The sequence below is a fragment of the Streptomyces sp. NPDC053048 genome, from assembly GCF_044547045.1.
GTDB lineage: Bacteria > Actinomycetota > Actinomycetes > Streptomycetales > Streptomycetaceae > Streptomyces.
Window position 1 is genome coordinate 55107 of sequence record NZ_JBITZS010000006.1, and the last position, 55524, is coordinate 110630.

Below are 55524 nucleotides of genomic sequence, written 5' to 3' on the forward strand. Positions count from 1 at the left end.
TCCCCACACGGTCACGGAGGGCCGAACAGCCATGCCCGAAAGCACCCCCGCCGCACCGAGCACCCCGGCCGTCGACCCGGGCACGGTTCTGACCCCCGCGCCGCCGGCCGCGCCCCCGGCCCCGCCGGCGCCCCCCGCTCCGGTTGTCGACCCGGCCGTCGAGCAGCGCGCCGTCGTCGCCGAGCAGGCCGCGCAGCAGGCCAAGGCCGAGCGCGACGAGCTGCTCGTCGGCCTGCGCCGCGTCCTCGACCCGGAGGGCGCCGCCGACGGGGCCGACCCGGCCAAGCTCGCCGAGCAGGCCGCCGCCGAACGCGACCAGGCCCGCGCGGAGGCGCGGCAGCTCCGTATCGAGCTGGCCGCGCACCAGGCCGCGCACGTCGCCGGCGCCGACCCGGCCCGCCTGCTCGACTCCCGCACGGTCGAGAAGCAGCTCGCCGCCCTCGACCCCGACGGACCGAAGTTCGCCGAGCAGCTCGCCGCAGTCATCGCCTCCGCCGTCGAGGCCAGCCCGCACCTGCGCGCCGAGACGGCCCCGCCCGCCGGCCCGCCCAAGGGCGGCGCCGACTTCACCCCCGGCAGCGCCCAGACCCCGACGCCTGAGCAGTTCGCCGCCATGAGCTACGCGCAGCGCGTCGAGCTGCACACCACCGACCCCGACCTGTACCGGCAGCTGTCTGCCGCATCTGAGTAAGGAGGCCGCCGTATGGCGACCGGAACCACCACAGCGGCACAGATGATCGTGCCCGACGTCTGGGCCGACATGGTGCAGGCGAAGTTCAAGGGCGCCATGATCCTTGGCACCCTCGCGACCGACGACAACACCCTCGAAGGCAAGCCGGGTGACTCGGTCAACTTCCCTAAGTGGAAGGCCCTTTCCGATGCCGAAGACCTCACCGAGGGCACGGCCATGTCGACCGAGCAGCTCGGCACCGACCCGGGCAACTCCGCCACGATCAAGGAGGCCGGTAAGGCCGTCGAGATCACCGACAAGGCACGCCTTGTGGCGTTCGGCGACCCGTACGCGGAGACGCAGCGGCAGCTCGGCGTACTGATCGCCCGGAAGATCGACACGGACCTGCGGGCCGCCGCCGAGGCGCCCGGCGTGATCACCGTGGACGCTGCGACCAAGGCTCTGTCCTGGGACGTCATGGTGTCCGGCATCGAGAAGTTCGGCGATGCGTGGGACCCGCAGAACATGGCCGGCCTGATCATCCACAGCGTGCAGCGCGCGGCCCTGCTGCGTGACCCGAACTTCATCAGCGCCGACAAGCTCGGCGGAGCCGCTGTCATCCCGCGCGGCGTCATCGGCCAGGTGGGCGGCGTCAACATCTACGTAAGCGACCGCCTGACCAAGGCCGGCACCGGCGTCGACACCACCTATAACGCGCTGCTGCTGCGCCGCGGCGCGCTGGGCCTGCTGTACAAGCGCCGGCCGATCGTCGAGACGGACCGCGACATTCTCAAGCGCACCACGGTCGTCACCACGAACGTTCACTACGCGTGCCACAGGCTCGACGACGAGGGCGTCGTCGTCCTGAAGACCAAGGGCGCCGCCGCGTGATGCTGCGCCGCTACCACCCCCGCAGGAACGATTCGCCAGACGACCAGGAGCAGACAGACGACGCCCCGCCGGCCGAGAAGCCGACGGGGCGTTCTGCTGCCCGGCGGAAGGCCGCGGAGCAGGCCGACGGGGGGTGAGCCGTGGGCCGCGTCTACGCCACCCCCGAGCAGCTCGCCACATGGACCCACCGCCCCGCCCCAGAGGGCGCCGAGCAGATGCTCGCGAGAGCGTCCGAGGACGTCGAGGCCGCGCTGCTCACCGCCGTATACGCCGTCGATGCTGACGGGGGCCCCACCGAGCAGCACGTCGTCGAGGCCCTGCGCGACGCGGTCTGTGCACAGGTCGAGTGGCAGGTCGCCCTCGGCGACGACGGCACCGGGGCGGCCGGGGTGTGGGACAGCGTCAGCATCGGCCCCGTGTCGATGTCCGGGCGCAAGTCCGGGCCGCCCGCGGCGTCCGGCGTCGACCTCGCCCCGCGCGCTCACCGCGTCTTGCGGCGCGCCGGTCTGCTGCCGGGGGTGATCTGGTGAGGGTCCCCGACGCCCTGCTGCGCCACCGGGTCACCGTCGCCCCCTATATAGGGGACAGCGCTTACGGCCCGACGTACGGGCCCGAGCAGACCGTGCGCGCCCTGGTCGCCGCTACCGCGCGGCAGGTACGCCGCGGCACCGACGGCCGCGAGACCACCAGCACGGCGCAGGTGATTGCGGCCCCCGGTCTGCTCTGTCCACCCGGTTCCCGGGTGACCCTGCCCGACGGCCGGGTGACGACCGCTCTGTCGACCGCCGACCACAGCGCCCCGGGCCTGCCGGTGCCGGCCTGCGTGGAGGTGATGTGTGAATGACCCAACGCGCCCGCCTCACCTGGCACGGTGACGCCGTCCTGCGCGGCACCCGCGAGGGCGCCGTGCGCGGCCTGCGTCTGGCCGCCGAGCACATCCTCGAACGCGCCCGCGCCCGCGTGCCGATCGAAGAGGGCACCCTCGAACGCTCCGGCGTGGCCTCCGTTGACGAGGCGAGCCTGACGGCCGGCGTCAGCTTCGACCAGCCGTACGCGGTCCGGCAGCACGAGGAACTCGGCTACCGGCACGATGGCGGCCGGACCGCGAAGTACCTCGAGGGCCCGATGGCTGAGGAAGCCGCCACCGTGGCCGAGATCATCGCCGCGCAGGTTCGGCGGTCGCTGCGTGGCTGATCTGCTCGACGGCCTCGCCCGTCACCTCGCCGCCGTCGGCCTGCTCACCTACGACCCCACCGGCCGCAGCGGCGACACCTTCATCGAAGCCATGCCCCCGCAGCCCGACCTCGCCGTGTGCCTCGCCCTGTACGACGCCGGAACCCCCGAGGCACGCGACGACGTTGAGCAGCGCCGCCTACAGGTCCGCACCCGCGGCACCACCGATCCCCGCGTCTCCCGCACCCGGGCCGAGGCCCTGTACCGCGCGCTGCACGGGCAGGCCGGCCTCGAACTGCCCGACGGAACGTGGCTGGTCCTCGCCGCGGCCCGCGGCACCCCCGCCCCTTTGGGGCCCGACAGCAACGGCCGGCACGAGCACGTCGTGAATTTCGACCTCGACCTCGCCGGCCCCACCCGCACGTAAGCACGGAGGTACCCCTATGGCCGGAGGCAGGCCCATTGATGCCCGCGGCTGGATATTCGAGGTAGAGGACGAGGACGCCGGCGCCGAGAAGTGGCTGCCGATCTCCGGTATCACCTCATGGACCCACAGCCCGGGAGAGAACGAGGAAACCGTCGATACGACCGCGTTCGACTCCGGCGGGCAGTACGAACAGGACATCATGCAGCGCGGCGCCACGCTGGAGATCGAGGGTCAGTACCGCATCGACAAGACCACCAAGGCCCAGGACCCCGGGCAGGCGTACATCGACCACGTGTGGGCGCAGCGCCTCGGTATCGACTCCCGTAACCGCGTTCGGTGGCGTCACCAGACACAGACCAAGTGGGTTGTGTGGGACGCGACGTGTACCCCGGGTGAGCAGTCCGGCGGCACCAACGACAAGACGTCGTGGAGTGTCACCGTGACCAGGTGCGGGCCGGCGGCCGTGGCGGATGTGGTGGCGACGCCGTGACCGACCTCGACCTCGACGTCGTCGACCAGGACGACGAGCACCAGGGCGAGGCGCGCGCGTCCGCGGACTTCGATGCGTTCTTCGCCGAGGAGTCCGCCACCCGGCCGCGCGAGCGCCTCACCCTCTACGGCACGACGTACGTCCTCCCCGAGTCGTTGCCGCTGATGTTCACGCTTCAGATGGAACGTGTGCAGAACAGCAGCGACCCGGCCGACGTCCGGAAGATGCTCGCCACCCTGTACGGGGCGGACGTCCTCGACGTCTGGGCCGAGCGGGGCATGACCGACCGGCAACTTGGCGTCGTGCTGATCTACTCGGCCGCCAACATCCGCAACCCCGGCTCCGTGTCCATGGCCCGGGCCGCTGAGCTGTACGCCCAGCAGGAAGCGGGAAAAGCCGCCGCGCCGGCGAACCGGGCGGGCCGGCGGAAGACGACCAAGCAGAAACGTTCTGGCGAGCGGTCCTGACCCACTGGGCCGCCGTCGAGGCTGACCTCGCCCGCGAGTACGGTCTCGCCGCCGCCGACCTCGCCCGCTTGTCTACGCGGCGGTTCCTGGTCCTGGTCTCCGGCCTGTCCGGCGACGCCGCATTTGCCCGCGCGTGGTCGCGCACCCCCCGGGCCGTGACCGACCCCGACGAGATCGCAAGCCTGACCGGCATCCCCGCCGGCTGATCAGCACACCCCGGCCACCGCGCCGGATGACCCCCGACGGGAGGTGATCCGGTGACGCTCACCGTGGGCGAGCTGCTCGGCACCATCGCGATTGACGATGCCCCGGCGCACGCCGGGATGGGACGTGTCGAGAGCGGCATGCGGTCGACCGGCGCGACGATCACCGCCGAAGCCGACCGCGCCGGCGACCAGGCCGGCGCCGCGCTCGGAGATGGCGTTGCCGAAGGCAGCGAGCAGGGCGGTAAGAAGGGCGCGGGCCTGCTGGAAAAGCTCGGGTGGGCCGCCGTTGGTGCGAGCATCGGCGCCGCCCTGATGGCCGGCGTCGGGGCCGCCCTTGATCAGCAGAAGGTCGCCGGGAAGCTTCAAGCCCAGCTCGGCACATCGGGCCCCGTCGCCGCCAAGCAGGGCAAAGTCGCCGGTGACCTGTATGCAAAAGCGATTGTCGATTCTGTCCAGGAGGGTGCCGATGTAATTAAGGGAATTGCGCAGAACGGCCTTCTCCCGCCGGAGGCAACGCAGGCCCAGATTCAGCAGATGGGCAAGCGTGTTGCCGATACCGCGTCCGTCATGGGTGAGGACGTCGGGAAGGTCACGCGCGCCGTCGGAACGATGCTGAAAAATGGCCTAGCAAAGAATGCAGAAGAGGCCATGGATACGCTCGTGCGCGGCACGCAGAACGGCACGAATGTAGCCGAAGACCTTTTGGATACTTTCTCGGAGTATCCCACAGAGTTTCGGCAGCTTGGCCTCAACGCCCAGGAATCCATGGGCCTGCTGTCTCAGGGCCTTAAGGGTGGCGCGCGAGACGCCGATGTCGTCGCCGACGCCCTCAAGGAATTTACCTTGATGGCGCAAGGGATGAACGACACTACCAAGAAGGCGTACGAGGATCTCGGCCTTTCTGGCGAGAAAATGCAGGCCGTGTTCCAGAAGGGCGGCCCGGCGGCACGGAAAGCCTTCGAGGAGATCATTACCAAGCTGCGCGCCGTCCAGGACCCTGCCAAGAAAAGCGAAATCGCTCTCGGCCTTTTTGGCACAAAATTCGAGGACATGCAGGGCGCGATTTTCGCCCTCGATCCGGCACATGCCGTTGATGCCCTCGGCAAGGTGAAGGGCGCGACGGACGCCGCGGGCGACGCCATGAGGGATAACGCGGCGACCAAACTTGAGGTTTTCAAGCGAGGTCTTGAACAGAAGGCCGTGAACGTCATCGGCGGCAAGGTCATTCCGGCCGTCGAGAAACTCGCCGATTGGGTGGGGGCCGGTGGCCTCGGAAAGGCTTACGGCACCGCAAAAACGTTCATCCAAGAGCACTCCGCAGAGTTGGGCGCAGCGGCCGGCGTGATCACGCTGATCATGTTGCCCACCCTGGTCAGCCTCGCCACTCAGGCCGGGGTGACCAGCGTCGCCGTGGTGACGTCGTGGGCAACACAGACCGCCGCCGGCGCCACCGCGGCCGTCAGCTTCGTTGCAAACAACCTCGCGATCATCGGAGGTTGGATCGCACAAGGCGCAGCGGCCGGCGCAACGGCGCTCCGTGTGGTTGGCGCGTGGGTGATGATGGGCGCTCAATCCCTCATGCAGGCCGCACGAATGGCCGCAGCGTGGCTTATCGCTATGGGCCCGGTTGCGCTGGTGATTGCGGCAGTGGTGGGAATTGTTGCGCTCATCGTTGCCAACTGGGACACCATCGTCAGTAAAACGGGGGCGGCTTGGGATTGGGTCTGGAACAAGATTAAGTCCGTGGGCCAGTGGCTGCTCGACCTGTTCTTGAATTTCACCCTCGTTGGCATCATCATCTCGCATTGGGATTCGATCAAGTCCGGCACGGTCCGGGTGTGGAACGCCATTGTTGATTGGGTTCGCGGCCTACCGCAGAGGCTCATCGATTTTTTCCTCAACTGGACTTTGCCCGGGCTGATCATCAAGCATTGGCAGAGCATCAAGGACGGTTCCATACGCAAGGCGATGGAACTCGTCAATTGGGTGCGCGGACTTCCCGGCCTCATTTCATCTGGCGTCGGAAACCTGGGAAGCCTGCTGTACGACAAGGGCGTCGACGTCGTGCGCGGCTTGTATAACGGCGTGCGTTCCATGGGCGGTTGGCTCCGCTCCCAACTGATGTCTTTCGCGAAAAACATGATCCCGGGACCAATTGCTAAGGCCCTGGGAATTCATTCTCCGTCACGCGTCATGGCCCGTGACGTCGGCCGCTGGATTCCCGCCGGCGTCGTCGCCGGTATCCGCTCCGGGCAGGGCGAACTCGACCGCACCATGTCGAATCTGGTCAAGCCCGCGCCTGCGCCCGCATGGGCCGGGACCGTCGGCGGCGCCCCGACATTCGGCATGGCCCCGGGCGGGCCGGCGGTGCATATCGAGCATTGGCATGGCGGCGAGCAGACCCCCGAGGAGAACGCCGCCGCCCTCGCGTGGCGCATGAAGGCGAGGGGGTGACGCCGTGCCGATCGGCGACCAGGTGCACGCGCCCGGGCACGTGCAGCTCGGCGAGCTGCTGCTCGGCCGCGGCACCCCCTACCGGTGGCGCTCTCTGTCCGGGTGGGAAGACCTGCCCGGCCTCGACAACGGGAGCGTTGCCCGGGCCGACGCACACGGCGCGATCCTCGGCCGGCTGCTCGCGCAGCCTCGCGTTGTCACCCTCGACGGCATTCTGATACGCACGCGCGCCGGCGAGATCGGCCGCGCCGTGCAGCAGCTCGGCACCGCAACGGGCATCGCCGACGCCGAGGTGCCGTTCGTGGTGCAGCTCGACGAGCGCGGGCCGCTGCTCGCGTGGGTGCGAGTCACCGCCCGGACCATTCCCGTCGAGCGCGGGTACACCCTCGGTCTGATCACCGGGGCGGCCTTGCAGCTCACCGCCACCGACCCCCGCCGGTACGAGCTGCTCGAACGCATCGCCCGGACCGGCCTGCCGTCCGACGAACCCGGCCTCGACTGGAACAACGACGCCGGCCTCGACTTCCACGGGGGCGCCGGCCTCGACTTCGGCCCGCCGGGCAGCACCGGCACCCTGACCGCCCACAACGACGGGAACGCCCCAGCAAGCCCCCTCATCGAATTCCGCGGCCCCGTGTCCCTGCCAAGCATCACCAACGTGAGCACAGGGGACACCCTCGAATACGACCTCGACCTCGCCGTCGGCGACACGTTGGTCGTGAACACCGGCGAGGGAACCGTGACGCTCAACGGGAACGCAAGCCGCTTGTCCACCGCGACCGCGCGCAGCGTCCCCGAACAGTCGTGGGCCCTGTGGCCAGGCGCCGCCTCCCTGGTGTTCCGGGCCGCTCCCGAATCATCCGACCCCGCCGCAAGCGTCGCCGTCCGGTGGCGCTCGGCCTACTGGTAAGGAGGACGCCCCCATGACCGTGCGCGCCGCGTGGCTGCTCACCGGGCCGCCGGCCGGGCAGACCCGCACCGATACCCGCCTCGCCCCCGTCGGTACGTACGCGCCCGAGGGCGAGCTGACGACCCGCGAGGGAGTCCTCGCCGGCGGCTCCCCACTGGTAGCTACCGGCGTCGGCCCCATGAAGGTGCAGCTCGGCATAGGCCGCGCTCTCGTCCAGGGCACCAATGCGCAGGGCGCCTATCCCGTCGCCGTGACGGCCCCCGAAACGCTCACGGTCACCGACGGGAACCCGCAATACTCACGTCTCGACTCCCTTGTGCTCAGGGTCTACGACGGTTTGTTCGATGCGACCGGGAAGAACGAGGTAGCCGTCGAGCTGATCAGCGGCGACCCCGCGCCGACCCCTGTCGAGCCGACCCTGCCCGCGTCCTGCCTGCGCCTGTGGACCATCACCGTCCCGGCCGGCGCCTCCGCCGGCACCGGTGGTATCCCCTGGCAGATCGCCCTCGCCGATAGGCGCCGGTACACCAGCGCGTACGGCGGGATCATCCCCCGCGGCTGGGGCAGCACGTTCACCGGCGCGTACGACGGGCAGTACCGCGACAATAACGGGGCGCTGGAACGGTGGTCGGCCACCGCGAATTCCTGGCAGCCCTACCCGTTCGATTCCGGCTGGCAGACCCTCACGCTTGCGACCGGCTACATGCAACCGGCGGGGCACGGTATGCCTGCCGCGTGGCGCCGTATCGGCCCCATGATCATGCTGCGCGGGCGCATCGGCCCGACGAAGGCCGGAACGACGATCCCCAACGGGCAAACGATCTTCACCCTGCCCGCCGCAGCCCGCCCGGCCGGCGGCCGGGAATTCGCTTGGTCGTCACCGCGTGACCAGGTCGGCACCGGGCCCTCGGTCTGCCGCGTCGAGATCCAGCCGACCGGCAACGTCAGGACTTACGAGTTCTGGTCTCCGCCTCAGTGGATCTCTCTTGATGGCGTGACGTACACAGCCGACTGACGCCTGCCCCGGCAGGCCGCACCGCGAGGCGGGGGGTGATCCTTGCCCCCCGCATACAGGCTGCTCCTATGCGACCTGCGCAGCGACCAGATACTCGACACTTTGCCGGTGCAGCAGCTCAGCCTCGACGATTTCATCGGCAAGCCGGGGTCCTTGTCCGGCACCATCCCCATCCCGAACCAGCAGATTGCCGAGCGGGCCCGGGCCGCCGCCGTCCCGGGCCGTACCGGGGTATGGCTGGAGAGGGGCCGCGAATTGTGGTGGGGCGGCATTCTGTGGACCGCCTCTGTCCAATCGGACGCCCGCGGCTTTCTCTCCCTCGCGGTGCAGGCCGGAACGTGGGACACCTACCTGTCACACCGGATGGTGTACGACACCCTCACCGCGACCGCGACCGATCAGTACGCGATCGTCCGCGGCCTGCTCGACTACGTACAAGGCACTCCCGGCGGCGACATCGGCATTCAGTACAGCAACGAGCTGTCCGGCATCCTGCGTGACCGGACCTTCTCGCGTTTCGACCTCCCGGTCGTCCGAGACCTTCTCGACCAACTCAGCAAAGTTGAGAACGGTTTCGAGTGGCGTATCGCCTCATACCGCAATGCAGACGGCCGCCGAGTCAAGCGGCTTCAACTGGGGACACCCACAATCCGCACCGGGCGCGCCGACATCGTCCTCGACCACCCCGGGCCGATCACCTCGTACACGTGGCCCATCGACGCGACCAAGCGTGCAAATGCGTGGCAGAGCAGGGGCGCAACGACGAACAGCAACCAGGCCGCCGCGAGCGTTCCCCTGACGTCCGCGTTGCAGCTCGCCGAGCAGGATGTCGCCGACGGGTGGCCGCGCCTCGACGGCAGCAGCGATTACTCGACCGTCACCGAGCAGGCCACCCTCGACGGGCACGCCGCCGCCGACCTCGCCGCGGCCCGTACCGGCACCGCCATTCCCGAGATCACCCTCGACATGTCCCGCACGCCCGTCTCGCCGGCCCTTCTCGGCGCCACGGTGCGCGTGCGCATCAGGGACCTGTGGCACCCCAAGCCCCTCGATGCCCGGTACCGCGTGGTCGGCCTCGCCATCAGCCCGCCCGAGCGCGGCCGGCCGGAGTCCGCCCGCCTGAGCCTGGAGGTTCCGTAATGGCCGCAATCCCCCTCGACCTGCTCGACCGCATCCGAGCACTCGAACAGCAGGTACGCGCACTTGCCGGCCGCGCGCAGATGCGGCCGGCCCTTGACAAGATCCTGCACGGCGACATCGTCATCGGCGAGGGTGGACAGCTCATTGCCCAGACCCCCAACGGCACCACCGCATTTTCTGTGGGTCAGACTGTACAAGGCGACTGGGGAATCACCCTGCGCCGTGAAAATGGCACGCGGGCAATCAGTATCGGCGACGACATCCTCGAAAACGACCAGATGCTACGCATGTGGTCGCGCGACAAGGATGCCCCCGACCGCGTCCTGATGATGGACGATGCTTTTTCCGACCGTTTCCTCGGCCGCCCCGTCCTGCCCCTCCAGCTCCATCCGACGTCGCGCCACTATGACAATGCGCCGACCGACTACCAACTCGCTTGGTGGGGTGCCGGCCCTGCGACGCATGCCGTCGTCGAGATCGGTTTGTACAACTGGACGGCCGCTGGGGGGCAATTCAAGGTCACCATGCAGCCCGCCGGCATGCCCGAGGTGACCGTCGGCGAATTCGACGGCAAGGCCGGCGCGTGGACAACCAAGAACATTGTTCAGCCATTGCACGGCGTTGAGTACATGCAATGGGTGACATGGAGCGTGCTCCACCGCAGTGCCGAAGCCGGACGGTTCGTCGAGACGCGCATTTACTCCGCAATACAGCGGCACACCTACACCCCCGAAGAGGCGCCGAGCGCGCCCAAGCGCACACCCCCCGCAGCTCCCCCCACGGATACCCCCACAACGCCCACCGCCCCCGCACCCGCGCCGGCCCCCGAGCCCGGTCTGCACCGCGTCAACGACTAAGGAGCCCCGGCACGTGCTGCCCGAGAACATACCCACCGTTACCGTCACTGCGCGGTACCTGTCCCCTGACGGGACTCCTCTCACCGGGTCCGTAACCCTGCGCGCCCCGGCCGTCCTTACCTTCCCCGACTCCGACGTGATCTTGGGCGGACCCGTTACGGCGCAGCTCGACGCGACCGGCGCAATATCCGTCACCGTGCCCGCCACGGACGCCCCCGGCATGGACCCGTCCGGGTGGGCGTACGTCGTAACCGAGCAGCTCGCCGGCGTCCCCTCGAACCGCTCGTACTCCATCCTGCTGCCGCGCGAGCAGCCGCAGGTCGACCTTGCCGACATCGCACCGACCGACCCGACCAAGCCCACGTACGTCGCCGTGCGCGGCGATTCCGCGTACGAGGTGGCCATTGCGGGCGGGTTCGTCGGCACCGTGCAGCAGTGGCTCGCGTCCCTGGTCGGAGCGCAAGGCACGACCGGAGCGACCGGGCCACAGGGAGCAACTGGAGCGACGGGCCCCACCGGCGCACCGGGCCCCAAGGGCGACACCGGCGCGCCCGGCAGGGATGGAGCGCCCGGCATCGTGCAGTCGGTCAACGGCAAGTCACAGGCCGCCGTCGTCCTGGTCGCCGCCGACGTCGAAGCGATCCCCTTGGCCGCGGCCGGCGCCGCCGGGGGTGTGGCGCAACTCGACGCGTCCGGGAAGGTCCCCGCCGCGCAGCTTCCGGCGTCCTCCGGGGGTGCCGTCGAATCCGTCAACGGGTACACGGGCATCGTCCACCTCGCCGCGGCCGACGTTGGCGCCGCCCCGGCCTCCCACACCCACACCGCCGCGCAGGTGGGCGCCCTCTCAACCACCACGCGGGGCACCGCAAACGGGGTCGCCAGCCTCGACGCGTCGGGGAAGGTCCCGACCGCGCAGCTTCCCGCCATCGCGCCCCGGAACATGTGGACGCCAACCGCTCTCGGCTTTCAGGCGTGGTCCTGCGATCCCGCCCACGTGTCCAACCCCGCCACCTTGAAGGGCGCCGTCGTCCAGCGCCTGTACATGAGCGGGATCAACATCACGGAGCCGACTCAGGTGAACAATGTGGTCGTGTTTGCCCGCGGGTGGGCAGGCTCCGCCGCGGTTCCCGCCGCCCGGTTCTACGCCGGCATTTACAACGAGCAGGGGAGCCGCATCGCCACATCGGGGCAGGTCTCGAACCTCCCCGAAGCCGGACAGCTCCCCGGTACCGCGCCCGGCGCCAAGAACAACCACATCGGCGCCGTCCCGGTACCGCTCACGGCCGCAATCACGTTGCAGCCCGGCCGCTACTGGGCCGCGTTCCTGCTGTCTGCCGGAAGCGCGCAGGACTTCTATTACATGCACGTGCAGAACGAGGCCAACTCAGCACCGGCGAACTTCTTCCTTGGGTCCGCGTTCCAGCGCGCATGGTGCCTGAACTCGCAGACGTCGCTCCCCGCGACCGTGGATCAGTCCGCCGGAGAGGTAGGACTCGACCCCGCGATCATGGCCCTCGCCATGATCTGACCCGCCCGACCAAGCTCACGCCCCGGCACTCCGCCGAGGGCGTTTTTTCATGCCCGAGGAGAACCGTGCAGTTCGTATCCCGCGCCCAGTGGGGCGCCCAGCCCTCCCGCTACGCCCTTGCGTACATCGACAGCACCCGCGGCGTAAAGATCCACTACGAGGGGTCGCCCGTCCCGGCGTCCCTCGCCCGACCGGACGCGCACGGCCAGTGCGCCGACCGCGTCCGCGACATCCAGGCCGCCCACCTCGCCGACGACGACGAGAAATACAGCGACATCGCGTACAACGCCGTCGTCTGCCCGCACGGCTATGTGTACGAGGGCCGCGGCGCTCACCGGAAGACCGGCGCGAACGGGAACCCGGCGCTTAACAGCGCCCATTACGCGGTGTGCGCCATGGTCGGCGACGAGGGACTGACCAACCCGACCGACGCCCAGCTCGCCGGACTCCGCGACGCGATCGAGTGGCTTCGTGATGACGGCGACGCGGGACCGGAGATCAAGGGCCACCAGGACGGTTACGCGACCGAATGCCCCGGCCCCGCCCTGTACGCGTGGGTCCAGCGCGGCGCGCCGCGCCCCGGTACGAGCGGCACCTCGCCGTCGACCCGCGGGTACGAGCCGTTCCCCGGTGCCGGCTGGTTCGAGGACGAGCCGTATTCCGAGATCGTGACCGCAATGGGCCGCCGGCTGGTCGCCGAGGGATGTTCGTCCTACGCCGACGGCCCGGGCCCGCAGTGGACCGAAGCCGACCGCCGCAGCTACCAGAAGTGGCAGAAGAAGCTCGGTTTCACCGGCGATGACGCCGACGGCTGGCCGGGGCGTACGTCGTGGCAGGCGCTCCGTGTCCCCCGGGTCTAATCCCGTCCACCGGCCGGCCCCGCACCGCGGCCGGCACCGTCCCCTGAGAGAGGAACTCATGACCCCCGCCAACAAGCGCACCATCCGAACCGTCCTACAGGGCGCCGTCGGCCTCGCCGTCGCCCTGCCCGCCATCGTCGACGCGTCCGACGTCCCCGCCTCCCTGCCGTGGGTCGCGGGCGCCCTCGCCGTCGCCGGCGGCCTTGCCCGTGTGATGGCCCTGCCCGCCGTCGAGACCCTGCTCGACCGCGTCGGCCTCGGCCTGGTCGACGAGGAGACGCCGCGCCCGTGACCACCGGCATTACCGGCGTCGACCTCGCCGTCGTCTGGTGCGGCGTCGTCGTCGCCATCGGCGGCGCCCTCGGCCTGCTCTACCGAGCAAGCCGAGGGGCGCGCCACCTCGCCGAGCGTCTCGGCCACCTCGCCGACGACTGGCAGGGCACTCCGGCCCGTCCCGGCGTCCCGGCCCGCCCAGGCGTCATGACCCGACTCGACGCCATCGAGGAACGCCTCGCCCGCGTCGAGCACGAGCTGCACCCCAACAGCGGCGCATCCCTGCGCGACGCCGTCGACCGCGTCGACGCCCGCACCCGCCGCACCCTCGACGAGTAGCTCGCCACCACGAGCAACGGCCCGCCCCCAGCACGGGGGCGGGCCGCTTTTGTCGTATCCAGAAGTTTCGTTACTGCAAGTCGCCACGGCGCAGCGCGCCCACGAGGCCGGCAACTGCACGGTAGGAGAACAGCAACGCCGGGCCGCTCGGTACCTTGCTGTCCCGTATCGCGACCACCTGCTCGGTGTGGTTCACGATGCCGCACTCGACGCATTGCGCCGCGTCCGCCGACCGCGACGACTTCCACCAGGTCACGGGCAGGGTCGATGCGTTGGCAACGTGCTTCATAGCTGGTCCCTTATTTCTGTAATGCGTTCTATGGACGCCTCAACGCCCAATGCGGTGGCCTTCAGACGGCCAAAGCCGTCCCGATAGACCCCTACCTGTGCCCGGTCCTCCACGTACATGGACGAGGTCAGGCTCTCCATGTGCACGACGTCAAGGTCTGGGCGGTCGTCAAAGCCGAAGAGGTGGTACGACCCCACTTGCCCGACGTGCAGCGGTGCGTCGTTCGGCATGATCTGGATGTTGATGTTCGGACGCTTGCTCATGTGGAGCAGGCGGGACAGTTGGTCCCGCATGACGCCATCGCCGGTGATCTTCGTTTGCAGGGCGCCCTCGGCGATGATCGCCCACAGGGTGGCGGGGTTCTCGCGGGTGAGTACGGCCTGCCGCCCGAGGCGCACCTCGACCAACGCATCCACCTTGGACTGCTCACCCTCGCCCATGAGCGTGGTTCGGATGTACTCCCTTGCGTAGTCGCCGGTTTGCAACAGGCCCGGGACGGCGCTTGCCTGCCACGTCGAAACGGCTGTTGCTTCTGCCTCAAGGCTGATCAAGTCCTCGTACATCGGCGTGAGGACGCCCCGGTACGAGTGCCACCAACCCCGCTGCGCGCCCTCCCGCGTCAAGGTGAGCAGGGCCTCGCGCAGGTCCTCGGTGATCTCTTCCCGGCCGAGCTGGGCGTACAGGTCCAGCAGCGCACTGACGTCCTTGGCTTTGGCCGCGGACTCGGCTCGTTCCAGCCTGGACAGCTTCGAAAGAGTGAAGGCTCCGCCGGACTTCTCGGCTACCTCTTCGAGGCTGAGTTCGCCCCGTAGCGCGCGAAGCTTCCCGCCGAGCCTGCGCCGCCGCACGGTCGGTGCGCTCACTGCTTCCCCTCCCTGGTCGGAGCCCCTTGCGGACAGTGTGCCGCTCGGCTCACTGCCTGTCACCTGACAGCCGTTCACCTTCCGTCGCACTCCCGAGGTCATATGCGAATTCCTATTTTTCCTTGACACGCCTTGCGCGCACCGCGGTTGGGGAGCAGTCTGTGACAACGAAACGCCATCGTTGCCTCGCTCGGCGTGACGGAAATCTGCGCTGGTCAAGGCACATGCCCACGAGGGGATACGCATGGTGACCTTAGCCCCGAAACGGTACGAACATCCCTGGCGCCCGCCCGCCGGCATCCCGCCGCAGCTCATCCTCGAAAGCAGCGAGGAGGCCCCCGCAGCGGCCCGCGCCTACGCCCGCGAGTTCGTCGAGTACGCCCTCGACGACCCCGACCCCGAGCACCTGTACGACGTCGCGCTCGTCGTCTCTGAGCTGGTGACCAACTCCGTCCGGTACGGCACGGGCCCCCGCGACTCCATGCTCGTCGTCCTCGAGGCCGACGACGCCCGCACCCGCATTGAGGTTCACGACACCGTCCGCCGGCGGCCCCAGATCAAGCCGGAAAACACGGATAGCCGCCGAGGCCGCGGCCTCCACATCGTTGGCACCCTCGCTACCTGGGGCACCGAGACACGACCCGGAGGACAGGGGAAGTACGTATGGGCGGAGGTCCCGGGCAGATGACAAGCGCACATATCGACCTCACAGATCACCCCACCCAGATCACACCCAGCCTCGGGTTTCTCGCCGGCCTCACATACACCGTCGGCATTCACCGCGGCGAGGCCGGCGCGGTGGCGCAGCTCCTCATGACCCACGCCCAGCCCCGGCGCCGGGGCGAGACGCTCGACTGGATCGACGCGGGCATGCGCGCCCTCTCGGCTTGCTTGGACCTGCGTCCGACCACCGAGGCACCCCCCTACGTCGGCCCGTGGCTGTCCGTGCACCGAGGGGTCGCCTCGCTCGACTACGGCAACGAGGACTGGCGCATGTGCATCCCTGAGCCCGGCCGGGCCTGGCTGCAACACGTCACCGACGGCGGCCCCGTCCGCCTTCTGGTCGTCTTCGAGCCGACCCCCGGCAACTGCACCACCCAAGAGGAGTGGGGACAGTTCGTCGACGCCTCCGCGGCGGCCGGCAAGCTGCGGTGGGGGACGACGCGCATTCGCCGCCCGTGGGACCTGCGCTAGCAAGCAGGCCGCCCCGGAGTCTCATACACCCCGGGCCGACCCGCTCAGATCGAGCGTAACCAGCACAGCCCCCGACCCACCCGCCGATTGCAGAACGCTTAGAGCGGGTGGGGCGGGTTCCAGCCGCTGACGCATCCGCAATCAGGGGGGAAGATGACCCAACGCATTCAAGTGGGCCGCGTGTACATCGAAGGCGACTTGGGGGGCGCGCTCGTGGCTGCGCTGCTGCTCGCCGTACTGCTCGCCATCATCGGCACGGCCGTTTGGCTCGCCATCAGCGGAGCCTCCTAGACCCTGCCGCTCCGCCGACGGGACGTCACACCCGGCGGAGGGGCAGGCACCAACGCCCGCCCGACCGATCCTGAATCGGCCGGGCGGGTCATCCAACCGGTTCGAGCACCACCGACATCAAGGAGAAAACGTGTCCGTACTGACTGACCGACTCCCGACTCGGAACCGCGCGATCAACCAGGAACCGTCCGGCCCGCTCGCAACCCGGCCGTTCGGCCTCGACGCGCTGACCAACGTGCAGCCCGTCGGCATCCCCTCGCAGTCCTTCACCGTCGACCCCGCGTCGCAGCTCTCCCTCGTCGACGGCGAGGTGTGCCTCGACCACGCGCCGACCATGAAGAACACCATCTGCAACACGGAGTCCGACGGCAAAGACGCCATCGCCGTGGACGAGGACCAGAACGACGACTGATGACCACACCATCCGGTGAGAGCACGCGCGGCCAAGCGCCGCGCGTGCTCGTCGTCACCTTCGCCCTCGACCCCACCGCCGACTACGTCCTGCGCGAACTCAACGCCCGCCACATACCTTTCTGGCGTACCGACCTCGCCGACTTCCCCACCCGATCCGCCCTGTCCACCCAGCTCGGCGCCGACGGCCGATGGATGGGCACCATGCGCGACGCCGGGCGCGGAGTGGACCTCTCGGAACTCCGCGCCGTCTGGTGGCGGAAGCCCACCCCGTTTGCCTTCCCCGACACCATGAGCGGGCCCGAACAGGCTTTCGCTACTTCACAGGCCAAACGCGCAGTCTCCGGCGTGCTCGGCTCCCTCCCTGGCGTCTTATGGATCAACCGCCCCGAGCGCAACGCCGACTGCACCAAGCCAAGACAGCTCGCCGCCGCGGCCGAGGCCGGCCTGCACGTCCCCGAGACGCTGATCACGAACAATCCCGCCGACGTCCCTCCCTTCGCCGAGCGCTGCGGCGGGCGCATCATCACCAAGGTTCTCGGCGGCATCGTCCACACCGAGGCCAACACCCGAGGACAGCTCTACACCCGCCGTGTCCCACCGGAGCAGTGGAACGACCCCCGTATCGGCCTGACCGCCCACCTGTTCCAACGCGAGATCACCGATAAGGCGTACGAGGTCCGGGTGACCGTCGTCAACGGGCAGACCTTCCCCGTCGCCATCCACGCCCCGGACGGCCCCGCCCGTCTCGACTGGCGTACCGACTCCAACAGCCTCCACTACAGCACCGCCCTTCTTCCCCGCGAAGTCCAACAGGGAATCGAGGCGATGATGTGGCGCCTCGACCTCGTATTCGCCGCCCTCGACTTCATCGTCGACAGCCGCGGCACGCACTACCTCGTTGACGTCAACCCCGGCGGCCAATGGGCATGGATCGACCAGACCCGCGACGCCATCACGCACGCCCTCGCCAACCTCTTGGAGAAAGGCAGCACTACGTGACCACCGAGACCGATCTCGACCAGGAAGCGGCGCAGCGACGCGCCACGCTCGTACAGACCCTCGTTGACGCCGGCGACCTGACCGACCCCACGTGGCGAGACGCCTTCGAGAAAGTCGCCCGTCACAAGTGCGTGCCCTACTTCCACGACCACGCCGGCCGGAAGATCACCGGAGACGATCCCGAGACGCGCGAGCAGTGGCTCACCGCCGTGCACGAAGATCGCCCGCTGGTCACGCACCGCACCGACGGGGCCGCCACGTCGAGCAGCTCGCAGCCATCGATCATGGCAACCATGCTCGAAGCGTTGCAGATCGCCGACGGAATGCGCGTCCTCGAACTGGGGGCCGGCACCGGCTATAACGCTGCCCTGCTCGCGCACCGGCTCGGCGACGACAACGTCGTGACCATCGATGTCTCACCGGACATCACCGGCCCCGCCCGTGAGCGCCTCGCCGCCACAGGACATCACCCGCTCGTCGTCACCGGCGACGGAAGCTTCGGATGGCCCGACAAGGCTCCGTACGACCGGATCATCGCAACCTGTCAGCTCAGGACCGTCCCGCTCGCGCTCGTGAAACAACTCACCGAGGGCGGATTCATCCTCGCCCCGCTCGGCAACGCCCTCGCTCGCATCCATCGCACGGGCGAGCGAACCGCGGAAGGGGCCTTCCTCCCCGGCGGTGCGTTCTTCATGCCTCTGCGGCGCGGTGCCGACGACGGACAACCAGCACACCGGCCCGCCCTGCCCGATGCCCCCGGCCGGCCTTCCCGCCTGCCTGCCGCCGCCATCGCGAACAACGACTTCCGCTTTCTCCTGAGCATCGCCGTGCCGGGCCTCACATGGCAGTACGACCTCGACGACAACAGGAAGCCCACGGGCGCCCGCGTCTGGACGCCCGACGGCGCAATCGCCAGCCTCATGGCCGACGGCACCGTGACCGAGGCTGGTCCCCGCCGCCTCTGGGCCGCCCTCGAAGAGGAGTACGACACGTTCCTCACCACAGGCGAGCCCGGCCCTGATCGGTTCGGTGTCACGATCAACGAGGAGGCACAGCGCGTCTGGCTCGACGCCCCCGACGGGCAAGGGTGGAACCTCACCGCCTGAGCAGACAGAACGCCACCGGCCCCGGTACCCCTCTGAGCGGTACCGGGGCCGCCGCACGTCCCCTACTCGTCGTCGAGCCCCTCGGCCGCCCGGTTCTGCCGCAGTTCCTTAATCGCGCGGCGCCGCGCAAGCCGGTGCGTCCGCCGAATCTGCGCTTCCTGGTAGCGGCGCCGGTCCTTCTCCGTCTCGGGTATCACCGGCGGCACGGGCCGCGGCTTCCCGTTCTCGTCGACGGCCGCGAAGACGAGATAGGCACTGCCGACCTGCACGGCCGGCGTGGACTCATTCCAGCGCTCCGCCATCACCCGAACGCCGACTTCCATCGAACTCCGACCCGTCCAATTGCACTGCGCTTGGACGTGAACAAGATCGCCAACGCGAACCGGTTCGAGGAATGCCATTTCGTCCATGGAGGCCGTGACCGCGGGACCGCCGGAGTGCCGTCCGGCGACCGCGCCCGCTACGTCGTCCACGAGCTTCATGATCACGCCGCCGTGCACGGTGCCGAGCAGGTTCGTGTCGCTCGCCGTCATGATGTGGGACAGGGTCGTACGGGCAGCCGACGAGGGCTTGCCGGGAAGTTCGCGGCCCTCGGCGCCGGCGACGTATTCGCTCATGCGTCCACTTTAAGCAAGTGGACGGGCCCGATCTTGCGCGGTACGCAATCGGCCCCGGGGCCCGCAGGGCGGGCGCCGGGGCCGTCACGCGGCCGCCTGCGGGGCAAACCCGCAGGTCAGCGCAGTTTGTGTTTCAGAGGACTACATGTGGACGAGGTCGCCGACGCGGACCGGCTCGAGAAAGGCCATCTCGTCCATCGAGGCGGTGACGGCGGCGCCACCGGAGTGCCGGCCCGCGACCGCGCCCGCCACGTCGTCCACCAGCTTCATGATCACCCCGCCGTGCACGGTGCCCAGCAGATTGGTGTCGTTGCCGGTCATGATGTGGGAGAGCGTGGTGCGGGAAGCCGAGGTGGGCTTGCCGGATATCTCCGCCTCGGGGCTCCGGTCCTCATGGGTCATGCCCTCCACTGTATGCGGGCGCGGATGCGGCGGTCGGTTTGCATCAGCTCTGCAACAGGCCTGCCACGGTCCCGTCCGCCCCTTGCGGGTCGCCGCGCACCTGCAGGCACACTCGATGTCATGACTGATTGGCCCGATTCGAGCGGCCCCGAGGGGCGTGAGCGGTACGGGCGCGGCAGCACCGGTGTCCGCCCGGAGAGCCCGCGCACCATGCCGCACGCCCGGCGCGGCGGCCCGCCGCCGCAGTACCGGCCGCCCCAGGACTCCCCCGGCGACCGGGGCGGGCACGGCTCCGGGGGCGGCGACGGCTACAGCACGGGACAGGTCTACGGCCGCGGGGCCGGCGGTCCCGGCGGGCGGGCGCCGCGCGCGGGCGCTCCCGACTGGCGCAAGCGCGTCAAGATCGGGGCGGTCGTCCTGGTCACCGCGCTGCTGGCCGTCGGCGGCGGTACGTACTTCTGGGCCGACGGGAAGCTGCGCCGCGAGGTCGACCTGAGCAAGGTCGCGGACCGTCCGCAGCCCGGCAAGGGCACGAACTACCTCATCGTGGGGTCCGACAGCCGCGAGGGCCTGTCCGACGAGGACAAGAAGGAACTGCACACCGGGTCGGCGGACGGCAAGCGCACCGACTCGATGATGATCCTGCACACCGGCGACAACGGCACCACCATGCTGAGCCTGCCGCGCGACTCGTACGTGACGATTCCCGCCTTCACCGGCAAGGAGTCCGGCAAGCGCTTCGCGGCGTCCACGCACAAGCTGAACCAGGCCTACTCGGACGGCGGCGCGGAGCTGCTGGCGCAGACCATCGAGTACAACACCGGGCTGCGCATCGACCACTACGCGGAGATCGGCTTCGGGGGCTTCCGCAATCTCGTCGACGCGCTCGGCGGCGTGGAGATGTGCCTGGACAAGCCGCTGAAGGACCGGGACTCGGGCGCCGACTTCAAGGCGGGCTGCCAGGAGCTGAACGGCGCGCAGTCGCTGGCGTTCGTCCGCCAGCGCCACCAGGAGGCCGACCAGGACCTGGGCCGGATGCGCAACCAGCAGAAGTTCCTGAACACCCTCGCCAAGCAGGCGGCCTCGCCCGCCACGGTCCTCAACCCCTTCCGCCTCTACCCGGTCATCGGCTCGGGGCTCGACACCCTCATCGTCGACAAGGACATGGGGCTGTGGGACCTGATGGACATGTTCTGGGCGATGAAGGGCGTCACGGGCGGGGACGGGCAGCAACTGACCGTGCCGATCTCGAACCCGAACCTGCCCACGCGCGACGGCGCGGCGGTGAAGTGGGACACGGCCAGGGCCAAGCAGCTCTTCGAGCAGCTGAAGCAGGACCGGAAGGTCACCGTCACCGGCGGTTGACGGGGGCGGTGACCCGCTTCAGCCGGCCTCGGGCGACGGCCCCGTCGCATTGATGACGGCGAACACGGCGCCCTGCGGGTCCTGCAGGACCGCCATCCGGCCCGCCACCATGTCGAACGGCGGCTTGAGGACGTTGCCACCGGCCCTGACCAGCGCGTCGACCGTGCTGTCGGTGTCGTCGACGGAGAAGTACGTCAGCCAGTGCGAGGGCGATCCGGGCGGGGAGTTCTCCAGGCTCTGCAGGCCGCCGACCGTCCGGTCCCGCGCCTCGAGGGACCAGTAGCCGGGCGCCCCCTCCATGGGGGCGGCCGTCAGGCCGAGGGCGGCCGAGTAGAAGGTGCGGGCCTCGTCGGGGTCGGCGGTGTTGAGCTCGTTCCACACCACCGAGCCCGGCTCGTTGACCACCTGCGCCCCGTAGAAGTCCTTGGCCTGCCACAGCCCGAACACCGCGCCCGTGTTGTCCGCCACGACGGCCATCCGGCCGAGCGTGAGGACGTCCATCGGGTCCATCAGCGGCGTGCCGCGGTTGTCCCTGACCTTCCGGACGGCCGCGTCGGTGTCGGTGACGGCCAGGTAGGTGGTCCAGGCCGGGGGCGGCTTGGAGCCGCCCTCCTGGGCCATCGAGGTCATGATCCCCGCGACGGCTTTTCCGTTGAGGGTGCACACCGCGTACCCGCCGGTCTCCGGCGGACCGGGCTCCCCCTGCCAGCCGAACAGGTCCCGGTAGAGGTCCAGGGCCTCCCGCTGGTCGGGCACCACGAGGTCCACCCAGCAGGGCGTACCGGGCACGTAGGGCTTGGTTACCTCGGGCATGACGCTGGCCTCCCTGGCGGTACGGGGCGCTCCCCCGCGACCACCTTCACCCGCCGGACGACGCCACGCCACCGGAGGAAACGCGAACGGCCCCCGGCGCGACTGCCGAGGGCCGTTCGTCCGTCCGCGTGGCGGGGCGCCTACGGGAGGTTGCGGGCCATGACGATGCGCTGGACCTGGTTGGTGCCCTCGTAGATCTGGGTGATCTTGGCGTCGCGCATCATGCGCTCCACCGGGTAGTCGCGCGTGTAGCCGTAGCCGCCGAGGAGCTGGACGGCGTCGGTGGTGATCTCCATCGCGGCGTCGGAGGCGTAGCACTTGGCGGCGGCGCCGTAGAAGGTGAGGTCGGAGTCGAGGCGCTCGGACTTGGCGGCGGCGGCGTAGGTCAGCTGCCGGGCGGCCTCGAGCTTCATGGCCATGTCGGCCAGCATGAACTGGACGCCCTGGAAGTCGGCGATCGGCTTGCCGAACTGCTTGCGCTCCTGGACGTAGCCCTTGGCGTAGTCGAGGGCGCCCTGGGCGATGCCCAGCGCCTGGGCGGCGATGGTGATGCGGGTGTGGTCCAGGGTCTTCATCGCGGTGGCGAACCCGGTGCCCTCCGCGCCGATCATGCGGTCGGCGGGGATGCGGACGTTGTCGAGGTAGACCTCGCGGGTCGGGGAGCCCTTGATGCCGAGCTTCTTCTCCGGGGCGCCGAAGGAGACGCCCTCGTCCGCCTTCTCCACGACGAAGGCCGAGATGCCCTTGGAGCGCTTCTCCGGGTCGGTGACGGCCATGACCGTGTAGAAGTCGCTGACGCCGGCGTTGGTGATCCAGCGCTTGACGCCGTTGAGGACCCAGTAGTCGCCGTCGCGGACGGCCTTGGTCTTCATGCCCGCCGCGTCGGAGCCCGCGTCGGGCTCGCTCAGGCAGTAGGAGAACATCGAGTCGCCCTTGGCGAGCGGGCTCAGGTAGCGCTTCTTGAGCTCCTCGGAGCCGGAGAGCACGACCGGCAGCGAGCCGAGCTTGTTGACCGCCGGAATGAGGGAGGACGAGGCACAGACGCGCGCGACCTCCTCGATCACGATCACCGTGGCGAGCGCGTCCGCGCCGGCTCCGCCGAACGCCTCGGGCACGTGCACCGCGTGCAGGTCCGCGGCCACGAGCGCGTCGAGCGCCTCCTGCGGGAAGCGGCCCTCCTCGTCCACCTCGGCGGCGAACGGCGCGATCTTCGCCTCGGCGAGCGAGCGCACGACCTTTCGGAGCTCGACGTGCTCCTCGGACGGCCGGTACAGGTCGAAGTCCTTGTTTCCCGCCAAGGCGTACTCCCCAGAGAGTTAACTACCGTTTAGTAACCACGATTCTAGGGTCGGCGCCGCGGCCGGGGATACGTGAGCTTGCCGACAACGGGCGATCACCCGGGATCCTTCCCGGCGCGCCCCCGACTATGCTCGGGCAACGCAATCCGGCCCGGCGGCCCCCAGAATCAATAAGCGCAGCAAGCCCACGGCCCCAAGATCAGCACATGGAGCACCGCATGGCCCTCAAGATCACCGTGATCGGCACCGGCTACCTGGGCGCCACCCACGCAGCGGCCATGGCCGAGCTCGGGTTCGAGGTGCTGGGGCTCGACGTGGTGCCCGAGAAGATCGAGACGCTCTCGCGCGGCGAGGTCCCGATGTACGAGCCCGGTCTGGCGGAGCTGCTGCGCAAGCACGTCGCCGGTCTGGAGGGCTCCACCGGACGGCTGCGCTTCACCACCTCCTGGGAAGAGGTCGGCGAATTCGGCGACGTGCACTTCGTCTGCGTGAACACCCCGCAGAAGCACGGCGAGTACGCCTGCGACATGTCCTACGTCGAGAGCGCCTTCGCCTCGCTGGCGCCGCGGCTGCGCCGCCCGGCGCTCGTCGTCGGCAAGTCGACCGTCCCGGTGGGCAGCGCGGAGCGGCTCGCGCGGACGCTGGCCGAGCTGGCCCCGGCGGGCGAGGACGTGGAGCTCGCCTGGAACCCGGAGTTCCTGCGCGAGGGCTTCGCCGTGCAGGACACCCTGCACCCCGACCGCATCGTCGTGGGCGTCGCCGGCGAGCGCGGCGAGAAGCTGCTGCGCGAGGTGTACGCCACGCCGATCGGCGAGGGCTCCCCGTTCGTGGTCGCCGACTACCCGACCGCCGAGCTGGTCAAGACCGCCGCCAACTCCTTCCTCGCCACCAAGATCTCCTTCATCAACGCCATGGCCGAGGTCTGCGAGGCCGCCGACGGTGACGTGGTCAAGCTCGCGGAGGCCATCGGTCACGACGAGCGCATCGGCAAGAAGTTCCTGCGGGCCGGCGTCGGCTTCGGCGGCGGCTGCCTGCCGAAGGACATCCGGGCGTTCATGGCGCGCGCCGGTGAGCTGGGCGCCGACCAGGCGCTGACGTTCCTGCGCGAGGTCGACTCCATCAACATGCGCCGCCGCGCCCACATGGTCGAGCTGGCCCGCGAGTCCGTCGGCGGCAGCTTCCTCGGGCAGCGGGTGGCGGTGCTGGGCGCCACGTTCAAGCCGGACTCGGACGACGTCCGGGACTCGCCCGCGCTCAACGTGGCCGGCCAGATCCATCTGCAGGGCGGCCAGGTGACGGTCTACGACCCCAAGGGCATGGACAACGCCGGCCGTCTCTTCCCCACCCTGGCCTACGCGCCGAGCGCGCTCGAGGCGTGCCGGGGCGCGCACGTGGTGCTGCACCTGACGGAGTGGGCCGAGTTCCGGGAGCTGGACCCGGCGGCGGTCGCCGAGGTCGTCGCCACGCCCCGGATGATCGACGGCCGCAACGCGCTCGACGCCGACGCCTGGCGGGCGGCCGGCTGGTCGTTCCGCGCGATGGGACGCCCGCGGGCCTAGGGGGTGTCCGGTGGGACGGGCCGGTGCCGGCCCGTCCGGTGGCCGGTGTCAGCCGTCCAGCTGGTCGATCGTCGCGATCGACGGGCTGCGCACGGTGGAGAGCTCCCGCGCCACGTCCTCCGCGGCCCGCAGCACGCGGACCGCGTTGCGCCACGTCAGCTTGGCCAGGTCCGCGTCCGACCAGCCGCGTCGCAGCAGCTCGGCGATCAGGTGGGGGTAGCCCGAGACGTCCGTCAGGCCGTCGGGGGTGAACGCCGTGCCGTCGTAGTCGCCGCCGATGCCGATGTGGTCGATGCCGGCGACCTCACGCATGTGGTCGAGGTGGTCGGCGACCGTGGCGGTCGTGGCACGCGGCCGGGGGTTGGCCTTCTCGAAGGCGCTGTGCACGGCCATCGCCCGCTCGGTGGTGTCCAGGTGGTGCAGGCCGTGCGCGCGCATGTTCTCGTCCGCCGCCCGGGTCCAGGCCACGGCCTCCGGCAGGACGAACTTCGGCACGAACGTCGCCATCGCCACGCCGCCGTTCGCGGCGAGCGAGCCCAGCACGTCGTCCGGGACGTTGCGCGGGTGGTCGCAGACGGCGCGCGCCGAGGAGTGCGAGAAGATCACCGGCGCCTCGCTGACCCGCAGCGCGTCCCGCATGGTGCCGGCGGAGACGTGCGAGAGGTCGACGAGCATGCCGAGGCGGTTCATCTCGCGGACGACCTCCTCGCCGAAGCGGGTCAGCCCGCCCGCCGCCGGCTCGTCCGTCGCCGAGTCCGCCCACGGGATGTTGTCGTTGTGGGTGAGCGTCATATAGCGGACGCCCAGCTGGTGCAGCGCGCGCAGCGTGGCCAGCGAGCAGTTGATGCTGTGACCGCCCTCGGCGCCCATCAGCGAGGCGATGCGGCCCTCGGCCCGCGCGGCCTCCATGTCGTCGGCGGTGAAGGCCAGGCGCAGGTCGGCGGGGTAGCGGTCGGCGAGGCGCCGGACGACGTCGATCTGCTCGAGGGTGGCGCTGACCGCCTCGTCGCCGGCCATGTCGGACCGTACGTACACCGACCAGAACTGGGCCCCGACCCCGCCCGCGCGCAGCCGGGGCAGGTCGGTGTGCAGGCCGGCGCCGCTCTGGTCGGCGGCGATGTCGCGCCGGTCGAGGTCGTAGCGGACCTGCTGGCGCAGCGCCCAGGGCAGGTCGTTGTGGCCGTCGACGACGGGGTGCTCGGCGAGAAGCTCCCGGGCGCGGGCCAGGGCCGGGTCCGTCATGCGGTCAGCCTCCGAATCCGAAGCCGGCGCCCTGCGTCTTCGAGCGCAGCCGCCGGCCCTTCTCGGTGGCCTGCTCGTTGAGCTCGTCCTGGAAGTGGCGCATCCGGGCGAGCAGTTCCTCGTCGTGCGCGGCGAGCATGCGGACCGCGAGCAGTCCGGCGTTGCGGGCGCCCGCGACGGAGACGGTGGCGACGGGCACCCCGGCGGGCATCTGCACGATGGACAGCAGGGAGTCCATGCCGTCCAGGTACTTCAGCGGCACGGGTACGCCGATGACCGGCAGCGGTGTGACGGAGGCCAGCATGCCGGGAAGGTGGGCGGCGCCGCCCGCGCCCGCGATGACCGCCTTGAGGCCGCGGCCCGCGGCCCGCTCCCCGTACTCGATCATCTCGCGCGGCATGCGGTGCGCGGAGACGACGTCGACCTCGTAGGGGATCTCGAACTCGTCCAGGGCCTTCGCGGCCGCTTCCATGACGGGCCAGTCGGAGTCGGAGCCCATGACGATGCCGATGAGGGGGGAGCCGGGGGCTGTCATTCCGTGATCGTTCCTCGCAGGTATCCGGCGGCGTGGGCGGCGCGCTCGCGCACGTCGTCCAGGTCGTCGCCGTAGGTGTTGACGTGTCCGACCTTGCGGCCGGGCTTGACGTCCTTGCCATACATGTGGATCTTCAGGCCCGGGTCGCGCGCCATGCAATGCAGGTACGCGTAATACATGTCCGGATAGTCGCCGCCGAGAACATTGGCCATGACGGTCCACTTGGCGCGCGGCCGCGGGTCGCCGAGCGGCAGGTCGAGGACGGCCCGGACGTGGTTGGCGAACTGCGAGGTGATCGCGCCGTCCTGGGTCCAGTGGCCGGAGTTGTGCGGGCGCATGGCCAGCTCGTTGACCAGCACCCGGCCGTCGGCGGTCTCGAACAGCTCCACGGCGAGGTGGCCGACGACGCCCAGTTCCTTGGCGATCCGCAGCGCGAGCTGCTGGGCGTGGGCCGAGAGCTCCTCGGACAGGCCGGGGGCGGGAGCGATGACCGTGTCGCAGACGCCGTCGACCTGGATCGACTCGACGACCGGGTACGAGACGGCCTGGCCGTGCGGGGAGCGGACGACGTTGGCGGCGAGCTCACGGACGAAGTCGACCTTCTCCTCGGCGAGCACCGGGACGCCCGCCCGGAAGGGCACCTCCGCCTCCTCGGCGTCGCGGACGACCCACACGCCCTTGCCGTCGTAGCCGCCGCGGACGGTCTTGAGGACGACGGGGAAGCCGTTGCCTTCCTCCGCGAAGCGCTCGACGTCGGCGGGGTCCTCGACGATCCGGTGCCGGGGGCACGGCACTCCGATCGAGTCGAGCTTCGCCCGCATCACGCCCTTGTCCTGGGCGTGCACCAATGCGTCGGGCCCCGGGCGGACGGGGATGCCGTCGGCCTCCAGGGCCCGTAGGTGCTCGGTCGGTACATGCTCGTGATCGAAGGTGATCACATCGCAGCCTCGTGCGAAAGCACGAAGGGTCTCCAGGTCGCGGTAGTCGCCGATGACGACGTCGCTGACCACCTGGGCCGCCGAGTCCTGCGGGGTATCGCTGAGCAGCTTGAACTTGATGCCGAGGGGGATGCCCGCCTCGTGGGTCATACGGGCGAGCTGGCCGCCGCCGACCATGCCGACTACCGGGAACGTCACGCCCCCAGGGTATCCGTACGCACGAACCATCCCTACCGCCCCTGGATGTTCCTCCAAGTCAGGAGGCTTTCGCTCCGGCGATGAATCGACGACGAACCGGTGGCGATAAGGACCGAAAAGCGTGCGTTCGCCGTTCGTTCACCGACTCTCCAGGTGGGCTCCCCGCACCGCTGGTTAGCATGAACGACATGACTCTTCGGCGCACAGTACGTTCCCGGCTGGAGCGGCTGGCCCGCGAAATCGCGAAGTTCGGGGCCGTCGGTGCCATCGGGTTCGTGGTCAACTTCATCGTCTTCAACATCTGCGTCCACGGCATGGGTCTCGCCGTCGTCCGCTCCGGCGTCATCGCCACGGCCGTCGCCATCTGCACCAACTACATCGGCAACCGCTACTGGACCTACCGCGACACCGACAAGAACCGGCGCAGCCGCGAACTGTCCCTGTTCCTGCTCTTCAGCGGCATCGGCCTGGTGATCGAGAACGGCATCCTGGCCCTCTCGCACTACGGCTTCGGCCTGACCTCCCCACTCGCCGACAACATCGCGAAGAACGTCATCGGCCTCGGCCTCGGCACCGTCTTCCGCTTCTGGTCCTACCGGACCTGGGTGTTCAGGGCGCTGCCGGCCCGCGAGGCCGTCCAGACCGCCGAATCGTTCCTGGCCGACGCCCCGCCGCAGCGCGTGGACGCGGGTAAGTAAGGAAGACCGCCGAGCCTCAGTCGTCGTGATCCGCTTCGCGGCCGAGGCCCCTCTAGTCGTCGTGATCCGCTTCGCGGCTCAGGCCCCTCTAGTCGTCGTGATCCGCTTCGCGGCTCAGAAAGAGTGCGAACACCGGCGGGTACTGCTGCAGCAGCTCCAGCCTGCCGCCGTCCGCCTCCGCCAGGTCGCGGGCGACGGCCAGGCCCAGACCGGTGGAGTTGCGGCCGCTGACCGTCCGCTCGAAGACCCTCGCGCCCAGGTCGGCCGGGACGCCCGGACCCTCGTCGGTGACCTCGACCACCGCCTGGTTGCCGGTCACCCGGGTGCGCAGGGCGACCGTTCCGTCGCCGTGCATCAGCGAGTTCTCGATCAGCGTCGCCAGTACCTGTGAGACCGCGCCGGGTGTGCCCACCGCGCGCAGCCCCTGCTTGCCCGAGCTCACCAGGGCCCGGCCGGCCGTGCGGGTGGCGGGCCGCCACTCCTCGATCTGCTGCTTGATGACCTCGTCGAGGTCGAAGGTGACCGCGGAGCCCGTCTGCGGGTCGCGGGAGTTGGTCAGCAGCCGCTGGACCACGTCGGTCAGCCGCTCCACCTGCGCCAGGGCGACCGTCGCCTCCTCCTTGACCGTGTCCGGGTCGTCGGTGACGGTGATCTCCTCCAGCCGCATGGACAGCGCGGTCAGCGGCGTGCGCAGCTGGTGCGAGGCGTCGGCCGCCAGCCGGCGCTCGGCCGTCAGCATCCGGGCGATGCGCTCGGCGCTCGCGTCCAGGACGTCGGCGACCCGGTCCAGCTCCGGCACCCCGTAGCGGCGGTGGCGGGGGCGGGGGTCGCCGGAGCCCAGCCGCTCCGCGGTCTCGGCGAGGTCGGTGAGCGGGGCGGTGAGCCGGCTGGCCTGGCGCACGGCGAGGAACACGGCGGCGACCACCGCCAGCAGGGCCACGGCCAGGATCACCAGCAGGGTGCGGCCGACCTCGCGGCTGACCGTGGAGCGGGACTCCTCCACCAGGACGGTCTCGCCCTGCTCGCCCTTCTGGGTCGCGGTGATGATCCCGCCCTCGGGGCGGGTGCCGATCTCGATGGACTGCCGGCCGGGGATGTCGATGCGCGCGTACCGCTTGGGGGTGATCTGCTCGCGCAGCACCTCCGACTCCACGCGCTCGCCGCCCGCCAGCCGGCTGTCCACGACGCTCACCAGGCGCACGGCCTCGGACTGCACGCTCTCCTGGGCGCTGCTCTCGATCGTGCGGGTCTCGACGATGACGAGCGAGATGCCGAAGACGGCGATCACGACGAGGACCACGGCGAGCGTGGAGTTGATCAGTCGGCGGCGCACGGTGTCCTGTTCCTCCCGGCTGCTGCCGGACTCAGCTCTTCTCGAAGCGGAAGCCGACGCCCCGGACGGTGGCGATGTAGCGGGGGTTGGCGGCGTCGTCCCCGAGCTTCTTGCGCAGCCAGGAGATGTGCATGTCGAGGGTCTTGGTGGAGGACCACCAGGTGGTGTCCCACACCTCACGCATCAGCTGGTCGCGGGTGACGACCCGGCCGGCGTCGCGCACCAGCACCCGCAGCAGGTCGAACTCCTTCGCCGTGAGCTGCAGTTCCTCCTCGCCCATCCAGGCGCGGTGCGACTCGACGTCGATGCGCACGCCGTGCGTGGCGGGCGGCTGCTGGTGGGTGTCGGCGGTGCCGCGCCGCAGCAGGGCCCGTACCCGGGCGAGGAGTTCGGCGAGCCGGAAGGGCTTGGTGACGTAGTCGTCGGCGCCGGCGTCCAGGCCGACCACGGTGTCCACCTCGTCGGCGCGGGCGGTGAGCACCAGCACCGGGAAGCCGTGACCCTCGGTGCGGAGTCTGCGGCAGACCTCCAGACCGTCCATACCGGGCAGCCCGAGGTCGAGGACGAGCAGGTCCACGCCTCCCTGAAGGCCGGCGTCCAGCGCCGTGGGCCCGTCTTCGCGTACCTCCACCTCGTACCCTTCGCGGCGCAGAGCGCGTGCGAGCGGCTCCGAGATGGAAGCGTCATCCTCGGCGAGCAGTACTCGGGTCATGCCCAGATGGTAGTCCGCCCGTGCGCACGTCAGAGGAGTAGAAGGTGCTACCTGGGGCAACACTTCACCGAAAGTGCTATCACCTTCGAATACTCGTGTTTGGTTCCGGCGGAGGCTGTGATCCATGTCTCAACGCCTTCCATTCCGGGGCAGGGTGTGACGTATGGTGACCCGACGTCTGTAGCACCACCGAGGGACCTTCGGCTTGTCCGACGCGCCGAAGGTCTCTGTTGTGCGCAGGGCTGGAGAACCCAGTCTTGTTTCACAGTGAATGACCTGTCGGCCGGGTTCTTCGCGCGAAGGTGCGCGGGGGCGTGGATCCCGGCGTACGGCTGTCCTGCCGGCTCCTCGCACCCCGGGGGGCCGAACCCCTCGGGCGTGGGGGCGGACGGCGCAGTAGCCGGTGCCGGCCAACCCCCACCCGGGCGCGCACTCGCTCCACCGCGCGTCCCGAGACACAAGGATTGACCATGGCGTCCAGCCTGACGAAGGGCACGGCGGAATCGGGGAAGACCTCCCCTGACTCCGGCAAGACGTTCTTCGGCCACCCCCGCGGTCTGGCCCCCCTCTTCCTGACGGAGATGTGGGAGCGCTTCAGCTACTACGGCATGCGCGCCCTTCTCGTCGTCTACCTGATCGCCGGCGGCCCGGACGCCAAGCCCGACAGCCAGGGCGGCGGTCTGGCGATGCCCGAGGCCAGTGCGGTGGCCATCTACTCCGTCTACGTGGCGATGGTGTACCTGCTCGCCATGCCCGGCGGCTGGTTCGGCGACCGCGTCTGGGGCCCGCGCAAGACGGTGACCATCGCGGCCTGCACCATCATGGTCGGCCACCTGGCGCTGGCGATTCCGGGCAAGCCCTCCTTCTTCGCGGGCCTCGCGCTCGTCGCGCTGGGCTCCGGTCTGCTGAAGTCCAACATCTCCACGATGGTCGGCCACCTCTACGACGGCCCCCAGGACCCGCGCCGGGACGGTGGCTTCACCGTCTTCTACATGGGCATCAACCTCGGTGCCTTCTTCTCGCCGCTGGTCATCGGCACCATCGGCCAGAAGGTCAACTGGCACCTGGGCTTCACCATCGCCGCCGCCGGTATGGCGGTCGGCCTGGCCTGCTTCCTGTGGGGCACCCGCCACCTGGACCCGAAGAGCAGCATCGTCCCGAAGCCGCTCTCGGCCGCCGAGAAGAAGTCCACGCTCGTCAAGGGCCTGGTCTGGCTCGCCGTCGCGGCGGTCTTCTACGGCGTCGTCGGCGGCACCGGCCACTTCACGCTCAACTGGGCGCTGGTCCCGATCGCGCTGGCCGGCCTGGTCATCCCGATCTCCGTCCTGGCCCGCATCAAGCGCGACAAGGACCTCTCGGACGCCGAGCAGACCAAGGTCAGCGGCTACATCTGGTTCTTCGTGGCCGCCGCCGTGTTCTGGATGATCTTCGACCAGGCGGGCTCGACGATGTCGACCTTCGCCGAGAAGAAGACCGCGGACAACGTCTTCGGGTTCGGCTTCCCGTCCACCTGGTTCCAGTCGGTCAACCCGCTGTGGGTCATGGCGCTCGCCCCGGTGTTCGCCTGGCTGTGGACGTGGCTCTCGCGTCGTGACCGCGAGCCGAGCACCACGGTGAAGTTCTCGATGGCGATGGTCGGCATCGGCGCCTCGTTCTTCGTCTTCGCCGTCCCGATGGCGATGGCCGAGGACGGCTCGAAGGTCAGCCCGATGTGGCTGCTGTCGATCTACATGATCCAGACCATGGGCGAGCTGTGCCTCTCCCCGGTCGGCCTGTCGCTCACGACGAAGATGGCGCCGCAGAAGTACGCCAGCCAGATGATGGGCGTGTGGTTCCTCGCCGTCACCGCCGGCGACTGCACCATGACCCTGCTGGCGACGGCGGGCGTGGACCTCAACGGCATCAGCGTGATCGTGGCCCAGGCCGCGGCGGCCACCCTCGCGGGCTTCGCCGTGTGGATGTACCGCAAGAAGATCGAGGCCCTGATGGGCGACGTGCGCTGACGCCGAGCTCCTCGGACCGTACGTGAGAAGTGCCCCGGCGCGATGACGCGCCGGGGCACTTCGCGTTTCACCGCGCGCCCTCCTCCCGCGCCTGCTCCTCCCGCGCGCGACGCGACGGCGCGTGGCGCGGGTCGGTGGCCGGCGTGAACCAGGGCAGGGCGCCCGGTGCGCCGGACGCTCCCGCGGGCGGCCGGACGGGCGTACGGGACCGCACCCGGTCGACGACCGCCATGCCGGCCCGGAAGACCGCCAGCGGGACCACCACGCACAGCAGGACCCAGAACAGCGTCACGCCCCACGGCCGCGCGACGTCCCAGCGCTGCTCGACGAGGACCTTCCCGCCGTACTCCAGCGACAGCAGGTGCTCCCCGTACGCGCCCGCCGCCAGCTCCACGTCCACCACGACGCGCTCCGTGCGACCGGCGGCCACCGTGCCCCGCCAGGGCCGCTCCTCCCACGAGGGGGCGAGCACGCCCCGCGCCACGCCCAGCCGGAAGACCGGATTCCGGGCCGGGCCCGCGCCCAGATTGGCGACCTTGACCACCAGGCGGCGCGCCGGCGGCGCCCCGAACCACGTCAGCAGCCCACTGGAGCCCTCCAGGCCGGCCGAGAGCGCCCTCAGCCGCTCGCCGCCCTTCTCCTCCGGCAGCACGGCCACCGGGTGGCCCGTGACGGCGAGCGCCGCGTCCGCGGCCTCCGGGTCGCCGCTGACGGTCGCGACGTGCAGGACACAGGGGCATGGCCTGGGCGGCGCCACGACGGGGACGCTCCGGCGGAACGTACCGTCGGCGCCGGCCGTCACCGTCCGGCCGTCTCCGTTGGCGCAGGCGTTGGTGCCGCCGATCATGTTCTGGCCGCAGAGCAGGAGGGTGAGCAGGGCGCCGGGACGCCAGCCCGTGCCGCTCACGGTGACGGAACCGCCCTTGGGGGCCTCCGCGCGGTCCACGGCGACCGTGGGGCCGACGGCGGCTCGAGGGGCGACCGGTGCGGCTGGGGCCTGCAGGACGGCCGGGGCCGGCACAGCGGCCGGGGCCGCCGCGGTCAGCAGGAGGAGCAGGGCCGCCAGGGCGGCCGCGGGGCGCGCCCGTACGCCGCCGCCCCTCATGAGCGGGCCCGGCGCCGTCGTACCCACCGCACGGCCACGCCCGCCGCGGCCAGGCCGCCCAGCCCGGTCAGGGCCGGGCCGAGCCAGGGCAGCGGGGTGTAGGCGCCGGTCGCGGAGGCCCGGGTGCCGTCCGGGGCGGTGGCCGTGACGCTGACCTCCACCCGGTCCAGGCGCGGGGCGTCCGGCCATCTCTCCGCCAGCCGCACGCTGCCCCCCGGCGGCAGCTCGCCGGGCGTCCGCGTCGCCGGGCGCCGCAGGACCTCGCCGAACAGTCCCTCCGCGCGCAGGGTCAGGCGCGGGGCGAGGGCGGTGTTGCCCCGGTTCACCAGCGCGTAGCGGATCACCGTGTTCCGGCCCGTGCCGCTGACCCGTACGCGCTCCACGGAGAGCGCGGAGAGCGCCGGACCACTGACCCGTACGGCCATCGGCACCCGGACCAGACGGCCGTCCCCGGACACGACGACGGCCGCGGAGTGGCCGCCCGGTGCCGTGCCCGCCGGGACGGTGACGGTGAGGGGGACGTCCGCGCGGGTGCGGGGCGGCAGGTCCACCCGGCGCGCGGCCAGGGAGATCCACGGCCCGGTACCGCGCAGCTCGACGGTCCGCGGCCGGTCGCCGGGGTTGAGGACGGACAGCTTGTCCTCGAGGACCGTGCCCGGGGCGCCCTCCAGGTAGAAGGACGAACGGCCGCCGGGCGCGGGCGCTGCCGTCCACGGTGGCGCGTCCGCCGCCGCGCCGGCCGCCGCCGGTGCCGGGGCGAGCAGCGCGAGGGCGGCCGACAGCGCGGCGGCGGCACGGGTACGGGACGTCATCGGCGGCTCCCTGTGCTGGGCGGCGGCGTGCGGGGTTCAGCCGGTGGTGCGGCGCCTGCGGGTGAGCCAGAGGGTTCCGGCGACCCCGGCGAGGAGGACCGTGCCGCCGAGGGTGCCGAGGGCGACGGCGGAATCGGAGGGGCCGGTCTGCGGGAGCTGGCCACCGCCGGTGGAGGACGATCCGCCGGTGGTCGAGCCACCGGTGGTCGTGCCTCCGGTGGTCGTGCCTCCGGTGGAGCCGCCTGTCGAACCGCCGGTGGTCGAGCCTCCGGTGGAACCGCCCGTCGTCGAGCCGCCCGTCGAGCCGCCCGTGGTCCCGCCCGGCGCCTTCACGTCGAGGGTCAGCGAGGGCTTGGGGTTGTTGGTGGGGTTGCAGGTGGTCGTGGTGCCCAGGGCCTGGATGGTGAGGGTGGAGGCGGTGAAGGTGACCTGACCGCCCTTCTTGGGGGTGTAGGTACCCGAGAGGTCACTGATCTTGATGGGGGTTTTCGGAGGTATCGGCTCCGCGTTGGGCGGGCCGGAGACCGCCACGGTGCCGGAGTCCGCGCCGCCCAGCGCGATCACGGCACTTGGCTTCATCGCGCCCTTGCCGAGCTCGATGGGGCTCTCCGAGACGCCCTTCTGGAAGGACATGGTGAGCTTGTAGGAGTCACCGCTCGGCACGGCCTTGATGTCGATGGGCGAGACGGCGCTCTTGTCCCCGATGGGGGTCTTGCACGCATAGTTGACGTCGACGGTCTCGGCCCGCGCGGCGGGCGCGACCAGCAGGATCGCGCCCGAGGCCAGCGCCGCGGGGACCGCGAGCGCACGGCCGCGGCGCGCGGCATGGCGTCGGTTGTGGGACACCTGGGGTTCCCCTCTCGTCCGGTGCCGCCGGCGAAGCTTTCTGACGACACATCAGATCGGACGCCGAAGGTACGCCGGGCGCCGTGGAGAGGGAAGACAAGGAACGCGTCGCACTGCGGGCGGCGCGCGGCCTACGCCTACGACGGTCCGGCCAGCTCCGCCCAGACGGTCTTGCCGGTGCCGTCCGTGCGGCGCACGACCCCCCAGTCGAGGCAGAGCCGCTGCACGATGAACATCCCGTGCCCGCCGGGCCGGCCCGCGCGGTGCGGGGTGCGGGGTGCGGGCGTACCGGCGCCGAGGTCGGTGACCTCCAGGCGCAGCACCTTGCCCGTGCGGCTGACCCGCAGTTCCTCGGGGCCGTCGGCGTGCAGGCAGGCGTTGGTGACGAGCTCGGAGACGACCAGCAGTACGTCCTCGGCGGCGGCCCGGTGGTCGGCGGTGACGGCGGGGAGCCAGCCCCAGTCGTGCAGTGCCTGGCGGGTGAAGTCGCGGGAGAGCGGCACAGCGCCGCTGACGCCCACGAGACGCAGCCGGCGGCTCTGGCCGCCGGGCGGCGGTGCGCCGGCCGAGGCGGCGCCCTCCGCCTCCGGACCGGGGCCGTCCGGCGGGGGGCACGCCCGGGTGGTGCTCATCAGCGCCTCACCTCACCGATTCACCGATTCGTACACGAATAATCTTCAACGGATTCAGCAGTCTCCTGCCCGGCGGAATCGGGAGAACACCCCGGATTCAGCAGGACGCCTGTGACACAGGCAACGGAGATTTCCGGACGGCTCAGTCGGCGAGCGCCGCGTCGAGCGTGTCGTGGAGGGTGAAGACGGCTCCCGCGCCCGTGATCTCGAAGACCCGGGCGACGACGGGCGTCATCGCGGCGAGGTGAATCGCGCCACCCGCGGCCTCGGCCTTCAGCCGGGCGCCGAGCAGGACGTTCAGTCCGGTGGAGTCGCAGAAGTCCAGGCCGGAGCAGTCGACGACCACGCGCGCGTCGCCTTCTCTGACGCAGGCCTCGAGGGGTTCGCGCAGTACTTCCGCCGTGTGGTGATCGAGCTCACCCGTCGGTGATACGACGGAACTCACACCGTGGCGCCGGACCTCCACCTGCAGCCGGCCCCTGCTCGCGTTGCCGACCATCCCGCGATCCATGCGCTTCCCTTCGTGCCCTTCGTAGTTGTGCCCACGTGGTGCGGGCAAAACCCTACGCCTTCCATACGCCTGTCCGGAAGCCGAACCTCCGCCAATTAAGAACGAATACGGGCAAATGGGACTTGCCTTGAGAAGCCAAAGACGGGTAGGGCTAGTAGGGACACATCCACCACGGACGGCTTTGGAGGCGCCGCAAACCGCAGCAAAGGGTCACGGCATCGGCTGCCATATGCCGAGAATGATGGAGGAGACCATGTCACCCCGGCTCGACGAACAGCGTTCCCGAACCTCTTGCGAGGCCCGTGAGACCGCCTCGTCGACAACCCCGCCCGAGCACAGCGACCCCGGCCTGGCCGGACTCCCGGAGATCCCCCCGTACGACGAGGTGGGTGCGGTCGACGCGCGTGCTCTGTCCAAGACGCTCTTCGCGCGCCTCGCGTCGCTCGAGGAGGGCACCCACGAATACGCGTACGTCCGCAACACCCTGGTCGAACTGAACCTGGCCCTGGTGAAGTTCGCCGCCTCGCGGTTCCGCTCCCGCAGCGAACCGATGGAGGACATCATCCAGGTGGGCACCATCGGCCTGATCAAGGCCATCGACCGCTTCGAGCTCAGCCGCGGCGTCGAGTTCCCCACCTTCGCGATGCCGACGATCATCGGCGAGATCAAGCGTTTCTTCCGCGACACCAGCTGGTCCGTGCGCGTGCCGCGCCGGCTCCAGGAGCTCCGGCTCGACCTGGCCAAGGCCGGTGACGAGCTCGCGCAGCGCCTGGACCGCTCCCCCACGGTCGGCGAACTCGCCGAGCAGCTGGGCCTGACGGAGGACGAGGTCGTCGAGGGCATGGCCGCGAGCAACGCGTACACCGCGAGCTCGCTGGACGCCCAGGCCGAGGAGGACGAGACCGAGGGCGCGCTCTCGGACCGGATCGGCTACGAGGACCACGGCCTGGAGGGCATCGAGTACGTCGAGTCCCTCAAGCCCCTCATCGCCGAACTGGGCCCGCGCGATCGCCACATCCTCTCCCTGCGCTTCGTGGCCAACATGACGCAGTCGGAGATAGGCGAGGAGCTGGGCATCTCCCAGATGCACGTCTCCCGCCTGCTGTCCCGCACCCTCGTCCGGCTCCGCAAGGGGCTGTTGACCGAGGAGTAGGGGCGTGGTGGACCGGACGTCCTGACGCTGTGTGCCGCACGGGATTCCCGTGCGGCACACAGCGTCAGGACGTTTCCCGTACCGCCTTCAGGCCTTTCCGGCGTTCGGGACTTCAGACCTTGCGCACCCCGCGCTGCCAGACGGCCGACACCAGCGGCACCCCGGGGCGGTAGGCGAGGTGGACGTGGCTGGGGGCGTCCAGCAGGGCCAGGTCGGCGCGGGCTCCCGGGCTCACCCGGCCGAGGTCGGTGCGGCGCAGGGCGGCGGCCCCGCCGGCCGTGGCGGACCACACCGCCTCGTCGGGGGTCATCCCCATGTCGCGCACGGCCAGGGCGATGCAGAAGGGCATCGAACTGGTGAAGGACGAGCCCGGGTTGCAGTCCGTGGACAGTGCGACGGTGGCGCCCGCGTCCAGGAGCCGGCGCGCGTTCGGCCACTGCGCCCGGGTGGAGAACTCCGCGCCGGGCAGGAGGGTGGCGACGGTGTCGCCGTGGGCGAGGGCGTCGACGTCCGCGTCGGTCAGGTGGGTGCAGTGGTCGGCCGAGGCCGCGCCCACCTCCACGGCCAGCTGGACGCCGGGGCCGTGGCCCAGCTGGTTGGCGTGGACGCGCGGGAGCAGGCCGTGCCGCCTGCCCGCCTCGAGGACCGCGCGGGCCTGGTCGCCGTCGAAGGCACCGCGCTCGCAGAACACGTCGACCCAGCGGGCGTGCGGGGCGCACGCCTCGAGCATCTCGCCGGTCACCAGGGCCACATAGCCCTCGGGGTCGTCGGCGAACTCGGGGGCGACGACGTGCGCGCCCAGGTAGGTGACCTCGTCGGTGTGCTGCGCGGCGATGCGCAGGGCGCGGGCCTCGTCGTGGGTGGTCAGGCCGTAGCCGGACTTCGTCTCGAGGGTCGTGGTGCCCTGGCGCAGGGCCTCGCCGAGGTAGCGGGTGAGGTTGGCCTCGAGCTCGGCGTCCGTCGCGGCGCGGGTCGCCGCCACGGTGGTGCGGATGCCACCCGCGCTGTAGCTCCGGCCGGACATGCGGGCGTTGAACTCCGCCGTGCGGTCGCCCGCGAAGACCAGGTGGGAGTGGGAGTCCACGAAGCCGGGGATGCCCGCGCGGCCCTCGGCGTCGACGGCGTTGTCAGTGGCGGGTGCTTTGCTGGACTCACCGACCCAGGCGACGCGGTCGCCGTCGATGACGACCGCCGCGTCCTGGATCAGGCCGAGGGGGCCTTCACCGAGGGAGGGGTCGTTGGTGACGAGACTGCTGATGTTGGTGATCGCCGTGCTCATGCTTTCTCCGGTCGTCGGCGTCAGCCGCGCAGGGCGGCGATGGAGTCGGCCAGGGCCCGGGGCACGTCCGGTACGAGCTGGTGGGCCCCGTCCCGTACGACGTGCCGGCCGCCGACCACCGTATGGCGGATGTCCGCGCCGGTCGCGGCGAATACGGCCGTCTCGGCACCGTGGCGCGGTTCCGGCCCCGCGGTACGGACGGAGTCCAGCGCGACGGTCGTGAGGTCGGCGAGCGCGCCCGGCTCGATGCGGCCCGCGTCGCTCCAGCCGAGGGAGGCGTGGCCGTCCTCGGTGGCGGCGCGCAGCAGTGCGGCGGCGGTCCAATGGCCCCGGGTGCGGCTGCGCAGGCGCTCGTCGAGCTCCATGGCGCGGGCCTCCTCCAGCAGGTCGATGACGGCGTGGCTGTCGCTGCCCAGGGACAGCGGGCTGCCGGCCCGCTGCAGGCGGGCGGCGGGGCCGATGCCGTCGGCGAGGTCGCGTTCGGTCGTGGGGCACATGCAGATGGTCGTGGCCGCGCCGCCGAGGAGGTCGATGTCCTCGTCGGTGAGGTGCGTGGCGTGCACGGCGGAGGTGCGGGGGCCGAGCACGCCGTGGTCGGCGAGCAGCTGGGTGGGGGTGCGGCCGTGGGCGGCGAGGCAGGCGTCGTTCTCGGCGGTCTGCTCGGACAGATGGACGTGCAGGGGCGCCTCGCGGTCCTTCGCCCACCCGGCGACGGTCGCCAGCTGGCCGGCCGGCACGGCGCGTACGGAGTGTACGGCCGCGCCGATCCGGGCGTGGCCGGAGGGCTTCAGGGCGGCCGCGCGCTCGGCCCAGGCGTCGGCCGTGCCGTCGGAGAAGCGGAGCTGGTGGTGGTTGGGGGGCTCGCCGCCGCGTCCATCACCTATGGCGGAGGACAGGTAGGCGGTGTCGAGGAGGGTGATGCGGATGCCGGCTTCGGCGGCGGCCGCGATCAGGGCCTCGCCCATGGCGTTGGGGTCGGCGTAGGGGGTGCCGCCGGGGGCGTGGTGGACGTAGTGGAACTCGCCGACGCAGGTGATGCCGGCGAGGGCCATCTCGGCGTAGGTGGCGCGGGCGAGGGAGAAGTAGTTCTCGGGGGTGAGTTTGTCGGCTACTCCGTACATGACGTTGCGCCAGGTCCAGAATGAATCCGGCACCCGGCTCGCGCTCCGCGTAGGCGGAGGTGAGCCGGCGTGAGAGTGCGCGTTTGCCAGGCCGGGCAGCACGGAGTCGGGTGCCGCCTGCACAACACCCCGCAGAGCGCGGTGGAATGCATGGGAGTGGCTGTTCGCCAATCCGGCCATGGTGAACCCGCGCAGGCTCACCGCCCCCGGCGGCGGCGCCGCGACGCCGGTGCGTACGGCCGTGATCCGCCCGTCGGTGACGTCGATGGCCACGCCGGGCTCGACGTGGGTGCCGAGCCAGGCGTGCTCGGCCCAGTAGGTCACCTGCACGCGAGGCCCTCCAGTACGTCGGCGAGTGCGGTCACTCCGGCCAGGCAGTCGTCCTCGGAGGCCGTTTCGGCCGGCGAGTGGGAGACGCCGGTGGGGTTGCGCACGAACAGCATGGCGGTGGGGATGACGCCGGACAAAATACCCGCGTCGTGTCCGGCGCCCGTGGGCAGTACGGGCACGCCGCCGAGCAGCTTGGCCAGCTCGTCCCGCAGCCCGTGCGCGAACTCCACGACGGGCGTGAAGGACTCGCGGGTGACCCGGACGTCGACGCCGTCGCGCGTGCCGCGCTCGACGGCGGCCTGCTCGATCTCCGCGACGACGGCGGCCAGGGTCTCCTCGTCGGCGGCCCGGGAGTCCAGCCAGCCGCGCACGAGGGAGGCGATGGCGTTGACGCCGTTCGGCTCCACGCTGACCTTCCCGAAGGTGGCCAGGGCGCCGGCGAGACGGGCCTTCTTGCGCGCCGCGAGCACGGTGTTGGCGTAGGTCAGCATCGGGTCGCGGCGGTCCTCGATGCGGGTGGTGCCGGCGTGGTTGGCCTCGCCGTGGAAGTCGAACCGCCAGCGGCCGTGCGGCCAGATCGCCGAGGCCACGCCGACGGCGTGCGGGGTGTCCGCGAGGGCGCGGCCCTGTTCGACGTGGAGCTCGACGAACGCGCCGATGCGGGCGAGGCGTTCGGGGTCGGCCCCGATGGCCTCGGGGTCGTAGCCGGCGCGCTCCATGGCCTGGGCGAGGGAGACGCCGTCCGCGTCGCGGAGGGCGTGTGCCTTCTCGGTGGTGAGCTGTCCGGCGGTCAGCCGGGAGCCGACGCAGGCGAGGCCGAAGCGGGCACCCTCCTCGTCGCCGAAGTTGACGATGGCCAGCGGGCGGTTCGGCCGCGCGCCGCGGGCGCGCAGCTCGTCCAGGGCGGCGAAGGACGACACGACGCCGAGGGGGCCGTCGAAGGCGCCGCCGTCGGGGACGGAGTCCAGGTGGGAGCCGGTGACCACGGCGTCACCGGCGCTCGGGTCGCCGAGCCAGGCCCACTGGTTGCCGTTGCGGTCGACTTCATAGGCCAGCCCGCGGCTTGCGGCTTGCGCCTGGAACCAGGCACGGCAGTCGGCGTCGGCGCCGGTCCAGGCGAAGCGCCTGTAACCACCGGAGTCCTGGTTGCGGCCGATCGGAGCCAGGTCGCGCCACATCTCGTGGAACGACGGTGCGTGGGCGGCCGCGGCCCGGTGGTCGGGCTGCGCCCACCCGTCCCGCCCTGCGGGACGATTGCCCGCAGCGGGGCTCATGCCTCTTCCCGCATCGGGATGCGGACCCCTCGGTCCTCGGCCACCGACTCGGCGATGTCGTAGCCCGCGTCCACGTGCCGGATCACGCCCATCCCCGGGTCGTTCGTCAGTACGCGGCGGATCTTCTCGCCCGCCAGGGCCGTGCCGTCGGCGACCGTCACCTGCCCGGCGTGGATGGAGCGGCCCATGCCGACGCCGCCGCCGTGGTGCAGGGAGACCCAGGAGGCGCCCGAGGCCACGTTGACCATGGCGTTCAGCAGCGGCCAGTCGGCGATCGCGTCGGAGCCGTCCAGCATCGCCTCGGTCTCGCGGTACGGCGAGGCGACCGAGCCGCAGTCGAGGTGGTCGCGGCCGATGACGAGGGGGGCCTGCAGGGTGCCGTCGGCGACCATCTCGTTGAAGCGCTCGCCCGCGCGGTCGCGCTCGCCGTAGCCGAGCCAGCAGATGCGCGCCGGGAGGCCCTGGAAGTGGACGCGCTCGCCGGCCATCTTGATCCAGCGGGCCAGGGACTCGTTCTCGGGGAAGAGGTCGAGGATGGCCTTGTCGGTGGCCGCGATGTCCTTGGGGTCGCCCGAGAGGGCCGCCCAGCGGAAGGGGCCCTTGCCCTCGCAGAAGAGGGGCCGGATGTAGGCGGGGACGAAGCCGGGGAAGTCGAAGGCGCGCGTGTAGCCCGCGAGCTGGGCCTCGCCGCGGATGGAGTTGCCGTAGTCGAAGACCTCGGCGCCCGCGTCCTGGAAGCCGACCATGGCCTCCACGTGGCGGGCCATCGACTCGCGGGCCCGGGTCGTGAAGTCGGCGGGCTTCTCGGCGGCGTAGGACGCCATGTCGTCGAAGTCGACGCCGAGGGGCAGGTAGGACAGCGGGTCGTGGGCGGAGGTCTGGTCCGTCACGATGTCGATCGGGGCGTTCATGGCCAGCAGCTGCGGTACGAGCTCGGCCGCGTTGCCCAGGACTCCGATGGACAGCGGGCGGCGGGCGTCGCGCGCCTCCACGGCCAGCTGCAGGGCGTGGTCGAGGGAGTCGGCCTTGACGTCCAGGTAGCGGTGCTCGATGCGGCGCTCGATGGCGCGCGGGTCGCAGTCGATGCAGATGGCGACGCCGTCGTTCATGGTGACGGCGAGCGGCTGGGCGCCGCCCATGCCGCCGAGGCCGGCGGTCAGGGTGATGGTGCCGGCGAGGGTGCCGCCGAACTTCTTCGCGGCGACGGCGGCGAAGGTCTCGTACGTGCCCTGCAGGATGCCCTGCGTGCCGATGTAGATCCACGACCCGGCGGTCATCTGCCCGTACATGGTCAGGCCGAGGGCCTCCAGGCGCCGGAACTCCTCCCAGTTGGCCCAGTCGCCGACGAGGTTGGAGTTGGCGATCAGGACGCGCGGGGCCCACTCGTGGGTCTGCATCACGCCGACGGGGCGGCCGGACTGGACCAGCATGGTCTCGTCCTGCTTGAGCGAGCGCAGGGTGCGGACCATGGCGTCGAAGGAGCGCCAGTCGCGCGCGGCCTTGCCGGTGCCGCCGTAGACGACGAGCTTGTCGGGGTGCTCGGCGACCTCGGGGTCGAGGTTGTTCTGCAGCATCCGCAGCGCGGCTTCCTGCTGCCACCCCTGGGCACTCAGCTCGGTGCCTCGCGGTGCACGCACGGGTCGCGGTCCTGACATGGGCCCTGCCTCCCTGGCTCTTCTCCCTGTTCTGAATAGAACACTGCACAGTGTGTGTCGCTGAATAGCGCTAGTCAACAGGGGAAAACGGACATCACCGGGCCGTGCCGGACCATGGCACGGCCCGCGCCCCGGTGGTGGAGTGGGGACATGGGCGCGGGTGAGAGCGGATTCGGGGCGCGGCGGGACGCCGCGGTGCGGGAAGCGGTCCGGCGGGGCCTCGTCACGGCGGACCGGCCCGTCGCGGGCCTGCTGGACGTGTGCGGTGCCCGGCGGGCCGCTGCCGGGCTGCGGGCGGCGTTCGGCGGGGTGGAGGTGCTGCACGCCTTCGCGGTGAAGGCGGCGCCGCTGGTGCCCGTCCTGCGGCTGCTGGCCGACGAGGGGCTGGGCGCCGAGGTCGCCAGCCCCGGCGAACTGGCACTGGCAAGGGCGGCGGGCGTGCCGGCTGAGAGCGTCGTGCTGGACTCCCCCGCCAAGACGACCGCCGAGCTGCGCGAGGCGCTGGCGCTCGGCCTGGCCGTCAACGTCGACAGCCGCGAGGAGCTGACCCGGCTGGACGCCCTGCTCGCCGAGGCGGGGGCGCCCCGCTCGCCGGCGGTGGGGCTGCGCGTCAACCCGCAGGTCGGCGGCGGCAGCATCGGGGCGCTGAGCACCGCCACCGAGACGTCCAAGTTCGGGGTGGCGATGCGCGACGAGGGGGCGCGGCAATGGCTGGTGCGGGCGTACGCCGAGCGGCCGTGGCTGTCGCGGATCCACGCCCACGTCGGGTCGCAGGGCTGCCCCCTGGAGCTCATGGCGGCGGGCGTGCGGGACACCTACGAGCTGGCCGAGGAGATCAACGCGACGGCCGGCGAGCGGCGGATCCGGACGATCGACATCGGCGGCGGCCTGCCCGTCAACTTCACGTCCGACGACATCGCCCCCACCCACGCCGACTACGCGCGGCTGCTGGCCGCCACGGTGCCGGGGCTGTTCGACGGGCGCTACGGGCTGGTGACCGAGTTCGGGCGGTCGCTGCTGGCCAAGAGCGGGCTGATCCTGGCGCGGGTGGAGTACACCAAGTCGGCGGGCGGCCGGCGCATCGCGGTGGCGCACGCGGGCGCCCAGGTGGCGGTGCGCACCGTGTTCGCGCCGGAGTCGTGGCCGCTGCGGGTGGCGGTGTTCGACGGGCGGGGGCTGCCCAAGCGCGCGGAGCCGGTGCCGCAGGATGTGGCCGGGCCGTGCTGCTTCGCGGGCGACCTGGTGGCCGTCGACCGGCTCCTGCCGCGCATCGACGCGGGCGACCATGTGGCGCTGCTCGACACCGGCGCGTACTACTTCTCGAACCACTACGCCTACAACACGCTCCCCCGCCCGGGGGTTTACGGCTTCGCCGTCGACGAACAGGACGACGGAACGGACGCGGACGCTCCGGGTGTGCGCTTCGCGACCGTGCGCCCGCCGCAGCCCCTGGAGGAGCTCGTCGCCGAGAGCGGCGGCGGCGCGTCCGGCGCCGGGGCCCTCAGCGCGCTGCGCTGACCGGCGCGCGGCCCCGGGACGTGCCGCCCGGCCGCTTCGCGCCGCCCGGCAGGGCGTCGCCCGCGCCGAGCCCGGTGGTCAGGTAGCCGCGCACGCCCCCGGCGGCGGGGCTGCCCTGCGCCCGCTCGGTGCGCACCCACAGCAGCGCCTCGCTCCCGCGCTCCAGCCGGCCCAGCCACAGGGCCTTCGCCCACAGGCCCGTACCGGCCCCGGCCAGCGCCAGGCCGGCCGTGGCGGGGGCGGCGAAGGAGGAGCCGATGGCAGCGAGGAAGGCGGCGGCCAGCCACCAGCGCCGGGCGCGCGCCCAGTTGCGTACCGTCACCGCGCGGTCCTGCAGAAAGACCGAGCGCCCCGCGCGCGAGGCGCCGCGGGCCAGCTCCGCGTAGCGCCGGCGGCGCGCCAGGAAGGCCGCGGCCGCCGCGAGGACGAACAGTGCCGCGCCCGCCGCCAGGCCCACCCGGCGCCCGGTGAGGCCGGGCACCAGCGCGCCGGTGCCCGCGGAGACGGCACCCAGCGCCCACAGCCGGCGGACCGGGGCCCGTACGATCACGGCCACGCGCGCCAGCGCATACGACCCCTGTGTCACCTCGGACCTCCCCATGGACCCGTCACTCGACTCGTACCGGCACGCTAGCCAACGAATCTGAGTGCGAGCTGAGAGAAGCCACTCGGCGTCACTCCACGAAGAGCCCCCGCGCCGCCGCCTTCGCGTCGAACTCCTCCAGCCGTGCCTGTGCCTCGGGCAGCGCGTCGCACATGGCCTCCAGCAGGACCCTGCCGAGCAGCATCGGGGCGCAGGCGGTGTCGAAGGCCAGTCCCGTGCCGACGGCGGCCGGCAGCAGCAGGTCGCTGTGGCGGGCGACGGGGGCGAAGGTGGAGTCGGCGACGGTGACGACCGTCAGTCCGGCACCGCGCGCGTACTCCAGGGCCTCGACGACCTCGCGCGGGTGGCGGGGCAGCGCGAAGCACAGCAGGGTGCTCGCGCCGGCCCGTACGGCGGCGTCGATGCGGTCGACCAGGAGCGTGCCGCCCTCGTCGAGGAGCCGGACGTCGGGGTGGACCTTGCGGGCGAAGTAGGCGAAGCCGCCCGCCTGGGCTCCTGCCGCGCGCAGGCCGAGGACGGGCAGCGGCCGGGAGGAGGCCAGCAGCCGTCCGGCGCAGACGACGGGCGAGGGGTCGGCGAGCAGCGAGGCGAGGTGGCGCAGGTTGTCGATCTCGGCGTGGACGGCCTGCTGGTACTCGTTGTACGAGCTCTCGGCGGGCGCCTCGGCGGCGGGCACCACGTCCCGCAGGTGGCGGCGCAGCGCCGGGTAGCCGTCGAAGCCGAGGGCGACGGCGAAGCGGGTCACCGAGGGCTGGCTGACGCCGGCGAGGTCGGCGAGCTCGACGCTGGAGAGGAAGGGCGCGTCGGCGGCGCGGCGCACCATGCAGTGGGCGATGCGGCGCTGAGTGGGCGTCAGCCGGTGTCCCTCGAAGAGTTTCTGCAGCCGTGCGATGGCTTCCGGTTCGCTGCCGGTCTCGCTCATCCGTCCTCCTGAACCATTCATCCCACCCGTACCCTGCATGAAATTATGCAGGGTACGGGACGGCGGCCGTCTCACACGGGTCTCACAGGGCTCACAGGGGCGGCAGCAGCTTCTTCTGCGGCTTGCCCATGGCGTTGCGCGGCAGGGCGTCCAGGAAGCGGACGCGGCGCGGGCGCTTGTGCACGGACAGGTGGGCCGCGACGAAGTCGATCAGCGCCTGCTCGCTCACCCCCTCGGCCACCACGTAGGCGACGATCTCCTGCCCCAGGTCCTCGTGCGCCACGCCCACCACCGCGGCCTCGCTGACGGCCGGGTGGTCCAGCAGCGCGTTCTCCACCTCGCCCGCGCCGATGCGGTAGCCGCCGGACTTGATCAGGTCGGTGGAGGCGCGGCCGACGATGCGGTGGGCGCCGTCCGCGTCGACGGCGGCGATGTCGCCGGTGCGGAACCAGCCGTCGGCCGTGTACGAGGCGGCCGTCGCCTCGGGGCGGCCGAGGTAGCCGGAGAACAGCGTCGGCCCGGACACCTCCAGCTCGCCGATGCCGCCCTCCTCGGCGGCCACCACTCTGGTCCGCACGCCCGGCAGCGGCACGCCCACCGAGCCCTGGCGGCGTTCGCCGTCGGCCCGGGTGGAGACGGTGATCAGGGTCTCGGTCATGCCGTACCGCTCGACGGGCCGCTGCCCGGTGAGCGCCTCCAGGTCGCGGAAGACCGGCGCGGGCAGCGCCGCGCTGCCCGACACCAGCAGCCGGGCGCCGCCGAGCGCCCGCGCGGCGGTGTGGTCGCGCACCACGCGGGACCACACGGTGGGCACCCCGAAGTAGAGGCTGCCGCCGGCCGCCGCGTACGCCTCGGGCGTCGGGCGGCCGGTGTGCACCAGGCGGGAGCCGGTGCGCAGCGCGCCCAGCACGCCCAGGACCAGGCCGTGGACGTGGAAGAGCGGCAGGCCGTGCACGAGGGTGTCCTCGGCGGTCCACTGCCAGGCGTCCGCGAGCCCGTCCAGGCAGGCGGCGACGGCCCCGCGCGGGATGATCGCGCCCTTGGGCGCCCCGGTGGTGCCGGAGGTGTACAGGACGAACGCGGTGGCCTTCGGGTCGGGCTCGGGGCCGGACCAGGCGGCCCTCTCCCGCAGGTCCACCGGCACGGCCACCTCCCGCCGCCCGCCCCGCGTCTCCCCGAGGACCAGCTCGGCGCCGGAGTCGCGCAGGATGTGCGCGCGCTCGGCGGGCCCGGCGTCCGGCGGCAGCGGCACCACGGGCACACCGGCGAGCAGTGCGCCGACGACGGCGGCGACCGTCTCGGGCGTCGCCTCGGCGCGCACGGCCACCGACGCGGCGCCGGCGACGCGGGAGGCCACCGCGCCCGCCGCGCCCAGCAGTTCCTCGCGGGAGCAGGACCGCCCGGCGACGGTCAGGGCGTCCGGCCGGTCGGTCGCGTCCGGTGCGGCGAGGGACGTCAGCAGGGGAACGGTCACGGGCCTCTCCTTCCACGGGGGCCCTCGGCGAACGGGGGCACCCCCTCGAGCGGGTACGGGTGCCGGCCCCGGCGACGCGGGGGCGCGGACGGTGCCCGCGGCGGGGTCGAGCCCTGCGACCGTACCGCCGTAGGCATGATGGCCCGTGAACCCGGCCCGCAGAAGCCGACGCCCTGCCAGAAGAGCCGTGCGCGGAGGCGATTGACGCGGGGGCCGCCGCACCCCGGCCGAGGCCGGGGTCGGGACGACGGCGGTCCCCACGTAGGACGCGGGGCGGATCCCGGTGAGGAGGGCCGCATTCCGCGTCCGACGGCGGGTCCGGGAGCCGCTCCGGAGGTCCTGCCGTCGCAATCGGTACGCCGGTCGAGGGAGGGGTGCCACCCTCGCCGGCGTTCCTCACTATGCCGGTCCCGTGTTAAGCCCGTGCTGCGTACACGTGACGCATACGTACCTTTTACGGACCGGCAGTTGGCCAATGCGTGACCTTGACGCCCACGCACCGGCCGGGCGGCGCCGCCTACTTGGTGGCGCCGTTGTGGCCCTCGGCCAGGAAGGCCAGCAGGTCCTGACGGCTCACCACGCCGGTGGGCTTGCCCTCGACCAGGACGATGGCCGCGTCCGCCTCGCCCAGGACGGCCATCAGGTCCGCGACCGGCTCGCCGGAGCCGACCTGCGGCAGCGGCGCGCACATGTGCTTCTCCAGCGGGTCGGTGAGCGAGGCGCGCTGGGTGAACAGGGCGTCCAGCAGCTCCCGCTCGACGACCGAGCCGATGACCTCGGCGGCCATCACGTCGGGGTGCCCGGCGCCCGGCTTGACGATCGGCATCTGCGAGACGCCGTACTCGCGCAGCACCTCGATGGCCTCGCCGACCGTCTCCTCCGGGTGCATGTGCACCAGCGAGGGGAGTTCGCCGTCCTTGCGGCGCAGCACGTCGCCCACGCGCGCGGAGTCGCCGGCCTCCTCCAGGAAGCCGTAGTCCGCCATCCACTCGTCGTTGAAGATCTTGCTCAGGTAGCCGCGGCCGCTGTCCGGCAGCAGGACGACGACCACGTCGTCCGGGCCGAGCCGCTTGGCGACCTCCAGGGCGCTGACGACCGCCATGCCGCAGGAGCCGCCGACCAGCAGGCCCTCCTCGCGGGCGAGGCGGCGGGTCATCTGGAAGGCGTCCTTGTCGGAGACCGCGATGATCTCGTCGGTGACCGTGCCGTCGTAGGCGGACGGCCAGAAGTCCTCACCGACGCCCTCGATCAGGTAGGGACGGCCGGAGCCGCCGCTGTAGACCGAGCCCTCGGGGTCGGAGCCGATGACCTTGACCCGGCCCTCGCTGACCTCCTTGAGGTAGCGGCCGGTGCCGCTGATGGTGCCGCCGGTGCCCACGCCCGCGACGAAGTGCGTGATCTTCCCCTCGGTCTGCTCCCACAGCTCGGGGCCGGTGGAGTAGTAGTGCGAGAGCGGGTTGTTGGGGTTGCTGTACTGGTCGGGCTTCCAGGCGTTGGGCGTCTCCTGCACCAGGCGGTCGGAGACGTTGTAGTACGAGTCGGGGTGCTCGGGGTCGACCGCGGTCGGGCAGACCACGACCTCGGCGCCGTACGCCCGCAGTACGTTGATCTTGTCCTGGGAGACCTTGTCCGGGCACACGAAGATGCACTTGTAGCCCTTCTGCTGGGCCACGATCGCCAGACCCACGCCCGTGTTGCCGGACGTCGGCTCCACGATCGTGCCGCCCGGCTTGAGCTCCCCGGACTTCTCGGCTGCTTCGATCATCCGGAGGGCGATGCGGTCCTTGACCGAGCCGCCGGGGTTGAAGTACTCGACCTTGGCAAGGACGGTGGCCTGGATGCCTTCGGTCACGTTGTTGAGCTTCACGAGCGGTGTGTTGCCAACGAGCTCAATCATCGAATCGTGATACTGCACGGTGATCTCCGCGGTCGGGGGCACCAGCGTCGTCGCGTGCCCATACCGCCAGCCTATTGCGCGTCCGACTGCACCAGTGGCGGTTGCGCGCCCCCGTCCGCGGGGCAACCTGCTGATATCGCGCCCGCACAAGGGCGTGCGGGCCCCGTGAAGCGTTTATGAAGTGTTTGTAAAACGGCTTGCTATCGGGTTTCGTGGCGCGAAGGAGGGCTGCCGATGTCCATGTCGAGGGCGAGGGTCGCGCGGCGGATCGCGGCCGCGGCGGCGTACGGGGGCGGCGGCGCCGGCCTGCTGGGCGGGGCGGCGCTCGGCCTGCTGCTCACCGAGGTGGCGCTGGCCAGGCGGGTGGTGGGCGGCCACAACGAGTCGCCGCCGCACGCGGACGGCCGCTACGGCTCCGCGTTCGTCCACCAGCTGGGCCGCGAGCCGCTGCTGCTGGGCCTGCTGGGCGACTCCACGGCCGCGGGCCAGGGCGTGCACCGCCCCCGGCAGACTCCCGGCGCGCTGCTGGCCTCGGGCCTGGCGGCCGTCGCCGAGCGGCCCGTGGAGCTGCGCACGGTGGCGCTGTCCGGCGCGCAGTCCTACGACCTCGAGCGCCAGGTCACCCAGATGCTCGCCGTCCCCGACCACGTCCCCGACGTCTGCGTGATCATGATCGGCGCCAACGACGTCACCCACCGGGTGCCCTACGCCCGTTCCGTGCGCCTGCTGTCGGAGGCGGTGCGCCGGCTGCGGGACGCGGGCTGCGAGGTCGTCGTGGGCACCTGCCCCGACCTGGGCACGATCGAGCCGGTCTACCAGCCGCTGCGCTGGCTGGCGCGGCGGCTGAGCCGCCAGCTCGCGGCGGCGCAGACGATAGGGGTGCTGGAGGCGGGCGGCCGCACGGTCTCGCTCGGCGACCTGCTGGGCCCGGAGTTCGCGGCGAACCCGCGCGAGCTGTTCGGCCCGGACAACTACCACCCCTCCGCCGAGGGCTACGCCACCGCCGCCATGGCCGTGCTGCCCACGCTGTGCGCGGCGCTGGGCCTGTGGCCGGAGGACGAGCGGCCGGACGCGGCCCGCCGCGAGGGCATCCTGCCGGTGGCCAGGGCGGCGGCGGAGGCCGCGGCCGAGGGCGGCACCGAGGTCACGGCGACGGCCCGCGGCCGCTGGGCCCTGCTCAAGCACCGCAAGCGGCGCCGGCTGCCGGAGCACACGGAGCCGGACGGCGCCGCCGAGCGGCGGCCCGCCCGGTCCCGTAGCGGTCGTACGCTGTGAGGCACACGCACCATAAGCAAGCGCTTGGGAAAGAGGCCCGCATCACAGTCCCGAGATCGTGACCGGGGCGCTACGTGCGGGTAACTTCCCGGAGAGTCCGGAGAATCCTGCCTTCTCGCGCCCCTGGAGCCGTGTGATGCCCGAAGCCGTGATCGTCTCAACCGCCCGCTCCCCCATCGGTCGCGCCTTCAAGGGCTCCCTGAAGGACGTGCGGCCCGACGACCTCACCGCCACCATCATCCAGGCCGCCCTCGACAAGATCCCCGGGCTCGACCCGCGCGAGATCGACGACCTGATGCTCGGCTGCGGCCTGCCCGGCGGCGAGCAGGGCCACAACCTCGCCCGCATCGTGGCCGTGCAGATGGGCATGGACCACCTGCCGGCCACCACGATCACCCGCTACTGCGCCTCGTCGCTGCAGACCTCGCGGATGGCGCTGCACGCCATCAAGGCGGGCGAGGGCGACGTCTTCATCTCCGCGGGCGTCGAGACGGTCTCCCGCTCCGTCAACGGCTCCTCCGACGGCATGCCGGGCACCCACAACCCGCTCTTCGCCGACGCCGAGGCCCGCACGGCCGCCCGCGCCGAGCAGGGCGGCGAGGGCTGGCAGGACCCCCGTGAGGACGGCCTGATCCCGGACGCGTACATCGCGATGGGCCAGACCGCCGAGAACCTCGCCCGTCTCAAGGGCGTCACCCGCCAGGAGATGGACGAGTTCGGCGTCCGCTCGCAGAACCTCGCCGAGCAGGCCATCGCCAAGGGCTTCTGGGAGCGCGAGATCACCCCGGTCACCACGCCGGACGGCACGGTCGTCAGCACGGACGACGGCCCGCGCGCGGGCGTGACCCTCGAGGGCGTGGCGGGCCTCAAGCCCGCCTTCCGCCCGGACGGCCTGGTCACCGCGGCCAACTGCTGCCCGCTCAACGACGGCGCCGCCGCCCTGGTGATCATGTCCGACACCAAGGCGCGCGAGCTGGGCCTGACCCCGCTGGCCCGGATCGTCTCGACGGGCGTCTCGGCGCTCTCCCCCGAGATCATGGGCTACGGCCCGGTCGAGGCCAGCAAGCAGGCGCTGCGCCGGGCCGGGCTGGGCATCGGCGACATCGACCTGGTCGAGATCAACGAGGCCTTCGCCGCGCAGGTCATCCCCTCCTACCGGGACCTGGGCATCGACATCGACAAGCTGAACGTCAACGGCGGCGCCATCGCCGTCGGCCACCCCTTCGGCATGACGGGCGCGCGCATCACCACCACGCTCATCAACTCCCTCCAGTTCCACGACAAGCAGTTCGGCCTGGAGACGATGTGCGTGGGCGGCGGCCAGGGCATGGCGATGGTGATCGAGCGGCTGAGCTGAGCCGAGCCGAGCGTCCGAGCTGAAGCGGAAGACAAGGCTCAGGCAACTGCCAACAGCAACAGGCATCGACATTGCCGAAACGTGACCGAATCTCCCCCAGGATGTGACCAACATCCCGGGGGAGATTCGTTTCCCCAGGTCAGGGTGGTTGAAGGTACAACGTCCGGGACCGAAGTCCCGCCCGTTTCATGACGTTTCGCACTGCAGGCGGCCGGAGACGTGCGCGAAGCTGAGGTAGGAATTCGGGGGATCCATAGCAACCGGGAGTACGCCAGTGAGCGCCATGTCTCTTGCCCTGCTGCTGGCCGCTGCCGCCGCCACGGCCGCGGGGGCCGCCGCCCTGTACGGCACTCGCGGTCTGCGCCGCCAGATCACCGAGCTGCGCGCCGAGCTGGCGGCCGCCACCGCGGAGCGCGAGGCACGCGCCGCGGTGCCCCACGCGCGCAGCGCGCCGGTGGCCGAGCTCTCCGAGATACGCGCCGCCGTGGCGGACGCGCTCGCGGAGGAGCGGGAACGGGAGCTGGCCGAGGCCCGCGCGTTCTGGGCCGCGCAGGAGGCCCGCGACCTGACCAACGCCGACACGCCCTCCCTCCTGGCCGGCCTGCCCTTCGACGAGCCGCTGCACGAGAGCGCTTACGACGGCTTCCACCTCCCCCGCCAGGCCGACCTGGAGTCGGAGGCGGCGGACTCCCCCGAGCTGGCCGCCGCGCGCCGCCGCCACCCCTCGCACCCCGACTTCTCGCCGGCGGCCGCCGCCGAGACCGACCACGAGCGCACGGTCGAGCGCCTCGCCGAGCTTGCGGAGTCCGCGATTCCGCTGGCGGACGTCCGTCCCGGCCCGCTGGGCACGCTCGACGTCTACGTCTTCGCCGACGGCACGACCGTCTGCATGACGCCGGGCCACCGGGAGACGGCCCAGCGCCTGGCGGACGCCCTCAAGGCGGGGGACGCCCCCGTACTGCTGGGCGGCTCCGGGGTATCGGGCGCCTACGCCCTGACGTTCCGCTGCGCGAGCGGCAGCGTCTACGTCCTCGCGGACCGCGTCATAGCGTCGCTGTAGCCCACCGGGACGGGCCCGGCGCCCCGCCTACAGCCCGCAGCGCCGCGCGGCCCCCTCCACCAGCTCCACGGCCTCGGCCACGCCCTTGGCCACCTCGCCGGAGGCGATGAGCGCCTCGGCCAAATCGTGGCCGGCCACCGCCACTTGGTCGGCCACCGCGAACATGCCCGCGTCCGGCATCTCCCGTACCGCTCCGGCCCCCGGCTCCTCGATCCGCTGGGCCCACGCGGCCAACTCTCGCGCCAGTGCCAGCGCTTCCGCCGCCGCCCCGCGGCTCAGTCGGGACTGCGGCAGGGTGCGCAGCCGGTCGGCGAAGCTGTCCACGGCGGCCAGGAGAGGCGTCACATCATCCACGCCCACGAGCCTATGCGCCGCCCACCGACTGTTGCCAACGCTTGAACACTCGGGCACGGTGACATGAAGGACCATCATTCGACGCGTCCGGAGGCGCCGATGTCCCACGTCTTCTCCGACGAGACCCACCGGAACCTGCTCTCCCGAATCCCCCACTGCACCGGCCGTGAAGTCGCCGACTGGCTGCGCACGGTCGAGGAAGGTCCTTCTCTCTTCCGCTTCGAGGAGAAGGTCAGCTGGCTGCGCGGAGAGCACAATCTCGCTTACGGCCACGCAAAGGCGATCGTCCACGAGTACGACCTCCAACGGGCCGCGCGGAAGCTTCGGTAGCGGGCGCGCGCCAGAAAACGGAACAGGGCCCGGGAAGGCAATGCCTTCCCGGGCCCTGTCATGGATAAATGCACTCCGGCCGCGGCCGGAGGCCGGCTAGTCGTTATTCAGGATGGCGACGAGCCGCAGGATCTCGGTGTAGATCCACACGAGCGTCATCGTCAGGCCGAAGGCCGACAGCCAGGCCTCCTCGCGCGGGGCGCCGTAGCGGATGCCGTCCTCGACCTGCTTGAAGTCCAGGGCGAGGAACGCCGCGCCGAGCACCACGCCGATGATGCCGAAGACGATGCCGAGGCCGCCGGTGCGCAGGCCCAGGCCGTCGCCGCCGCCGAAGACGGCGACCAGCATGTTCACCATCGCCAGCAGCGCGAAGCCGATCGCGGCACCGACCACGAAGCGGGTGAAGCGGGCGTTGACCCGGATGATCCGGGCGCGGTAGGCGATCAGCACGCCGGCGAAGACCGCCATCGTGCCGAGCACGGCCTGCATCGGGGCGCCCTTGGCGACCTCGTTGTAGACCTGGCTGATCACGCCGAGGAACAGGCCCTCGAAGGCCGCGTAGGCCAGGATGATCGCCGGGGACACCTTCTGCCGGAAGGTCTGGACGAGGCCCAGGACCATGGCCACCAGGCCGGCCGCGAAGCCGACGCCCACGGGCAGCCGCAGCGCCCAGGCCGCGGCGGCCGCGACGACGACCAGGCCCAGCGAGAGGCCGGTGCGCATGACGACGTCGTCCATCGTCATGCGGTCGGCGGTGCGCGCGGGGGCCTGGGGGTAGCCCTGCTGGAGGTCGGGCCCGCCCTGCGCGTACGGGTTCGCCGCGTAGGGGTTGGTGGGCTGCGCGTAGGGGTTTCCGGCGTACGGGTTGCCCTGGGCCGCGGTCCCGGCCTGCGGGGCCGCGTCAAAGCCCGCGTGACCGCCGCTGAACCCCCGTCGCGAGAAGACCGGGTTCCTGCTCCTCATCTCACTCCTTCATGGCCACCCTGCGCGGCCTTGGCGTCAAGGGTAATAGGTAGGCAAAGGAATGACTCTCCTGCTTCGGGACGATCTTTTCTTCGCGCGCCTACGTACCGGACAACGCCATCCCGGGGCGGTCGGTTCCGTTGCGAACCGGAAAAGGGAGTATTCGCGGTACAGGGGCGGATCTGGAGCGGAGACAGGAGGTGCCCGGAGCCGGACTTGAACCGGCACGGCCCGAAGGGCCAGCGAGGTTTAAGCTCGCCGTGTCTGCATTCCACCATCCGGGCGGGGCTCTCGGGCAGCGCGGGGTGGGAGGCGCGCGAACCTCCCTCGAGGAGAGCAGGACGAGCCTATCCGGGCGACGCCCCCCGATCAGCGGAACGCTGACCCGAGGTTGTCTTATTTTATTGGCAACTGAGTCCCCATCAGTGCAGGGATGACGCCATTGGCACATGCCAGAGGCCCATCTCCCCCGATCACCACCCC

At 71.3% G+C, this 55524-nt stretch carries 59 protein-coding genes, 1 tRNA gene and 1 pseudogene; 34 read left to right on the forward strand and 27 right to left on the reverse strand.

The features are described 5' to 3' along the window. Positions 1-31 precede the first annotated feature (31 nt). From ACIG36_RS16900 to ACIG36_RS16985, 18 genes are all read left to right on the forward strand, one after another. Positions 32-691 carry a hypothetical protein gene (locus ACIG36_RS16900; RefSeq protein ID WP_399927803.1) on the forward strand — a complete coding sequence of 220 codons (660 nt, stop codon included), beginning with the start codon at positions 32-34 and terminating at the stop codon, positions 689-691. Positions 692-703: 12 nt separating this feature from the next. After that, positions 704-1561, forward strand: coding sequence for a N4-gp56 family major capsid protein (locus tag ACIG36_RS16905; RefSeq protein ID WP_399927805.1), 858 nt, complete (start codon positions 704-706; stop codon positions 1559-1561). 140 nt (positions 1562-1701) lie between these two features. Beyond that, a complete protein-coding gene (locus tag ACIG36_RS16910; protein ID WP_399927808.1) occupies positions 1702-2091 on the forward strand; it encodes a hypothetical protein in 390 nt (129 codons plus the stop codon). Beyond that, positions 2088-2405: a hypothetical protein gene (locus tag ACIG36_RS16915; RefSeq protein WP_399927811.1), complete on the forward strand. Its 318-nt coding sequence runs from the start codon at positions 2088-2090 to the stop codon at positions 2403-2405. The genes ACIG36_RS16910 and ACIG36_RS16915 overlap by 4 nt, the downstream gene beginning before the upstream one ends. Continuing rightward, positions 2402-2755: a hypothetical protein gene (locus ACIG36_RS16920; RefSeq protein WP_399927814.1), complete on the forward strand. Its 354-nt coding sequence runs from the start codon at positions 2402-2404 to the stop codon at positions 2753-2755. Before ACIG36_RS16915 ends, ACIG36_RS16920 begins: the two co-directional genes overlap by 4 nt. Beyond that, the gene (locus tag ACIG36_RS16925) at positions 2748-3161 is read left to right on the forward strand and encodes a minor capsid protein (RefSeq protein ID WP_399927815.1); all 414 of its coding nucleotides are present in this window, start codon (positions 2748-2750) and stop codon (positions 3159-3161) included. Before ACIG36_RS16920 ends, ACIG36_RS16925 begins: the two co-directional genes overlap by 8 nt. 16 nt (positions 3162-3177) lie before the next feature. After that, the gene (locus ACIG36_RS16930) at positions 3178-3651 is read left to right on the forward strand and encodes a phage tail tube protein (RefSeq protein WP_399927817.1); all 474 of its coding nucleotides are present in this window, start codon (positions 3178-3180) and stop codon (positions 3649-3651) included. Next, positions 3648-4118: a hypothetical protein gene (locus tag ACIG36_RS16935; protein WP_399927821.1), complete on the forward strand. Its 471-nt coding sequence runs from the start codon at positions 3648-3650 to the stop codon at positions 4116-4118. The genes ACIG36_RS16930 and ACIG36_RS16935 overlap by 4 nt, the downstream gene beginning before the upstream one ends. 68 nt (positions 4119-4186) lie before the next feature. Beyond that, entirely contained in the window at positions 4187-4324 is a 138-nt protein-coding gene (locus tag ACIG36_RS16940; RefSeq protein ID WP_399927824.1) for a hypothetical protein, read from the forward strand. A gap of 51 nt (positions 4325-4375) precedes the next feature. Beyond that, positions 4376-6778: a phage tail tape measure protein gene (locus ACIG36_RS16945; protein ID WP_399927826.1), complete on the forward strand. Its 2403-nt coding sequence runs from the start codon at positions 4376-4378 to the stop codon at positions 6776-6778. Positions 6779-6782: 4 nt separating this feature from the next. Next, positions 6783-7688, forward strand: a complete 906-nt coding sequence (locus ACIG36_RS16950) for a phage distal tail protein (RefSeq protein ID WP_399927829.1) — start codon at positions 6783-6785, stop codon at positions 7686-7688. Between the two features lie 13 nt (positions 7689-7701). Then, on the forward strand, positions 7702-8703 hold the full coding sequence (locus ACIG36_RS16955) for a hypothetical protein (RefSeq protein ID WP_399927832.1): 1002 nt from the start codon (positions 7702-7704) through the stop codon (positions 8701-8703). A 108-nt stretch (positions 8704-8811) separates the two neighbouring features. Beyond that, positions 8812-9843, forward strand: a complete 1032-nt coding sequence (locus ACIG36_RS16960) for a hypothetical protein (protein WP_399927834.1) — start codon at positions 8812-8814, stop codon at positions 9841-9843. Beyond that, entirely contained in the window at positions 9843-10700 is an 858-nt protein-coding gene (locus tag ACIG36_RS16965) for a hypothetical protein (RefSeq protein WP_399927837.1), read from the forward strand. The genes ACIG36_RS16960 and ACIG36_RS16965 overlap by 1 nt, the downstream gene beginning before the upstream one ends. A 13-nt stretch (positions 10701-10713) precedes the next feature. Next, positions 10714-12228: a collagen-like protein gene (locus ACIG36_RS16970; RefSeq protein WP_399927840.1), complete on the forward strand. Its 1515-nt coding sequence runs from the start codon at positions 10714-10716 to the stop codon at positions 12226-12228. 65 nt (positions 12229-12293) lie between these two features. Beyond that, complete coding sequence (locus ACIG36_RS16975) at positions 12294-13088, forward strand: peptidoglycan-binding protein (RefSeq protein WP_399927843.1); 795 nt, start codon at positions 12294-12296, stop codon at positions 13086-13088. A 58-nt stretch (positions 13089-13146) separates the two neighbouring features. Further along, complete coding sequence (locus ACIG36_RS16980; RefSeq protein WP_399927845.1) at positions 13147-13380, forward strand: hypothetical protein; 234 nt, start codon at positions 13147-13149, stop codon at positions 13378-13380. Then, a complete protein-coding gene (locus tag ACIG36_RS16985) occupies positions 13377-13700 on the forward strand; it encodes a hypothetical protein (protein WP_399927848.1) in 324 nt (107 codons plus the stop codon). Before ACIG36_RS16980 ends, ACIG36_RS16985 begins: the two co-directional genes overlap by 4 nt. Before the next feature lie 70 nt (positions 13701-13770). Here ACIG36_RS16985 and ACIG36_RS16990 read toward each other — a convergent pair whose 3' ends face one another. Beyond that, positions 13771-13989, reverse strand: coding sequence for a DUF397 domain-containing protein (locus ACIG36_RS16990; protein ID WP_399927851.1), 219 nt, complete (start codon positions 13987-13989; stop codon positions 13771-13773). Then, a complete protein-coding gene (locus tag ACIG36_RS16995) occupies positions 13986-14852 on the reverse strand; it encodes a DUF5753 domain-containing protein (RefSeq protein WP_399927854.1) in 867 nt (288 codons plus the stop codon). Before ACIG36_RS16995 ends, ACIG36_RS16990 begins: the two co-directional genes overlap by 4 nt. Before the next feature lie 244 nt (positions 14853-15096). On the opposite strand from ACIG36_RS16995, the gene ACIG36_RS17000 reads away from it, so the two are divergent. The 6 genes from ACIG36_RS17000 (at position 15097) to ACIG36_RS17025 (ending at position 18856) form a co-directional block, all read left to right on the forward strand. Beyond that, positions 15097-15540: an ATP-binding protein gene (locus ACIG36_RS17000; RefSeq protein ID WP_399927856.1), complete on the forward strand. Its 444-nt coding sequence runs from the start codon at positions 15097-15099 to the stop codon at positions 15538-15540. Continuing rightward, positions 15537-16046 carry a hypothetical protein gene (locus tag ACIG36_RS17005; protein WP_399927859.1) on the forward strand — a complete coding sequence of 170 codons (510 nt, stop codon included), beginning with the start codon at positions 15537-15539 and terminating at the stop codon, positions 16044-16046. The genes ACIG36_RS17000 and ACIG36_RS17005 overlap by 4 nt, the downstream gene beginning before the upstream one ends. A gap of 153 nt (positions 16047-16199) precedes the next feature. Continuing rightward, positions 16200-16337: a hypothetical protein gene (locus tag ACIG36_RS17010; protein ID WP_399927862.1), complete on the forward strand. Its 138-nt coding sequence runs from the start codon at positions 16200-16202 to the stop codon at positions 16335-16337. A gap of 130 nt (positions 16338-16467) precedes the next feature. Then, on the forward strand, positions 16468-16749 hold the full coding sequence (locus ACIG36_RS17015; protein WP_399927864.1) for a hypothetical protein: 282 nt from the start codon (positions 16468-16470) through the stop codon (positions 16747-16749). Then, positions 16749-17750 (forward strand): MvdC/MvdD family ATP grasp protein, encoded by a 1002-nt coding sequence (locus ACIG36_RS17020; RefSeq protein ID WP_399927867.1) that lies wholly within the window; start codon positions 16749-16751, stop codon positions 17748-17750. Before ACIG36_RS17015 ends, ACIG36_RS17020 begins: the two co-directional genes overlap by 1 nt. Then, on the forward strand, positions 17747-18856 hold the full coding sequence (locus ACIG36_RS17025; protein WP_399927869.1) for a methyltransferase domain-containing protein: 1110 nt from the start codon (positions 17747-17749) through the stop codon (positions 18854-18856). Before ACIG36_RS17020 ends, ACIG36_RS17025 begins: the two co-directional genes overlap by 4 nt. Positions 18857-18918: 62 nt before the next feature. Here the strand turns inward: ACIG36_RS17025 and ACIG36_RS17030 are convergent, their stop codons facing one another. Both ACIG36_RS17030 and ACIG36_RS17035 read right to left on the reverse strand, forming a co-directional pair. After that, positions 18919-19473, reverse strand: coding sequence for an acyl-CoA thioesterase (locus ACIG36_RS17030; protein WP_399927872.1), 555 nt, complete (start codon positions 19471-19473; stop codon positions 18919-18921). 144 nt (positions 19474-19617) lie between these two features. After that, positions 19618-19875, reverse strand: a pseudogene (locus tag ACIG36_RS17035) (acyl-CoA thioesterase); the annotation flags it as partial. A 120-nt stretch (positions 19876-19995) separates the two neighbouring features. Between ACIG36_RS17035 and ACIG36_RS17040 the strand changes: the two are divergent. Further along, positions 19996-21240, forward strand: a complete 1245-nt coding sequence (locus tag ACIG36_RS17040) for an LCP family protein (RefSeq protein ID WP_399927874.1) — start codon at positions 19996-19998, stop codon at positions 21238-21240. An 18-nt stretch (positions 21241-21258) separates the two neighbouring features. Here the strand turns inward: ACIG36_RS17040 and ACIG36_RS17045 are convergent, their stop codons facing one another. Beyond that, positions 21259-22053, reverse strand: coding sequence for a VOC family protein (locus tag ACIG36_RS17045; protein WP_399927877.1), 795 nt, complete (start codon positions 22051-22053; stop codon positions 21259-21261). Between the two features lie 140 nt (positions 22054-22193). Then, positions 22194-23351, reverse strand: a complete 1158-nt coding sequence (locus ACIG36_RS17050; protein ID WP_399927879.1) for an acyl-CoA dehydrogenase — start codon at positions 23349-23351, stop codon at positions 22194-22196. A gap of 218 nt (positions 23352-23569) precedes the next feature. Between ACIG36_RS17050 and ACIG36_RS17055 the strand changes: the two genes are divergently transcribed. Continuing rightward, positions 23570-24910: a UDP-glucose dehydrogenase family protein gene (locus ACIG36_RS17055; RefSeq protein ID WP_399928917.1), complete on the forward strand. Its 1341-nt coding sequence runs from the start codon at positions 23570-23572 to the stop codon at positions 24908-24910. Between the two features lie 48 nt (positions 24911-24958). Here ACIG36_RS17055 and ACIG36_RS17060 read toward each other — a convergent pair whose 3' ends face one another. Genes ACIG36_RS17060 through ACIG36_RS17070 form a run of 3 tightly spaced genes read right to left on the reverse strand, consistent with a single transcriptional unit; the run spans position 24959 to position 27853 of the window. Then, positions 24959-26152, reverse strand: coding sequence for a dipeptidase (locus ACIG36_RS17060; protein WP_399927881.1), 1194 nt, complete (start codon positions 26150-26152; stop codon positions 24959-24961). A 4-nt stretch (positions 26153-26156) separates the two neighbouring features. Continuing rightward, positions 26157-26687 (reverse strand): 5-(carboxyamino)imidazole ribonucleotide mutase, encoded by a 531-nt coding sequence (gene purE / locus ACIG36_RS17065; RefSeq protein ID WP_399927883.1) that lies wholly within the window; start codon positions 26685-26687, stop codon positions 26157-26159. Then, positions 26684-27853 (reverse strand): 5-(carboxyamino)imidazole ribonucleotide synthase, encoded by a 1170-nt coding sequence (locus ACIG36_RS17070; RefSeq protein ID WP_399927886.1) that lies wholly within the window; start codon positions 27851-27853, stop codon positions 26684-26686. Before ACIG36_RS17070 ends, purE begins: the two co-directional genes overlap by 4 nt. Before the next feature lie 158 nt (positions 27854-28011). Here ACIG36_RS17070 and ACIG36_RS17075 point away from each other — a divergent pair, with 158 nt between their 5' ends. Next, a complete protein-coding gene (locus ACIG36_RS17075; protein WP_399927889.1) occupies positions 28012-28521 on the forward strand; it encodes a GtrA family protein in 510 nt (169 codons plus the stop codon). An 88-nt stretch (positions 28522-28609) separates the two neighbouring features. Here the strand turns inward: ACIG36_RS17075 and ACIG36_RS17080 are convergent, their stop codons facing one another. Continuing rightward, entirely contained in the window at positions 28610-29854 is a 1245-nt protein-coding gene (locus tag ACIG36_RS17080) for an ATP-binding protein (protein WP_399927892.1), read from the reverse strand. A gap of 31 nt (positions 29855-29885) precedes the next feature. Next, on the reverse strand, positions 29886-30566 hold the full coding sequence (locus ACIG36_RS17085; protein ID WP_399927894.1) for a response regulator transcription factor: 681 nt from the start codon (positions 30564-30566) through the stop codon (positions 29886-29888). 470 nt (positions 30567-31036) lie between these two features. Here ACIG36_RS17085 and ACIG36_RS17090 point away from each other — a divergent pair, with 470 nt between their 5' ends. Further along, positions 31037-32569: a peptide MFS transporter gene (locus ACIG36_RS17090; protein ID WP_399927896.1), complete on the forward strand. Its 1533-nt coding sequence runs from the start codon at positions 31037-31039 to the stop codon at positions 32567-32569. A gap of 67 nt (positions 32570-32636) precedes the next feature. Here the strand turns inward: ACIG36_RS17090 and ACIG36_RS17095 are convergent, their stop codons facing one another. The 5 genes from ACIG36_RS17095 to ACIG36_RS17115 all read right to left on the reverse strand — a co-directional run bounded on the left by ACIG36_RS17095 (position 32637) and on the right by ACIG36_RS17115 (position 36475). Continuing rightward, the gene (locus tag ACIG36_RS17095) at positions 32637-33674 is read right to left on the reverse strand and encodes a neocarzinostatin apoprotein domain-containing protein (protein ID WP_399927897.1); all 1038 of its coding nucleotides are present in this window, start codon (positions 33672-33674) and stop codon (positions 32637-32639) included. Beyond that, entirely contained in the window at positions 33671-34486 is an 816-nt protein-coding gene (locus tag ACIG36_RS17100) for a hypothetical protein (protein WP_399927900.1), read from the reverse strand. Before ACIG36_RS17100 ends, ACIG36_RS17095 begins: the two co-directional genes overlap by 4 nt. 36 nt (positions 34487-34522) lie before the next feature. Beyond that, positions 34523-35332 (reverse strand): LPXTG cell wall anchor domain-containing protein, encoded by an 810-nt coding sequence (locus ACIG36_RS17105; RefSeq protein ID WP_399927903.1) that lies wholly within the window; start codon positions 35330-35332, stop codon positions 34523-34525. Positions 35333-35469: 137 nt separating this feature from the next. Then, positions 35470-35964: an ATP-binding protein gene (locus ACIG36_RS17110; protein WP_399927906.1), complete on the reverse strand. Its 495-nt coding sequence runs from the start codon at positions 35962-35964 to the stop codon at positions 35470-35472. 142 nt (positions 35965-36106) lie between these two features. After that, complete coding sequence (locus ACIG36_RS17115; protein WP_399927909.1) at positions 36107-36475, reverse strand: STAS domain-containing protein; 369 nt, start codon at positions 36473-36475, stop codon at positions 36107-36109. A 241-nt stretch (positions 36476-36716) separates the two neighbouring features. On the opposite strand from ACIG36_RS17115, the gene ACIG36_RS17120 reads away from it, so the two are divergent. Further along, on the forward strand, positions 36717-37628 hold the full coding sequence (locus tag ACIG36_RS17120; protein WP_399928919.1) for an RNA polymerase sigma factor SigF: 912 nt from the start codon (positions 36717-36719) through the stop codon (positions 37626-37628). Positions 37629-37740: 112 nt separating this feature from the next. On the opposite strand, the gene hutI is transcribed toward ACIG36_RS17120, so the two are convergent. Genes hutI through hutU form a run of 4 tightly spaced genes read right to left on the reverse strand, consistent with a single transcriptional unit; the run spans position 37741 to position 43287 of the window. After that, entirely contained in the window at positions 37741-38907 is a 1167-nt protein-coding gene (hutI, locus tag ACIG36_RS17125) for an imidazolonepropionase (RefSeq protein WP_399927910.1), read from the reverse strand. A gap of 20 nt (positions 38908-38927) precedes the next feature. After that, entirely contained in the window at positions 38928-40358 is a 1431-nt protein-coding gene (locus tag ACIG36_RS17130) for a formimidoylglutamate deiminase (RefSeq protein ID WP_399927913.1), read from the reverse strand. Beyond that, positions 40349-41632, reverse strand: a complete 1284-nt coding sequence (locus ACIG36_RS17135) for an allantoate amidohydrolase (RefSeq protein ID WP_399927915.1) — start codon at positions 41630-41632, stop codon at positions 40349-40351. Before ACIG36_RS17135 ends, ACIG36_RS17130 begins: the two co-directional genes overlap by 10 nt. Further along, positions 41629-43287, reverse strand: coding sequence for a urocanate hydratase (gene hutU / locus ACIG36_RS17140; protein ID WP_399927918.1), 1659 nt, complete (start codon positions 43285-43287; stop codon positions 41629-41631). The genes ACIG36_RS17135 and hutU overlap by 4 nt, the downstream gene beginning before the upstream one ends. A gap of 150 nt (positions 43288-43437) precedes the next feature. On the opposite strand from hutU, the gene ACIG36_RS17145 reads away from it, so the two are divergent. After that, positions 43438-44805, forward strand: coding sequence for a diaminopimelate decarboxylase (locus ACIG36_RS17145; RefSeq protein WP_399927920.1), 1368 nt, complete (start codon positions 43438-43440; stop codon positions 44803-44805). Here the strand turns inward: ACIG36_RS17145 and ACIG36_RS17150 are convergent. From ACIG36_RS17150 to ACIG36_RS17165, 4 genes are all read right to left on the reverse strand, one after another. Beyond that, a complete protein-coding gene (locus ACIG36_RS17150) occupies positions 44789-45391 on the reverse strand; it encodes a hypothetical protein (protein ID WP_399927923.1) in 603 nt (200 codons plus the stop codon). The genes ACIG36_RS17145 and ACIG36_RS17150 overlap by 17 nt on opposite strands. 88 nt (positions 45392-45479) lie before the next feature. Next, entirely contained in the window at positions 45480-46331 is an 852-nt protein-coding gene (locus ACIG36_RS17155; RefSeq protein WP_399927926.1) for a MurR/RpiR family transcriptional regulator, read from the reverse strand. A 91-nt stretch (positions 46332-46422) separates the two neighbouring features. Next, complete coding sequence (locus tag ACIG36_RS17160) at positions 46423-47805, reverse strand: acyl-CoA synthetase (RefSeq protein ID WP_399927929.1); 1383 nt, start codon at positions 47803-47805, stop codon at positions 46423-46425. A 517-nt stretch (positions 47806-48322) separates the two neighbouring features. Beyond that, the gene (locus tag ACIG36_RS17165; protein ID WP_399927932.1) at positions 48323-49720 is read right to left on the reverse strand and encodes a cystathionine beta-synthase; all 1398 of its coding nucleotides are present in this window, start codon (positions 49718-49720) and stop codon (positions 48323-48325) included. A gap of 222 nt (positions 49721-49942) precedes the next feature. Between ACIG36_RS17165 and ACIG36_RS17170 the strand changes: the two genes are divergently transcribed. The 3 genes from ACIG36_RS17170 (at position 49943) to ACIG36_RS17180 (ending at position 53394) form a co-directional block, all read left to right on the forward strand. Beyond that, positions 49943-50977, forward strand: coding sequence for an SGNH/GDSL hydrolase family protein (locus tag ACIG36_RS17170; protein WP_399928921.1), 1035 nt, complete (start codon positions 49943-49945; stop codon positions 50975-50977). A gap of 136 nt (positions 50978-51113) precedes the next feature. Next, positions 51114-52334 carry an acetyl-CoA C-acetyltransferase gene (locus ACIG36_RS17175; RefSeq protein ID WP_399927934.1) on the forward strand — a complete coding sequence of 407 codons (1221 nt, stop codon included), beginning with the start codon at positions 51114-51116 and terminating at the stop codon, positions 52332-52334. A 283-nt stretch (positions 52335-52617) separates the two neighbouring features. Next, entirely contained in the window at positions 52618-53394 is a 777-nt protein-coding gene (locus tag ACIG36_RS17180) for a hypothetical protein (RefSeq protein ID WP_399928923.1), read from the forward strand. 27 nt (positions 53395-53421) lie between these two features. Here the strand turns inward: ACIG36_RS17180 and ACIG36_RS17185 are convergent, their stop codons facing one another. Beyond that, positions 53422-53748, reverse strand: a complete 327-nt coding sequence (locus ACIG36_RS17185) for a hypothetical protein (RefSeq protein ID WP_399927936.1) — start codon at positions 53746-53748, stop codon at positions 53422-53424. Between the two features lie 99 nt (positions 53749-53847). Between ACIG36_RS17185 and ACIG36_RS17190 the strand changes: the two genes are divergently transcribed. Then, a complete protein-coding gene (locus ACIG36_RS17190) occupies positions 53848-54078 on the forward strand; it encodes a DUF4287 domain-containing protein (protein WP_190112352.1) in 231 nt (76 codons plus the stop codon). 96 nt (positions 54079-54174) lie between these two features. Here ACIG36_RS17190 and ACIG36_RS17195 read toward each other — a convergent pair whose 3' ends face one another. Both ACIG36_RS17195 and ACIG36_RS17200 read right to left on the reverse strand, forming a co-directional pair. Next, positions 54175-55041, reverse strand: a complete 867-nt coding sequence (locus ACIG36_RS17195) for a Bax inhibitor-1/YccA family protein (protein WP_399927939.1) — start codon at positions 55039-55041, stop codon at positions 54175-54177. A 201-nt stretch (positions 55042-55242) separates the two neighbouring features. Continuing rightward, positions 55243-55325: transfer RNA gene (locus tag ACIG36_RS17200), tRNA-Leu, on the reverse strand. Between the last annotated feature and the right edge of the window lie 199 nt (positions 55326-55524).

Coding starts and splice junctions, on each gene's coding strand:
- ACIG36_RS16900 (WP_399927803.1), top strand. CDS start 32: ATGCCCGAAAGCACCCCCGCCGCACCGAGCACCCCGGCCGTCGACCCG.
- ACIG36_RS16905 (WP_399927805.1), top strand. CDS start 704: ATGGCGACCGGAACCACCACAGCGGCACAGATGATCGTGCCCGACGTC.
- ACIG36_RS16920 (WP_399927814.1), top strand. CDS start 2,402: ATGACCCAACGCGCCCGCCTCACCTGGCACGGTGACGCCGTCCTGCGC.
- ACIG36_RS16930 (WP_399927817.1), top strand. CDS start 3,178: ATGGCCGGAGGCAGGCCCATTGATGCCCGCGGCTGGATATTCGAGGTA.
- ACIG36_RS16955 (WP_399927832.1), top strand. CDS start 7,702: ATGACCGTGCGCGCCGCGTGGCTGCTCACCGGGCCGCCGGCCGGGCAG.
- ACIG36_RS16965 (WP_399927837.1), top strand. CDS start 9,843: ATGGCCGCAATCCCCCTCGACCTGCTCGACCGCATCCGAGCACTCGAA.
- ACIG36_RS16980 (WP_399927845.1), top strand. CDS start 13,147: ATGACCCCCGCCAACAAGCGCACCATCCGAACCGTCCTACAGGGCGCC.
- ACIG36_RS16990 (WP_399927851.1), bottom strand. CDS start 13,989: ATGAAGCACGTTGCCAACGCATCGACCCTGCCCGTGACCTGGTGGAAG.
- ACIG36_RS17000 (WP_399927856.1), top strand. CDS start 15,097: ATGGTGACCTTAGCCCCGAAACGGTACGAACATCCCTGGCGCCCGCCC.
- ACIG36_RS17005 (WP_399927859.1), top strand. CDS start 15,537: ATGACAAGCGCACATATCGACCTCACAGATCACCCCACCCAGATCACA.
- ACIG36_RS17010 (WP_399927862.1), top strand. CDS start 16,200: ATGACCCAACGCATTCAAGTGGGCCGCGTGTACATCGAAGGCGACTTG.
- ACIG36_RS17020 (WP_399927867.1), top strand. CDS start 16,749: ATGACCACACCATCCGGTGAGAGCACGCGCGGCCAAGCGCCGCGCGTG.
- ACIG36_RS17030 (WP_399927872.1), bottom strand. CDS start 19,473: ATGAGCGAATACGTCGCCGGCGCCGAGGGCCGCGAACTTCCCGGCAAG.
- ACIG36_RS17040 (WP_399927874.1), top strand. CDS start 19,996: ATGACTGATTGGCCCGATTCGAGCGGCCCCGAGGGGCGTGAGCGGTAC.
- ACIG36_RS17045 (WP_399927877.1), bottom strand. CDS start 22,053: ATGCCCGAGGTAACCAAGCCCTACGTGCCCGGTACGCCCTGCTGGGTG.
- ACIG36_RS17055 (WP_399928917.1), top strand. CDS start 23,570: ATGGCCCTCAAGATCACCGTGATCGGCACCGGCTACCTGGGCGCCACC.
- ACIG36_RS17060 (WP_399927881.1), bottom strand. CDS start 26,152: ATGACGGACCCGGCCCTGGCCCGCGCCCGGGAGCTTCTCGCCGAGCAC.
- purE (WP_399927883.1), bottom strand. CDS start 26,687: ATGACAGCCCCCGGCTCCCCCCTCATCGGCATCGTCATGGGCTCCGAC.
- ACIG36_RS17070 (WP_399927886.1), bottom strand. CDS start 27,853: ATGGTTCGTGCGTACGGATACCCTGGGGGCGTGACGTTCCCGGTAGTC.
- ACIG36_RS17075 (WP_399927889.1), top strand. CDS start 28,012: ATGACTCTTCGGCGCACAGTACGTTCCCGGCTGGAGCGGCTGGCCCGC.
- ACIG36_RS17085 (WP_399927894.1), bottom strand. CDS start 30,566: ATGACCCGAGTACTGCTCGCCGAGGATGACGCTTCCATCTCGGAGCCG.
- ACIG36_RS17090 (WP_399927896.1), top strand. CDS start 31,037: ATGGCGTCCAGCCTGACGAAGGGCACGGCGGAATCGGGGAAGACCTCC.
- ACIG36_RS17095 (WP_399927897.1), bottom strand. CDS start 33,674: ATGAGGGGCGGCGGCGTACGGGCGCGCCCCGCGGCCGCCCTGGCGGCC.
- ACIG36_RS17100 (WP_399927900.1), bottom strand. CDS start 34,486: ATGACGTCCCGTACCCGTGCCGCCGCCGCGCTGTCGGCCGCCCTCGCG.
- ACIG36_RS17110 (WP_399927906.1), bottom strand. CDS start 35,964: ATGAGCACCACCCGGGCGTGCCCCCCGCCGGACGGCCCCGGTCCGGAG.
- ACIG36_RS17115 (WP_399927909.1), bottom strand. CDS start 36,475: ATGGATCGCGGGATGGTCGGCAACGCGAGCAGGGGCCGGCTGCAGGTG.
- ACIG36_RS17120 (WP_399928919.1), top strand. CDS start 36,717: ATGGAGGAGACCATGTCACCCCGGCTCGACGAACAGCGTTCCCGAACC.
- hutI (WP_399927910.1), bottom strand. CDS start 38,907: ATGAGCACGGCGATCACCAACATCAGCAGTCTCGTCACCAACGACCCC.
- ACIG36_RS17135 (WP_399927915.1), bottom strand. CDS start 41,632: ATGAGCCCCGCTGCGGGCAATCGTCCCGCAGGGCGGGACGGGTGGGCG.
- hutU (WP_399927918.1), bottom strand. CDS start 43,287: ATGTCAGGACCGCGACCCGTGCGTGCACCGCGAGGCACCGAGCTGAGT.
- ACIG36_RS17145 (WP_399927920.1), top strand. CDS start 43,438: ATGGGCGCGGGTGAGAGCGGATTCGGGGCGCGGCGGGACGCCGCGGTG.
- ACIG36_RS17155 (WP_399927926.1), bottom strand. CDS start 46,331: ATGAGCGAGACCGGCAGCGAACCGGAAGCCATCGCACGGCTGCAGAAA.
- ACIG36_RS17170 (WP_399928921.1), top strand. CDS start 49,943: ATGTCGAGGGCGAGGGTCGCGCGGCGGATCGCGGCCGCGGCGGCGTAC.
- ACIG36_RS17175 (WP_399927934.1), top strand. CDS start 51,114: ATGCCCGAAGCCGTGATCGTCTCAACCGCCCGCTCCCCCATCGGTCGC.
- ACIG36_RS17180 (WP_399928923.1), top strand. CDS start 52,618: ATGTCTCTTGCCCTGCTGCTGGCCGCTGCCGCCGCCACGGCCGCGGGG.
- ACIG36_RS17190 (WP_190112352.1), top strand. CDS start 53,848: ATGTCCCACGTCTTCTCCGACGAGACCCACCGGAACCTGCTCTCCCGA.
- ACIG36_RS17195 (WP_399927939.1), bottom strand. CDS start 55,041: ATGAGGAGCAGGAACCCGGTCTTCTCGCGACGGGGGTTCAGCGGCGGT.